Annotated in this window: 48 protein-coding genes and 1 pseudogene (1 of these 49 running past the window's edge); 24 read left to right on the forward strand and 25 right to left on the reverse strand. The window is 72.0% G+C overall.

Annotation, left to right across the window (positions count from 1 at the left end):
• Positions 1-304: 304 nt before the first annotated feature.
• From ACWGJB_RS43275 to ACWGJB_RS43290, 4 genes are all read right to left on the reverse strand, one after another.
• The gene (locus tag ACWGJB_RS43275) at positions 305-1588 is read right to left on the reverse strand and encodes an acyltransferase family protein (protein ID WP_453385521.1); all 1284 of its coding nucleotides are present in this window, start codon (positions 1586-1588) and stop codon (positions 305-307) included.
• A gap of 159 nt (positions 1589-1747) precedes the next feature.
• The gene (locus ACWGJB_RS43280; RefSeq protein ID WP_453385522.1) at positions 1748-2308 is read right to left on the reverse strand and encodes a hypothetical protein; all 561 of its coding nucleotides are present in this window, start codon (positions 2306-2308) and stop codon (positions 1748-1750) included.
• 132 nt (positions 2309-2440) lie between these two features.
• Complete coding sequence (locus tag ACWGJB_RS43285) at positions 2441-2935, reverse strand: MarR family winged helix-turn-helix transcriptional regulator (protein WP_453385523.1); 495 nt, start codon at positions 2933-2935, stop codon at positions 2441-2443.
• 76 nt (positions 2936-3011) lie between these two features.
• Positions 3012-3527, reverse strand: a complete 516-nt coding sequence (locus ACWGJB_RS43290; RefSeq protein ID WP_453385524.1) for a CGNR zinc finger domain-containing protein — start codon at positions 3525-3527, stop codon at positions 3012-3014.
• A 154-nt stretch (positions 3528-3681) separates the two neighbouring features.
• Between ACWGJB_RS43290 and ACWGJB_RS43295 the strand changes: the two genes are divergently transcribed.
• The 5 genes from ACWGJB_RS43295 (at position 3682) to ACWGJB_RS43315 (ending at position 9149) form a co-directional block, all read left to right on the forward strand.
• Positions 3682-4551, forward strand: coding sequence for an alpha/beta fold hydrolase (locus tag ACWGJB_RS43295; protein ID WP_453385525.1), 870 nt, complete (start codon positions 3682-3684; stop codon positions 4549-4551).
• Between the two features lie 168 nt (positions 4552-4719).
• Positions 4720-6144, forward strand: a complete 1425-nt coding sequence (locus tag ACWGJB_RS43300; protein WP_453385526.1) for a lamin tail domain-containing protein — start codon at positions 4720-4722, stop codon at positions 6142-6144.
• A 166-nt stretch (positions 6145-6310) separates the two neighbouring features.
• Positions 6311-7396, forward strand: a complete 1086-nt coding sequence (locus tag ACWGJB_RS43305) for a hypothetical protein (RefSeq protein ID WP_453385527.1) — start codon at positions 6311-6313, stop codon at positions 7394-7396.
• Between the two features lie 228 nt (positions 7397-7624).
• A complete protein-coding gene (locus ACWGJB_RS43310; RefSeq protein WP_453385528.1) occupies positions 7625-7759 on the forward strand; it encodes a hypothetical protein in 135 nt (44 codons plus the stop codon).
• A 364-nt stretch (positions 7760-8123) separates the two neighbouring features.
• Positions 8124-9149: an alcohol dehydrogenase gene (locus tag ACWGJB_RS43315; RefSeq protein WP_453385529.1), complete on the forward strand. Its 1026-nt coding sequence runs from the start codon at positions 8124-8126 to the stop codon at positions 9147-9149.
• Between the two features lie 9 nt (positions 9150-9158).
• Here the strand turns inward: ACWGJB_RS43315 and ACWGJB_RS43320 are convergent, their stop codons facing one another.
• A complete protein-coding gene (locus ACWGJB_RS43320; protein ID WP_453385530.1) occupies positions 9159-10862 on the reverse strand; it encodes a SpoIIE family protein phosphatase in 1704 nt (567 codons plus the stop codon).
• Positions 10863-11165: 303 nt separating this feature from the next.
• On the opposite strand from ACWGJB_RS43320, the gene ACWGJB_RS43325 reads away from it, so the two are divergent.
• A complete protein-coding gene (locus ACWGJB_RS43325; RefSeq protein WP_453385593.1) occupies positions 11166-15155 on the forward strand; it encodes a molybdopterin-dependent oxidoreductase in 3990 nt (1329 codons plus the stop codon).
• Here the strand turns inward: ACWGJB_RS43325 and ACWGJB_RS43330 are convergent.
• A pseudogene (locus ACWGJB_RS43330) lies at positions 15149-15627 on the reverse strand (helix-turn-helix domain-containing protein). The gene ACWGJB_RS43325 and the pseudogene ACWGJB_RS43330 sit on opposite strands and share 7 nt — an antisense overlap.
• 185 nt (positions 15628-15812) lie before the next feature.
• Here ACWGJB_RS43330 and ACWGJB_RS43335 point away from each other — a divergent pair.
• The 3 genes from ACWGJB_RS43335 (at position 15813) to ACWGJB_RS43345 (ending at position 20484) form a co-directional block, all read left to right on the forward strand.
• Entirely contained in the window at positions 15813-17867 is a 2055-nt protein-coding gene (locus tag ACWGJB_RS43335) for a xanthine dehydrogenase family protein molybdopterin-binding subunit (protein WP_453385594.1), read from the forward strand.
• Positions 17868-17898: 31 nt separating this feature from the next.
• Positions 17899-18357: a (2Fe-2S)-binding protein gene (locus ACWGJB_RS43340; protein ID WP_453385531.1), complete on the forward strand. Its 459-nt coding sequence runs from the start codon at positions 17899-17901 to the stop codon at positions 18355-18357.
• Positions 18358-18546: 189 nt separating this feature from the next.
• Positions 18547-20484 (forward strand): right-handed parallel beta-helix repeat-containing protein, encoded by a 1938-nt coding sequence (locus tag ACWGJB_RS43345; RefSeq protein WP_453385532.1) that lies wholly within the window; start codon positions 18547-18549, stop codon positions 20482-20484.
• 19 nt (positions 20485-20503) lie between these two features.
• Here the strand turns inward: ACWGJB_RS43345 and ACWGJB_RS43350 are convergent, their stop codons facing one another.
• Positions 20504-21478 (reverse strand): alpha/beta hydrolase, encoded by a 975-nt coding sequence (locus ACWGJB_RS43350; protein ID WP_453385533.1) that lies wholly within the window; start codon positions 21476-21478, stop codon positions 20504-20506.
• Between the two features lie 264 nt (positions 21479-21742).
• On the opposite strand from ACWGJB_RS43350, the gene ACWGJB_RS43355 reads away from it, so the two are divergent.
• Positions 21743-22624 carry an LLM class F420-dependent oxidoreductase gene (locus ACWGJB_RS43355; RefSeq protein ID WP_453385534.1) on the forward strand — a complete coding sequence of 294 codons (882 nt, stop codon included), beginning with the start codon at positions 21743-21745 and terminating at the stop codon, positions 22622-22624.
• Between the two features lie 68 nt (positions 22625-22692).
• Here ACWGJB_RS43355 and ACWGJB_RS43360 read toward each other — a convergent pair whose 3' ends face one another.
• On the reverse strand, positions 22693-23250 hold the full coding sequence (locus ACWGJB_RS43360; protein WP_453385535.1) for an NADPH-dependent FMN reductase: 558 nt from the start codon (positions 23248-23250) through the stop codon (positions 22693-22695).
• A gap of 103 nt (positions 23251-23353) precedes the next feature.
• On the opposite strand from ACWGJB_RS43360, the gene ACWGJB_RS43365 reads away from it, so the two are divergent.
• Entirely contained in the window at positions 23354-24034 is a 681-nt protein-coding gene (locus ACWGJB_RS43365; RefSeq protein WP_453385536.1) for a TetR/AcrR family transcriptional regulator, read from the forward strand.
• On the opposite strand, the gene ACWGJB_RS43370 is transcribed toward ACWGJB_RS43365, so the two are convergent.
• A complete protein-coding gene (locus ACWGJB_RS43370) occupies positions 24009-25175 on the reverse strand; it encodes an FAD-dependent oxidoreductase (RefSeq protein WP_453385537.1) in 1167 nt (388 codons plus the stop codon). The genes ACWGJB_RS43365 and ACWGJB_RS43370 overlap by 26 nt on opposite strands.
• A 9-nt stretch (positions 25176-25184) precedes the next feature.
• Entirely contained in the window at positions 25185-25856 is a 672-nt protein-coding gene (locus tag ACWGJB_RS43375; protein ID WP_453385538.1) for a TetR/AcrR family transcriptional regulator, read from the reverse strand.
• A gap of 196 nt (positions 25857-26052) precedes the next feature.
• On the opposite strand from ACWGJB_RS43375, the gene ACWGJB_RS43380 reads away from it, so the two are divergent.
• The 3 genes from ACWGJB_RS43380 to ACWGJB_RS43390 all read left to right on the forward strand — a co-directional run bounded on the left by ACWGJB_RS43380 (position 26053) and on the right by ACWGJB_RS43390 (position 29878).
• Positions 26053-27099 (forward strand): LacI family DNA-binding transcriptional regulator, encoded by a 1047-nt coding sequence (locus ACWGJB_RS43380; protein ID WP_453385539.1) that lies wholly within the window; start codon positions 26053-26055, stop codon positions 27097-27099.
• A gap of 120 nt (positions 27100-27219) precedes the next feature.
• Positions 27220-28656, forward strand: coding sequence for an aldehyde dehydrogenase family protein (locus ACWGJB_RS43385; RefSeq protein WP_453385540.1), 1437 nt, complete (start codon positions 27220-27222; stop codon positions 28654-28656).
• Between the two features lie 301 nt (positions 28657-28957).
• A complete protein-coding gene (locus ACWGJB_RS43390) occupies positions 28958-29878 on the forward strand; it encodes an aldo/keto reductase (RefSeq protein ID WP_453385541.1) in 921 nt (306 codons plus the stop codon).
• A gap of 81 nt (positions 29879-29959) precedes the next feature.
• Here the strand turns inward: ACWGJB_RS43390 and trxA are convergent, their stop codons facing one another.
• Complete coding sequence (trxA, locus tag ACWGJB_RS43395; protein ID WP_453385542.1) at positions 29960-30340, reverse strand: thioredoxin; 381 nt, start codon at positions 30338-30340, stop codon at positions 29960-29962.
• Between the two features lie 133 nt (positions 30341-30473).
• Between trxA and ACWGJB_RS43400 the strand changes: the two genes are divergently transcribed.
• Positions 30474-31901 (forward strand): dihydrolipoyl dehydrogenase family protein, encoded by a 1428-nt coding sequence (locus ACWGJB_RS43400; RefSeq protein ID WP_453385543.1) that lies wholly within the window; start codon positions 30474-30476, stop codon positions 31899-31901.
• Positions 31902-32007: 106 nt separating this feature from the next.
• On the opposite strand, the gene ACWGJB_RS43405 is transcribed toward ACWGJB_RS43400, so the two are convergent.
• Positions 32008-32652, reverse strand: a complete 645-nt coding sequence (locus ACWGJB_RS43405; RefSeq protein ID WP_453385544.1) for a peptide deformylase — start codon at positions 32650-32652, stop codon at positions 32008-32010.
• Between the two features lie 124 nt (positions 32653-32776).
• Here ACWGJB_RS43405 and ACWGJB_RS43410 point away from each other — a divergent pair, with 124 nt between their 5' ends.
• From ACWGJB_RS43410 to ACWGJB_RS43420, 3 genes are all read left to right on the forward strand, one after another.
• Positions 32777-34225, forward strand: a complete 1449-nt coding sequence (locus ACWGJB_RS43410) for a PepSY-associated TM helix domain-containing protein (protein WP_453385545.1) — start codon at positions 32777-32779, stop codon at positions 34223-34225.
• An 80-nt stretch (positions 34226-34305) separates the two neighbouring features.
• Complete coding sequence (locus tag ACWGJB_RS43415; protein ID WP_453385546.1) at positions 34306-34722, forward strand: BlaI/MecI/CopY family transcriptional regulator; 417 nt, start codon at positions 34306-34308, stop codon at positions 34720-34722.
• A 6-nt stretch (positions 34723-34728) separates the two neighbouring features.
• Positions 34729-35649 (forward strand): M56 family metallopeptidase, encoded by a 921-nt coding sequence (locus ACWGJB_RS43420; protein ID WP_453385547.1) that lies wholly within the window; start codon positions 34729-34731, stop codon positions 35647-35649.
• A 124-nt stretch (positions 35650-35773) separates the two neighbouring features.
• Here ACWGJB_RS43420 and ACWGJB_RS43425 read toward each other — a convergent pair whose 3' ends face one another.
• The gene (locus ACWGJB_RS43425) at positions 35774-36121 is read right to left on the reverse strand and encodes a tetratricopeptide repeat protein (protein WP_453385548.1); all 348 of its coding nucleotides are present in this window, start codon (positions 36119-36121) and stop codon (positions 35774-35776) included.
• Positions 36122-36333: 212 nt separating this feature from the next.
• Here ACWGJB_RS43425 and ACWGJB_RS43430 point away from each other — a divergent pair, with 212 nt between their 5' ends.
• Entirely contained in the window at positions 36334-37182 is an 849-nt protein-coding gene (locus ACWGJB_RS43430; RefSeq protein ID WP_453385549.1) for a chitosanase, read from the forward strand.
• A 68-nt stretch (positions 37183-37250) separates the two neighbouring features.
• On the opposite strand, the gene ACWGJB_RS43435 is transcribed toward ACWGJB_RS43430, so the two are convergent.
• Genes ACWGJB_RS43435 through ACWGJB_RS43445 form a run of 3 tightly spaced genes read right to left on the reverse strand, consistent with a single transcriptional unit; the run spans position 37251 to position 39173 of the window.
• Positions 37251-38057: an SAM-dependent methyltransferase gene (locus ACWGJB_RS43435; protein ID WP_453385550.1), complete on the reverse strand. Its 807-nt coding sequence runs from the start codon at positions 38055-38057 to the stop codon at positions 37251-37253.
• Positions 38058-38094: 37 nt separating this feature from the next.
• Complete coding sequence (locus tag ACWGJB_RS43440; protein WP_453385551.1) at positions 38095-38355, reverse strand: DUF397 domain-containing protein; 261 nt, start codon at positions 38353-38355, stop codon at positions 38095-38097.
• Entirely contained in the window at positions 38352-39173 is an 822-nt protein-coding gene (locus tag ACWGJB_RS43445) for a helix-turn-helix domain-containing protein (protein ID WP_453385595.1), read from the reverse strand. Before ACWGJB_RS43445 ends, ACWGJB_RS43440 begins: the two co-directional genes overlap by 4 nt.
• 403 nt (positions 39174-39576) lie before the next feature.
• On the opposite strand from ACWGJB_RS43445, the gene ACWGJB_RS43450 reads away from it, so the two are divergent.
• Positions 39577-39903: an ATP-binding protein gene (locus tag ACWGJB_RS43450; protein ID WP_453385552.1), complete on the forward strand. Its 327-nt coding sequence runs from the start codon at positions 39577-39579 to the stop codon at positions 39901-39903.
• Between the two features lie 212 nt (positions 39904-40115).
• On the opposite strand, the gene ACWGJB_RS43455 is transcribed toward ACWGJB_RS43450, so the two are convergent.
• From ACWGJB_RS43455 to ACWGJB_RS43495, 9 genes are all read right to left on the reverse strand, one after another.
• Positions 40116-41042 carry an endo alpha-1,4 polygalactosaminidase gene (locus ACWGJB_RS43455; RefSeq protein ID WP_453385553.1) on the reverse strand — a complete coding sequence of 309 codons (927 nt, stop codon included), beginning with the start codon at positions 41040-41042 and terminating at the stop codon, positions 40116-40118.
• Positions 41039-41701, reverse strand: coding sequence for a spherulation-specific family 4 protein (locus tag ACWGJB_RS43460; RefSeq protein WP_453385554.1), 663 nt, complete (start codon positions 41699-41701; stop codon positions 41039-41041). The genes ACWGJB_RS43455 and ACWGJB_RS43460 overlap by 4 nt, the downstream gene beginning before the upstream one ends.
• Complete coding sequence (locus ACWGJB_RS43465; RefSeq protein ID WP_453385555.1) at positions 41698-42591, reverse strand: NAD-dependent epimerase/dehydratase family protein; 894 nt, start codon at positions 42589-42591, stop codon at positions 41698-41700. The genes ACWGJB_RS43460 and ACWGJB_RS43465 overlap by 4 nt, the downstream gene beginning before the upstream one ends.
• Before the next feature lie 7 nt (positions 42592-42598).
• Entirely contained in the window at positions 42599-43312 is a 714-nt protein-coding gene (locus ACWGJB_RS43470) for a nucleotidyltransferase family protein (protein WP_453385556.1), read from the reverse strand.
• A 43-nt stretch (positions 43313-43355) separates the two neighbouring features.
• On the reverse strand, positions 43356-44357 hold the full coding sequence (locus ACWGJB_RS43475; protein WP_453385557.1) for a GDP-mannose 4,6-dehydratase: 1002 nt from the start codon (positions 44355-44357) through the stop codon (positions 43356-43358).
• Positions 44358-44398: 41 nt separating this feature from the next.
• On the reverse strand, positions 44399-45817 hold the full coding sequence (locus ACWGJB_RS43480; RefSeq protein ID WP_453385558.1) for a hypothetical protein: 1419 nt from the start codon (positions 45815-45817) through the stop codon (positions 44399-44401).
• A complete protein-coding gene (gene pelF, locus ACWGJB_RS43485) occupies positions 45814-47331 on the reverse strand; it encodes a GT4 family glycosyltransferase PelF (protein WP_453385559.1) in 1518 nt (505 codons plus the stop codon). The genes ACWGJB_RS43480 and pelF overlap by 4 nt, the downstream gene beginning before the upstream one ends.
• Before the next feature lie 113 nt (positions 47332-47444).
• On the reverse strand, positions 47445-49601 hold the full coding sequence (locus tag ACWGJB_RS43490) for a hypothetical protein (protein WP_453385560.1): 2157 nt from the start codon (positions 49599-49601) through the stop codon (positions 47445-47447).
• 318 nt (positions 49602-49919) lie between these two features.
• Positions 49920-50447: a hypothetical protein gene (locus tag ACWGJB_RS43495; protein WP_453385561.1), complete on the reverse strand. Its 528-nt coding sequence runs from the start codon at positions 50445-50447 to the stop codon at positions 49920-49922.
• Between the two features lie 376 nt (positions 50448-50823).
• Between ACWGJB_RS43495 and ACWGJB_RS43500 the strand changes: the two genes are divergently transcribed.
• The 4 genes from ACWGJB_RS43500 to ACWGJB_RS43515 all read left to right on the forward strand — a co-directional run.
• Positions 50824-51138 carry a hypothetical protein gene (locus ACWGJB_RS43500; RefSeq protein ID WP_453385562.1) on the forward strand — a complete coding sequence of 105 codons (315 nt, stop codon included), beginning with the start codon at positions 50824-50826 and terminating at the stop codon, positions 51136-51138.
• A 398-nt stretch (positions 51139-51536) separates the two neighbouring features.
• The gene (locus ACWGJB_RS43505; RefSeq protein WP_453385563.1) at positions 51537-54116 is read left to right on the forward strand and encodes a Pls/PosA family non-ribosomal peptide synthetase; all 2580 of its coding nucleotides are present in this window, start codon (positions 51537-51539) and stop codon (positions 54114-54116) included.
• A gap of 13 nt (positions 54117-54129) precedes the next feature.
• The gene (locus tag ACWGJB_RS43510) at positions 54130-57381 is read left to right on the forward strand and encodes a non-ribosomal peptide synthetase (RefSeq protein WP_453385564.1); all 3252 of its coding nucleotides are present in this window, start codon (positions 54130-54132) and stop codon (positions 57379-57381) included.
• Positions 57382-57422: 41 nt separating this feature from the next.
• Positions 57423-57671 carry the 5' portion of a TauD/TfdA family dioxygenase gene (locus ACWGJB_RS43515; protein ID WP_453385565.1) on the forward strand. Its footprint extends 756 nt past the window's final position, so only the first 249 of its 1005 coding nucleotides appear in the window; its start codon is at positions 57423-57425; its stop codon lies off the right edge, out of view.

Genomic DNA, 57671 nt, shown 5'->3' on the forward strand with positions numbered 1-57671 from the left:
CGCGCGCGCTCGCCAGACTGGTCGGGGGGGGTTCTAGCAGCGTCGCCCGCCCGGGGGGGGGCCCTCGCCCCCCCCCCCCCCCGCCCCCCCCCCCCCCCCCCACGGCTCCCGCTCTGGCGCCGGACCCGCCAGGGCGTCCCGGTCAGGTGGTCGCCGGCCGGAGTCAGCCGCCTCGTAGGCGAACCGCCGCAGCCCACCGACCGCCGGCCCCTGCTGTACGGCAAGCCTGTGGTGCTGCTGAACACGGCGGCCTTCTACGACGGGTTGATCCTCCGGCTCCGGCACCCGCACTCGCCGCCGGCGGCTACGGGGTGCTGCTGCGCCCTGCGTCACCTGCCCTGCTCCTACGGCGCCCGCTCGGCCACGGCAGTCCGGCCGACGCGTGGAACTGAGGGAATGACGGAGCGCCGTGTGCGATCAGGGTCTTCCAGGACCTGTTCCGTTTGAAGGGAATCTCGAAGATCCGGGCGAACAGCCATGCCCCGAGCACCGAAACCGGCAGTGCCACGGCAAGCGTGAACCAGAACGTCGGCAGGCCGGGAGATGCGAAATGCGGGGCGACGCGGCGAATCGCGACCATGACGATCGGCAGATGAATCAGGTAGAGGCTGTAGGAGAAGTCGCCGAGCCTTCGGATCGGTCGGGTGGTCAGGAGCCGTAGGAGCGGGGCGGGCCTGCCGGTGGCCACCGCGGCGAGCAGCATGGTCATGGCGGGAGCGATGGCCAGGTCGATCCAGAAGTAGTGGTTCACCGTCCACACGGAACCCTTGATGACGCCGAGAGCCAGGACGGGCAGGGCGGCCAGGGCGGCGAACCAGCCCCAGGGCAGGCGCCGAACCCCCTCTCGCGCGGCGACGACCCCGGCGCCGATCACACCCGCGACGAACACGGGCGCGAGGTGGGGAGCAAGCCAGTTGTCGCCCTCCACCGGATTCGCGCCCGGTGCTGTCAGGCCGAGGGCGATCACCGGAAGCGCCACGCACGCGGCCAGCACCACCGCGCTGGAGCGCCGCCGGACAAGGAGGAGCAGGGGAAAGAGGAGGTAGAGCTCGGCCTCCACTCCGATCGACCAGAACGCGCCGTTCGGTGTGGGCGCGGTGATCAGGTCCTGGGCGACGAGTCCGAACACCAGGACGGTCTTGCCGGTAGGCGGTCCGAAGTGCGAGGCCGGCACCACGAACAAGGAGATCACCAGGCTCATCGCCAGCGCCGCCCAGTACGGCGGCAGGATCCGCCAGGCGCGCCGGCGCAGGAACTGGGCGACGCCGCCCGACCGCCAGCCGTGCCGCGCCGGGGAGATGGCCAAGGAGAAGCCGGACAGGACCAGGAAGAAGACGACAGCCAGGCGCCCGAACATCAGCCCCTTCAGCCACGGGGGTGCCGAACTGTCGGGGTAGCCGGGGAAGGTGTACAACCAGCAGTGAAACAGCACCACATACAAGGCTGCCAGGCCGCGGAGGCCGTCCAGGCCAACCACTTGTGCGTGGCCGCGGGCTCTGCCCGCCGTCTCCTCCTGCCCCGCCGGGGCCGGGTCGGCCGGGTCGAGAGTGCTGCCGGCCGGACGGCTCAGGTCCGTGGAAATGTTCAACCCCCTTCTCCGTGCGGCGCGTTTGCCGCCGAGCCGTTTCGCTGGCGGTGCGCCGGGCGGCACAGGGCCACCACAGAGACTTGGTACGTGGCGTCCGGCTGAGAAGTTCAGCGGAGGAGGCGGCTGGTCCTCATGGCGGCAACACCGGAGCTGTGGGCGTCAGCCCGTCTTGGCGGCCTTCTGTCCGGACGGGGCGACGGCGTACCACTGCGCGTCCTTCCCCTGGCCGTTCGCCTGTTCGGCGCCGGTGTCGCCGCTGTACCGGTAGAGCGGCCACCCGGCGAGGGTGAGCTGCTTCATGCCGTTCCGGTGCACCGTGCCGAGAAGGTTCTTCTCAACTCCCGAGGTCTGCACGGAGTCCCCCACGATGACCGGCAGCCAGGTCTTTGTGCAGGCGCCGGAGCAGGTCCATTTGGAGGGATCCGACTCGTCCCTGTCGTAGCGGTAGAGGGTCATCCCCTTGTCGTCGGCGACCACGGTGCCGATGCCGTTCAGCGCCTCGGCCGCCACCCCGGTGGTGATGGCCGAGGACCCGGTCCCGGAGCTGCCGCTGTCGGCCGCCGCCGAGGTGGCCGGTGCGGAGACCGCGGAATCCGACGCGGCCGGGGCCACCGGCGCGGCGCTGTCGGAGCTGGTGCCGTTGGAGGAGCCGCACGCCCCCAGCAGGAGCGGGGAGGCGAGCCCTACGGCAAGGCTCAGGACGATGCGTCGCAGGATCAAGGAGGTGCCCTTCTGAAGGAGTCGCAGCCACTTGCTCCCTTGGTACGTCGCCCGACTCCCGCCCTCTCAGCCGCAGATACGAGATGACACAGTTTTGACCATCGCCGTGCCCGGCGACGGCGGCCCGCGCGGTCACGACAGCGGCGCGGTACCGTTCGTGCCGGCGAGGTTCTCCTCGATGCGCGCCAGGAACCGCATGGCCTGCCGGTACTCCTCGTCGGTGAATCCCGTGGCGGTGACCGCCTCCAGGTCGCGCCAGGCCCGCAGGACCCGGTCGCGCAGAGCCTGGCCGGCGCGGGTGGTGGTCACGAGGACCGACCGGCGGTCGGCGGGGGAGGGGCTGCGGCTGACGAACCCGGACTGCTCAAGGCGTTGCAGCATCTTGGTGACGGTGGACGGATCGAGCCCCAGGGTCTTGATGAGGTCGGCCTGGCGCTGCTCGCCCTGTTCCCAGAGCCGCATCATCAGGAGCTCCTGCCCGGGGTAGAGGCCGGTCTCGCGCAGCAGGTGGCCCGCCGTGATCCGGTGCGCCCGGGCGGCACGGAAGAGGACCTCGCTCATCGGAGCGCCGGCGACGGTCGGGACCGTGTCGTCCCTGCCCTGGACCGATTCGGACGCTGGCGGCATGGCTGCTGTTCCTCCCTGCACGGCGAACGGGTCGCCCGTCGTGGAATCGTCTCACCCCTCCCGCCTGCCGGGGGCGTCACCCGGTCGCGGCCTCGCGGGTGCGCTGGTGGTGGCGGCGTGCCTTCATGCGGTTGCCGCAGACGGCCATCGAGCACCAGCGGGCCCGGTTGGTCTTGCTGCGGTCGATGAGGAAAAGCCGGCACTCCGGGTTGGCGCACGCCCGCAGCCGGCCCGGCATCGTCTCCTGCAGCGCGCTCCAGGCCAGGACCGCCGTCACCGCCAGCCGGCGCGGTGCGGGGATGTCCAGCTGCCACGCCACCCCCGCAGCGGACAGCCGGGGGTGTGAGGTGACGTCCGCGAGGAGCGGCGCCAGGGACGTGGCGGGCCGGCTGCCGGTCACCACGTCCTGGAGGAGATCGCGTGCCTGGAGGAGATACCGGCGCTCTTCCTTGCCGCCGCTGCCCCCGTGGGCCCGCTGCCAGGCCCTGGCCGCCTCCGCGTCGGCCAGCTGGTCCTGGACCGCGCTGTTGACCACGGGTGTGCTGTTGAGGAGCTCCAGCAGCGTCTCCTGCTGATCCGGGTCGGTCGTCATCGCCACCTCCTCCTAACCCGACTGATGTGCTTGGAAGGTTACACCTATGCCCGTACGCCATGGAAGCCTAACCGGTCGAGTCGGCTTGACGGGTTAGGTGGAGTGTGCTCGACTGGGTGGGTAACCAGTCAAGTACGAGAGAAGGGTTAGGGGCATGGCCTTCGCAGTCCATCACCGCACCGCCACCGTCGACGGCCTCGACGTCTTCTACCGGGAGGCCGGCGATCCGCAGGCGCCCGTCGTGGTCCTCCTCCACGGCTTTCCGACCAGCTCGCACATGTTCCGCAACCTGATTCCGGCGCTCGCCGACCGCTACCGCGTGGTCGCCCCCGACCACATCGGGTTCGGCCAGTCCGCCATGCCGGGCCTCGACGACTTCCCGTACACCTTCGACGCCCTCACCGACGTCACCGCCGGCCTGCTCGAACAGCTGGGGGTCGACCGGTTCGCGATGTACGTCCAGGACTACGGCGCCCCCATCGGCTGGCGCCTGGCCCTGCGGAACCCGGACCGCGTCACGGCGATCGTCACGCAGAACGGCAACGCCTACGAGGAGGGCTTCGTCAAGCCCTTCTGGGACGGTGTCTTCGCCTACGCCGAGGCCCCGGGACCAAAGACCGAAGCCCCCATGCGCGGCGCCCTCACCCTCGAGATCACCCGCTGGCAGTACCTGAACGGTGTCGCCGACCCCAGCCTGGTCAGCCCGGACAACTGGGTGCACGACCAGGCGTTGCTGGACCGTCCCGGCAACGACGAGATCCAGCTCAAGCTCTTCCGTGACTATCCCGCCAACGTGGATCTCTACCCGCGGGTCCACCGGTACTTCAGCGACTCGCAGGTCCCGCTGCTGGCGGTGTGGGGCGCGAACGACGAGATCTTCGGCCCCGACGGCGCCCGGGCGTTCGCCCATGACCTGCCCGACGCCGAGATCCACCTCCTCGACTCGGGGCACTTCGCCCTGGAAAGCCACCTGGAGACCATCACCGAGCACACCCGCGACTTCCTGGCCCGCGCTCTGGCCTGACGCGCGGGGCGCGGCCCTGCCGATCGCTGCCGACCGGCGCGGCCACCCGGCGCGATCTTGGTGATTCGCCCACCGTTCATAACGGCCTCACCCGGGGGAGGGCGGCCGTTCGGGTCACGTCGGAAGGGTCCTGGCGGCCTGTCACAACGGAACCTCAGGACGGATCTCGTGACCGAATCACGCGTTCGCCGGTGGCGTCGTAGCCTCCGTGTTCTGCTCGTCGCCGTCGCCGTCGCCGGTCCGACGCTCGCCGTCGGCGCCCTGACCGCGTCCCCCGCCCACGCGGCGGCAGCCGACGACATCCGGATCAACGAGGTGGTGACCACCGGGGACGTCAACGACTCGGTCGAGCTCTACAACAAGGGCACCGCCTCGGTGAACCTCTCCGGCTGGATCCTCAAGGACGACAACAACAGTTCCAAGTACGCGATAGCCGCCGGGACCACGCTCGCCCCCGGCGGCTTCGTGGCCTTCGACGTGCACAACGCCTTCGGTCTGGGCTCCGGCGACGAGGCGCGCCTCTACCTCGCCGACGGCACCACTCTCGTGGACAGCTTCAGCTGGAGCGAGCACTCCGACCCGTCGTGGTCGCGCTGCCCCGACGGCACCGGCACCTTCGGCTCGGCCGCAGTCACCCTCGGCGCCGCCAACGACTGCGGATCCGGCGGCGTTTCGGCGACGGCCTGGCCGGGCGGCAGCTCCGTCGCGACCGCCGACACCAAGAACGCCTTCGGCTCCGACCTCAGCGGCCTCTACCAGGAGGGGAGCGTGATGTGGGCGGCGCAGAACAGCGGCAAGCTGTGGCGGCTGGTCCCGAACGGCTCCACCGCGTGGAAGGCCGACACCAGCAACGGCTGGACCTCCGGCAAGACCCTCAAGTTCCCCGGGGGCTCCGGCACGCCCGACGACGAGGGCGTCACGCTGACCGGTTCCGGAGCCGGCGGGGGCGTCTACGTGGCGAGTGAGCGCAACGCGGACGCGTCCGGCACCAGCCGCCTGTCCGTCCTGAAGTACGACGTGAGCGGCACGGCCACCACGCTCACCGCCGCCACCGAGTGGAACCTGACCTCGGACCTGCCGTCCGTGGACTCCAACCTCGGCCTGGAGGCCATCACCTGGGTTCCGGACGCCACCCTGACCACCGCCGGGTTCAAGGACGCCTCCACCGGCGCGGCCTACGACCCGGCGAACTACGGCTCGCACACCGGCGGGGTGTTCTTCGTCGGTGTCGAGGGCACCGGCATGATCTACGGCTACGTCCTCAAGGACGGCGGCACCTTCACCCGTGTCGCGTCGCTCAGCAGCGGCATGGCCGGCGTGATGGAACTCCAGTGGGAGCCGCAGGGCTCCCGCCTGTGGGCGGTCTGCGACGACACCTGTGACGGCCAGCACCGGACCATGAAGATCGACGCGTCCGGCGTCTTCGCCACCACGGCGACCTACGACCGCCCGTCCGGCATGGACAACCTCAACAACGAGGGCTTCGCCGTCTCCGGCTCGGACGCGTGCAGCAGCGGCGCCAAGCCCGTGTACTGGTCCGACGACAGCAACGACAGCGGCCACGCACTGCGACGGGGCACGATCACCTGCTGAGCCCTGCCGGCGCGCCGGTACCCCGCTGTATCGTACGCGCGGCGCCTCACGCACCACTGGAATACAGCGTCAACTCCCGTACCGGCACGTCGACTTCACCGACGTGCCGGTTCCTTTCGCCGCCCCCGGAGGAACCGTGGCAACCAGCCGCCCCCGCCGTTCTCGTGTGCCTCTGACCCGACGCAGATCCCTCGCCCTCACGGCCGCCCTGGCCGCCGTCTGCTGCGCCACCCTCACCCACCCCACCCAGGCCCGTGCCGACTCCGCCGCCGACCGTGCCGCTCTCGCCCAGTGGTGGGCCCCCGTCAACTTCCAGGACGTCGACTCCACCGGCGAGACCGCGCTCGGCGGCAAGTCCGACTACATCACGTCCTACGACTACGACGGCGACCTCAACGGCCGCGACAACTGGGAGAACACCAGCCAGTTCGCGCTCGCGGCGCATGTCTACTACTCGGTCGTCCAGACCCCGTCCTTCTCGTACCTGCTGTACACGTACTTCCACCCGCGCGACTGGTCGGACGGCGTCCTCGACAACTACCAGGAGGACCTGTCCGAGCACGAGAACGACTCCGAGGGCGTCCTCGTCGTCGTGGCCAACGACGGCTCCGCGCATGGCCAGTTGAAGGCCGCCATCACCGTCGCGCACAGCAACTTCTACTCCTGGGTGCCCGCGGGCAGCGACTTCACCAGCGGGCAGGAGAGCGTCGACGGCACCCTGAAGCTGCAGGGCGACCCGCACGACGACGGCCACGGACGTCCGTTCACCACCCAGCAGCCCAACACCCATGCCGCATGGGCCGAGGGCTACCTGTCCAAGGAGCGCGACCAGTACGCGAGCGGAGACGGCATCGTCTACTACCCCGGCTCCACCGCCGAGGTGCCGTCCGGCTCCGACGACCGTGACGTGCAGTACACGCTGACCGACGTCTTCGCCTCGAACGGCATGTGGGCGAACCGCACCCTGACCTCGCTGTTCGCGACCACGAACAACTTCGCGGGCGACGACAGCTCCAACCCCTACGGTGCCAAGTGCGGCGCGGGCGGGGTCCTCGGCCCGGCCAACGGTGCCTGCGACACCGACGCGGCCAACCCGCCCTGGGCCTGGGACGACGGCGACGACCTGCCCGGCCGGGGCTACCTCGCCACCAACCCCGCCGAACTCGTCTGGGACTACTTCAACTGGTCCGGCAAGCCCTCCTCGCCCGACCTCGCCTACACCTGGGACCAGTACAACGGCATCACCTCGTGATGAGGGGCCGCGGCACTCCGCTGTGAGCGGTCAGGGCGTACCGGTGAGGTTCTCCGTCAACCGGTACGCCTGCTCCAGGCACAGCGGCGGCGCCGGCAGCGGATGGGCGGCCGCCGTGCGCAGGCCGTCGAGCGTGAAGGCGACGCCCCGGCGCCAGGCGTCGGGCGCGGTGTCCTTGACGGCGCGGGCCAGCAGGGCGTTGGTGCCGAAGAAGAACAGCAGGTCCTCGTGGGCGAAGTCCGGAGGTCACCCCCGTCCCACCCGGACGAACTCGCCGAGCACTACTGGGGCATGTACACCCGCCGCGATCGCGTCGAACAGGCCCACCCCGCGGAACTCACCCCGCGCGACGACCGCTCGTAGCCCGCTCCCCCCACTCGCCCCGAGGCCCGTGGCATCCCACGGCAACACTGCTGCACCTCGACGCCTCCCTCTGGCCGGCCGGCCAGATCGGCCTCGGCCTCGGCCTCCCGTACGGTCACGGCCGCCTTCCGTGCTCGACCGCGCCCACGGCCTCTCCGGGGCACAGCCGGCCGGCGCCTTCCTGTCCGCCCCGCGGACCGCGCACGCGGACACCGCCCCGGCGAGGCGCTGAGCGGGGCTCGCAGCACCTTCGTCGTCACCGAGCAGGCCGCCTGCCGGGCTCGCCGCGCGCGATCGGCCCGGAGCTGATGTGCTGGGGGAGGGGTTTCGACCGTTCCCGTCGTACCCGTTCCGGGAGAGACGTATGAGTACCTACCGAGTCGCGCAGGTGACCGCCGCGGGCGGACCGTTCGAGATCGTGGAGCGGGAGGTGCCCCGGCCGGGCCCCCGGCATGTGCGGATCGCCGTGGAGGCCTGCGGAATCTGCCACAGCGACAGCTTCTTCGTGACCGCCGGGCTGCCGGGCATCACGTTCCCCGTGGTGCCAGGACACGAGATCGCCGGGCGGATCGAGGAACTCGGCGAGGGCATCGAGGACTGGGGCTGGCGGGTCGGCGACCGGGTGGGCGTCGGCTGGTTCGGGGGCAGCTGCGGCCACTGCAAGCCCTGCCGGCAGGGCGACTTCATCGTCTGCGAGAACCTGCAGGTGCCCGGCTGGACCTATGACGGCGGCTTCGGCGAGCAGGTGATCGCCCCGGTGGACGCCCTGGCCCGCATCCCCGACGGGCTGACCGCGTCCGACGCCGCGCCCCTGGGCTGCGCGGGCGTGACCACCTTCAACGGGCTCAGGCGCAGCCCGGCCGAGCCCGGTGACCTGGTCGCCGTCGTCGGCCTCGGCGGGCTCGGCCACCTCGGGGTGAAGTACGCGGTGGCCATGGGCTTCGAGACGGTGGCCATCGCCCGCGGATCCGAGAAGGCCGACTTCGCCAAGCAGCTCGGCGCCCACCACTACGTCGACTCCACGGCCTCGACACCCGTCGCGGAGGCCCTCCAGTCGCTCGGCGGCGCCAAGGTCGTGCTCGCCACCGCGGGCAACTCCCAGGCGATCTCGGCGGCCGTGGACGGCCTGGGACCCCGGGGCGAGCTGGTGGTGATCGGCATCGACCCCGAGCCCCTCGGGATCAGCCCGCTCCAGCTGCTCACGAACGCCCGGGAGGTCCGCGGCCATCCGTCCGGCACCGCCCAGGACGTGCAGGACACCATGGAGTTCAGCGCCCTGCACGGGATCCGCCCGACGATCGAGACCGTACCGCTGGAGGAGGCGGGCGCGGCCTACCAGAAGATGATGGACGGGGCCGCGCGCTTCCGGATGGTGCTCACCTACGACTGAGCCGCCCGATCACTGCCGTACGGCACGGGCCGCGAGCAGCGCGATGTCGTCCTCGGAGCCGACGGCGAGGTGGTCGAGGACGGTGTCGACGATCTTGTCCAGCGGGTCGTTCGGGGAGAGGGACAGCCCCGTCAGACGGGCCAGGCCCCGGTCGATGTCCTCGCCTCGCCGCTCCACCAGTCCGTCGGTGTACAGGAGCAGCACACCCCCGCGTTCCGGGGTGACGCGCTGCTCGTACCGGCCGAGCCCGCTGCCCAGCGGCGGGCCGACCGGCACCGGCACCAGCTCGATCCCGCCCTCGGGAGCCAGCCAGACCGGCGGCAGATGCCCGGCGCTCGCATACGTGAGGGTGGCGACGTCCGCGTCACCGAGCGCGAGGAAGCAGGTGGCCACCCGCTCGAAACCGGAGTCCGAGACCATCCGGTCCGCGTGCTCCAGGATCCGGCGCGGCGAGAGCCCCGCGCGGGCCAGGGCACGGAGCGTCGAACGGTAGTGGCTCATGGCCACCGCAGCGTCCACGCCATGGCCCATCACATCCCCGATGACCAGCATCGTACGGCCGTCGGGCAGGGCCAGGACGTCGTACCAGTCGCCGCCGATCAGCGAGCCGTCGTCGGCGGGCCGGTAGCGTCCGGTGGTCTCCACACCGGCGTGCTGCTGCAACTGGCCCGGCTCGGCCAGCAGGGCCCGCTGCAACTCCAGCGCCATGGTGTGCTCACGCTCGAAGCGGACCGCCCGGTCCAGGGCGCGCGCGGCGCGGGCGGCGAGTTCGCGGGCCACCGTGGCGTCCTCGTTCGAGAACGGCCCGGAGTCCCCGGCCCGGGCCAGCTGCAGGCTGCCGAGGTACCGGCCGTCCGAGACCAGCGGCGCGAGCAGCACGGAGTGGACGCCGGCGGTCAGACAAGCCCGGGCCGGTGGCCAGCTCGGGATGAGCGCCCGCCACTGTGCCGAGGTGATCGCGTTGCGCCGCAGGACCCGGCCCGCCGCCAGGTTCCGCCGGGTCCCGGCGCCGCGCGGCCAGCCGACCAGTTCGCCGCGCGCGTCCAGCGCCGCGAGACCGGTGACCAGACCCGGCCGGGTCGCGTACGCGGCGAGCCGGGTGGGCGCCCGCCGCCCCGACGTCGTGTCCGGCGGATTGAGTTCCACCCCGGCCGCGTCCGCCAGCTCCGGTACGACGAACTCCGCCAGCTCCCGGCAGGTCCCGGCGACATCGGTGCCGGTGCCGATCCGGGACGCGGCCGCGTCCAGCAGCGCGAGCCGCCGATGGGCACGCTCCAGCTCGTAGACGTACTGCTGCGGCTCACTGATCTCCAGGCCCACCCCGGCGACGCCCACCACCTTGCCGGTGCTGTCCACCAGCCGGTGGTACACGCACCGCCACTCCCGGACCTGGTACGGCGAGTCCACCCAGGTCCGCCCGGTGACGATGGTCTCGCGCGGCCGTCCGTCGTGCAGGATGTCCCGCAGCAGCTGCTCCGACCGCTGGATGTGCGGCAGCACCTCGTGCAGGGTGTGCCCGAGGTAGGCGGCGGCGGGCAGGCCGGTCATCCGGGCCATGTGCGGGTTGACGTACAGGTAGCGCAAATCGGTGTCGAGGACCGCGAAACCGACGGCCGAGTCCTCCACGATGCCGCGCAGCAGATCGATGTAGCCGATGTCGACGGGCGGTGCGCCCGCGGAGGCCGGTCGTCGCGAGGAGGTGTCCCTGTCCACCCGGTCCTCCTCGCCTGCCCCCGCCCACGGCCGCCCTCATCCTCCACCAGGTCCCGGTACCACGCATCCCGGGGCAGCCCGTACGCGCCCGCTCACATCGCCGGGTGCCGGTCTGTGCGGTGGCCTTAACCCCCGTTGATCAGGAGCGGTGACGCCGGTGTAATCAGCTGTGCATACGGTCGAGGCCGGATGACAGAGGCCGACCAGCAGGAACAGGGGGTGCCCGTGGCCGCGCCGGACTCGCGCAGCACCGACACCGCCAAGGTGCGGACGGTCTGCTCGTACTGCGGGGTCGGCTGCGGCATGGTCCTCGACATCGGCAGCGGCCCGGACGGCCGCCGTACCGTCCTCAAGGCCTCCGGCGACAAGCGGCACCCGGCGAACTTCGGCCGGCTGTGCACCAAGGGCGCCACCACCGCCGACCTGCTCGCCGCGCCCGGCCGGCTGACCACCGCCCTGCTGCGGCCCGGGCGGGGCGAGGAAGCCGTCCCCACGGCCGTGGACACCGCCGTCACGGAGACCGCGCGACGGCTGCGCGTGATCGTCGACGAGCACGGACCGGCCGCGGTTGCCCTCTATGTCTCCGGCCAGATGAGCCTGGAGGCCCAGTACCTGGCGAACAAGCTCACCAAGGGCTTTCTGCGCACCAACAACATCGAGTCCAACTCCCGGCTGTGCATGGCCAGTGCCGGCACCGGCTACAAGCTGTCCCTCGGCGCCGACGGGCCGCCCGGCTCGTACCAGGACCTCGACCGGGCCGACGTCTTCCTGGTCATCGGCGCCAACATGGCCGACTGCCACCCCATCCTCTTCCTGCGTCTGATGGACCGGGTGAAGGCGGGCGCGAAGCTGATCGTCGTCGACCCGCGCCGCACCGCCACCGCCGCGAAGGCCGACCTCTTCCTCCAGGTGAAACCTGGCACCGACGTCGCCCTGCTCAACGGCCTGCTCCACCTCCTGTACGAGAACGGGCACACCGATCCCGAGTTCATCGCCGCGTACACCGAGGGCTGGGAGGCGATGCCGGACTTCCTGGCCGACTACCCGCCCGCCGCCGTCGCCGCGATCACCGGCATCCCCGAGTCCGACCTGCGCGCAGCCGCCCGGCTGATCGGCGAGGCGGGGGAGTGGACCAGCTGCTGGACCATGGGCCTCAACCAGTCCACCCACGGCACCTGGAACACCAACGCGCTGGTCAACCTGCACCTCGCCACCGGCAGGATCTGCCGTCCCGGCAGCGGACCCTTCTCCCTCACCGGCCAGCCCAACGCCATGGGCGGGCGGGAGATGGGGTACATGGGACCGGGCCTGCCCGGCCAGCGGTCGGTCCTGGTCGACGCCGACCGGGCCTTCGTCGAGGACGTGTGGGGGCTGAAGCCCGGCACGATCCGCGCCGACGGCGTCGGCAAGGGCACCGTCGAGATGTTCCAGAAGATGGCCGACGGCGAGATCAAGGCCTGCTGGATCATCTGCACCAACCCGGTCGCCTCCGTCGGCAACCGGCGGACCGTCATCGAGGGCCTGGAGGCCGCCGAGCTCGTCATCACCCAGGACGTCTTCACCGACACCGAGACCAACGCCTACGCCGACATCGTGCTGCCCGCCGCCCTGTGGACCGAGTCCGAGGGCGTCCTCATCAACAGCGAGCGCAACCTCACCCTCGCCCGTCCCGCCGTCGACCCGCCCGGCGAGGCCACCGCCGACTGGCGGCTGATCGCCGGGGTCGCCCGCGCGATGGGCTTCGAGGACGGCTTCTCCTACGACAGCGCCGAGCAGATCTTCGAGGAGATCAAACGCTTCCACAACCCGGGGACCGGCTACGACCTGCGCGGAGTCAGCTACGACCGGCTGCGCGGCACCCCGGTGCAGTGGCCCGCGGCCACCGCTGACAGCCCCGACCGCAACCCGATCCGGTACGTCAACCCCGACGGCACCCTCACCTTCGCCACCGCCTCCGGCCGCGCCGTCTTCCACCCCCGCCCGCATCTGGACCCCGCCGAGATGCCCGACGACGACTACCCGTTCGTCCTGAACACCGGCCGCCTCCAGCACCAGTGGCACACCCTCACCAAGACCGCGAAGGTCGCCAAGCTCAACAAGCTCAACCCCGGCCCGTTCGTCGAGGTCCACCCCGAGGACGCGGCCGCGCTCGGCGTCACCGACGGCGACTCCGTCGAGGTCGCCTCCCGGCGCGGCCGGGCCGTGCTGCCGGCCGTCGTCACCGACCGGGTGCTGCCCGGTGCCTGCTTCGCGCCCTTCCACTGGAACGACCTGTTCGGCGAGTACCTCAGCGTCAACGCGGTGACCAGCGACGCGGTCGATCCGCTGTCCTTCCAGCCCGAGCTGAAGGTGTGCGCGGTGTCGCTGACCAAGGTGTCCACACCGGTGAGCGTGCGGCGGCCGGGTGTCGAGGAGACTCCGGCCGGGCTGCCCACAGCCGCCCCCGCGACTGCCGCCTCCGTCTTCGGACTCGACCCCGCCCCGCCGCCGGTTCTCACCGAACCCGAACGGCAGTACCTGGTCGGTTTCCTCGCCGGCATCCCGGCCGGCGCACCCGGCGTCCCCGTCCTGCCCCCGGACGCGCCGTTCAGCCCCGAACACGCCCGATGGGTCAACGGCACCCTCGCCGGCATGTACTCCCGTTCACCGGCGCCGGAGACCACGACGATGGCGCCGGCCACCCGCCAGGTGGTGATCCTCTGGGCCTCGCAGACCGGCAACGCCGAGGACTTCGCCGCCACCACCGCCGAGCGCCTCACCGCGGGCGGCCATCCGGCCTCCCTGGTCGCCATGGACGAGGCAGATCCGGCCGCCCTGCCCACGGGCGCCGACCTGCTGCTGATCACCAGCACCTTCGGTGACGGCGACGCCCCCGACAACGGCGCCGGCTTCTGGGACGGCCTCGCCGCCCTCGACGCCGGGCGCCTGGCCGGGCGCCGGTACGCCGTCCTGGCCTTCGGCGACTCCTCCTACGACGACTTCTGCGGGCACGGGCGGCGCCTGGACCGTCGTATGGACGAACTCGGCGCGGTCCGGCTCGCCCCGCGCACCGACTGCGAACCCGACTACGAGACACAGGCGGAGTCCTGGCTGGACCAGGTGCTGGCCGCCCTCAAGGACGGGGCTGCCGCCCCCGCCCCCGCGCCCGCCCCCGCGCCCGCCCGGTCCAGGCGGCCCGCCCCCAGCACCGCCCGGCTCGTCGGCAACCAGCTGCTCAGCCTGCCCGGCGCCGGCAAGGAGGTGCGCCGCTTCACCTTCGACACCCGCGACAGCGCGACCCCGCTGGTCTACGAGGCGGGCGACGCGCTCGCGGTCCGCCCCCTCAACTCGCCCGACCTGGTGGCGGAGTGGCTGACCGTCACCGGCCTCGACGGCGAGACCGGCGTGCGTGTCGACGGAGTCGGTGAAGTCCCGCTCTCCGAGGCCCTGTTGCGACACCTCGACATCACCCGGATCACCCCGGACCTGCTCCGCTTCGCCACCGAACGCACCCGTGACGCCCGCGAACTGCGCAAACTGCTCCGCCCCGACAACAAGGACGAGCTGGCCAGGTGGTCCTGGGGGCGGCAAGCCGTCGACGTCGCCGCCGAGTTCGGAATCCGTGCCGACGCCGGGGAGTGGGCGGGGGTCCTCGGCAGGCTGCAACCGCGCCTGTACTCCATCTCGTCCAGTCCGCTCACCGACCCCCGCCTGGTCTCGACCACCGTCTCCGTGGTCCGTTACGAGAACCTGCACGGCAGGCCCCGGCAGGGCGTCTGCTCACCGTTCCTCGCCGACGCCGAGCCCGGCACCCCGGTCCCGGTGCACGTCCAGCGCTCCCCGCACTTCCGGCCGCCCGCCGACCCGGCGACGCCCATGGTGATGGTCGGCCCCGGCACCGGTGTGGCGCCGTTCGTCGGCTTCCTCCAGGAGCGCCGCGCCCGTGGCCATCGCGCCCCCAACTGGCTGTTCTTCGGCGAACAGCACCGGGCGACCGACTTCTACTACGAGCAGGAGCTCACCGCCCTGCTCGCCGAGGGCACCCTGAGCCGCCTCGACACCGCCTTCTCCCGCGACCAGCGGGCCAAGGTCTACGTCCAGGACCGGATGCGCGAACACGGCCCGCTGCTGTGGTCCTGGCTCCAGGACGGCGCCCACTTCTACGTCTGCGGCGACGCCTCCCGGATGGCCAAGGACGTCGACCGAGCCCTGAAGGACATCGCCACCGTGCACGGCGGACTGACCGAGGGCGAGGCAACCACGTACGTCAAACAGCTCGCCTCGGAACGGCGTTACGTCCGGGACGTCTACTGATTCCGCGTCAGTTGCCGCATGGTGAGGGCGAGTTGCAGCCGGAACCGGCCCTGTGGGGTGGGCACCGGCCAGCCCAGCAGATGCTCCGCGTGCGTCAACCGGTCCTGGAGCGTGGAGTGGTGGACGCCGACCTCGGCGGCCGCCGCCCGCAGGCTCGCCGTCGACGCGACCGCGTGCAGCGTGCGCAGCATCCAGGGCGCGTCCGCGGCCGCGGCCTCCACGGCCCGGACGTCCGGCGCGGGCTCCGCACCGGGTACCCGTCCTTCCGCCGGCCGTCCGGCTCCACCCGCAGCCGGACCCGCCGCTCCTCGTCGACCAGCCGCGCCGTACAGCCGGCGAGCACGGCGGCCCCGCGCACCAGCGCCTCCAGACCGGCCCGGGTCTCGGCCGGCCGGGCGAAGTAGGCGATCACCGAGACGGCGGCCCCGGCATCCGGGTCCACCGCGGCCAGCCGCCCCGCCAGCTCCTTCATACCGCCATGATGCGCCATCCGGCGGTACGGCGAGGAGAGCCGGGCGCGACAGGCAACCGATACGGACGCCCGCCCCTCCTAGCTGTCGAGACACAGCGTCGACACAGGCACCGACCGACAGGAGCCCCCGCTTGGACCGCAACGAGCCCGTGCGGGCCGCCGCCGGACCGTCCCGCCGCAGACTCATGGTCTACACGGTGGCCGCGGCCACCCTCACGGTCGCCGCCCCGCTCGGCTGCGACACCCCACGGGCCGACGGCGCCACCCCGGCCTCCGACGTCGTGGTGACCGGCACCGACGAGGAGATGCTCGTCCTGGAGGTCACCGCCGCCAACCAGGTCGTCGTACGGCTGCCCCGGGTCGAGGTCGGCCAGGGCATCACCACCGCCGTCGCGATGATGATCGCGGAGGAGCTGGACGCCCGCCTCGCCGACGTGCGGATCCCGCTCGCGGACGCGCGCGCCAAGGGCAACCAGTACACCGGCGGCTCCAGTTCGGTCAGCTCGCTGTACGACCCGGCCCGGCGACTGGCCGCCACCGCACGCGCCCGGCTGGTGACCGCGGCCGCCCGCCGCTGGCGGCTTCCCGCACACATCCTGCGCACCTGGAACACCCAGGTCCTCGCCCCCGACGGCCGGACGGCCACCTTCGGCTCCCTCACCGCGAGCGCCGCCCGGATCCACGTCCCGGAGGTGTCGAGCAAGCCCAAGCCGGCCTCCCGGCACCGGGTGATCGGGAAGCCGACGACCAGGATCGACGCCCGGGACATCGTCACCGGCGCCGCCAAGTACGCGGGAGACCTGGCGGTCGCCGGGGCGAAACCGACCGTGGTGGCCCGGCCGCCGACCCTGCGCGGCAAGCTGGTCTCCCTCGACGACACGGCGGCCCGCGCTCTGCCCGGCATCCAGGCGATCGTGCGGATCCCCGGTGGTGTCGCCGTGGTGGCGGACACCTTCCACCATGCCTTCCAGGCCCGGGACGCGCTGCGGATCACCTGGGCCGCCGGTCCGCTCGCGCCGCTGTCGGACAAGGAGATCCGCGCCCGGCTGCGGGCCGCGGTGCCCCGCTTCGGCACCCCGCCGCGCGGATCTGCCCAGATCGAGGGCGAGTTCGCATTCGCCTTCGTCAGCCATGCCCCGATGGAGGTGCTCACCGCGGTCGCCGACGTCCGCTCCGACCGCGCCGAGTTGTGGTTCGCCTCGCAGACGCCGATGGACGCCCGCGAGACGATCGCCGACCTGCTGGGACTGGCGACCTCGGCGGTACGGGTCCATGTGGTGCGCGGCGGGGGCTCGTTCGGACGCCGGCTCAACTTCGACGCGGCCATCGAGGCGGCACTCGTCTCCAAGGCGGCCCGCAAGCCCGTGCGGCTGATGTGGAGCCGCAACGACGACACCCGGCACGGCAGGATGCGCCCCGCGAGCCACCACCGGATCCGGGCCAGTGTCGCCGGCGGCCGGGTGGTGGCCTTCCAGCACCTGACGGCCTCGGTGGGGGAGTCCTCCGACGAGAGCGGCCTGACCGCACAGGCGGCCGGGGTACGGCCGCTGCCCAGCGACAGCGGGCTGTACAACTTCGGCCGCGTGGGCGGCGATTCGGGCGGCATCGAGCTGCCGATGCCGCTGGGCGCCTGGCGCTCGGTGGACTCCGGGACGATGCGCACGGCGGAGGAGATCATCGTCGACGAGATCGCCCGTGCGCTGGGCCGGGACCCGGTCGCCTTCCGCCGCAGCACCCTGCGGAGCAAGGCGGTGAAGGCCGTACTCGCCAAGGCGGCGGCCGCCGGACACTGGGGCCGCGCGGTGCCCGCGGGCACCGCCCAGGGCGTGGCCGTCCACGAGGAGTACGGATCCGCCGTCGCCTGCCTGGCCGAGATCGACGCCACCGACCCGAAGAACCCCCGGGTCACCAAGGTGGTGATGGCCGCCGACGTCAGTACCGCCGTCAACCCGCGCGGCCTGGAGGCACAGCTGATGGGCACCGCCGTCGACGGCATCTCGACGGTGCTGCGGGCCGGGCTGCACATCGACCGGGGCGCGGTGCGCGAGGGCAGCTTCGCCGACTTCCACTACGCCCGCCAGCGGCACGCCCCCCTCGTGTTCGAGGCGCACATCCTCCCCTCGGGCGGGGCACCGGGCGGCGCCGGTGAACTCGGCGTCCCCGCGGCGGCGGGCGCGGTCGCCAACGCCTACGCCCGCGCGACCGGCACGAAACCCCGCACCTTCCCCCTCGACTTCTGAACCACCGTCTCCCGACTCCCAGAAGGCACCGATGCGTTCGTACTCCTTCGTCCTCAACGGCGAACCGGTCACCGTCGAGGCACCCGCCGACATGCCCCTGCTCTGGGTGCTGCGCGATCTGCTGGGCGTCACCGGCCCCAAGTACGGCTGCGGGGTGGGCGTCTGCCGCGCCTGCACCAGTCACCTCGACGGCGAGGAGATCCAGCCGTGCACGGTCCCGGTCGCCGACTGCGCGGACCGTGCGGTCACCACCATCGAGGGCCTCGCCGACGGCGACACCCTGCACCCCGTCCAACAGGCCTGGCTGGACTGCGACGTGGCCCAGTGCGGCTTCTGCCAGCCCGGCCAGATCATGGCGGCCGCCGCCCTCCTGAAACGCACCCCGCACCCGACGGACGCCGACATCGACCGCATCGAGAACGTCTGCCGCTGCGGCACCTACTCCAGGATCCGGGAGGCGATCAAGAAGGCGTCGGCGAACGGGACCTGAGGGCGCGCCGGCCGAGAGCGAGGCCCAACGCCGGGACTCGCCGGCCGGCACCGGCCGTCGTACCGCCGCTCCTCCTCCTGGCGCCCGAGCGACGACCAAAGAGACCCACGCATAGACGATCGGCCGACGCCCCCGCGGCCGCGCCCGCTCCACGATGGATGGATCCATCCGACGAGCGGGAGGCATCACGTGAGGACAGCACGGGGGAGTGCGGTCGCAGCCCTGGCCATGGCGGCCGTACTGGCATCGACGGCCGGCGGCGCACCCGCCCCGAAACCCCCACCCACCACTCAGCTCTACGTGGCCCCTTGGGGTGACGACCACGGGCCCGGCACCCTGGACCGGCCCTTCGCCACACCGGCTCGCGCCCAGCAGGCGGTACGGGCCATGGCCCCGCACATGACCTCGGAGATCACGGTCAACCTGCGCGGCGGCACCTACCGCCTGACCGCGCCCCTCCGCCTGACTCCGGCCGACTCGGGCCGGCACGGCCACCGGGTGGTCTACCAGGCGTACGGCTACGGCACCGCGCACCAGGAGCCGGTCACCCTCAGCGGCGGCCGCCCGGTCACCGGCTGGCGCCCCGCCCCCGGCCGGCCGGGCGTCTGGCGGGCCGACGTGGGCTCCCTGGAGACCCGCCAGCTCTACGTCGACGGCCGCCGGGCCCCGCGCGCGGCCCGGGGCGCACCCCTGCCCGGAAAACTGAAACTGACGGCCACCGGCTACACCACCACCAGCAGGACCCCGCTCGCCTGGAGCCACCCGGCCGACCTCGAAGTCGTCTACCGCTACGACTACGTGGAGGGCCGCTGCGGTGTGGCCGCGATCTCCAGGACCGCCGCCGACCGGACCGCGATCACCATGGACCAGCCCTGCTGGCGGATGGCCCGGGCCCTGTACGGAGCGGACGCCCCGACCCAGACCCACGACGTGGAGAACGCCCCGAACTTCCTGGGCAGGGGCGGAAGTTGGTACCTGGACCGCTCTCGCCCCGCTCACCACACCCTTCTCTACCGCCCCCGCCCGGGCGAGGACATGACCCGGACCGAGGTGACGGCCCCCGCCCTGCAGACCCTGCTCAGCGGGACCGGCAGCTCCGCCGCCCGCCCCGTGCACGACCTCACTCTCCGCGGCCTGACCTTCGCCCACGCCACCTGGCTGGCGCCGAACGAGGGGGCCGGTTTCGCCGCCGCCTGGAGCATGTACATGCGCCCAGGCAAGGGCGGTGACATCACGGCGCTCACCGTGCCCGGCAACGTCACCTTCCGGCACGCCGAGCACATCACCCTCAGCGGCAACCGCTTCACCCATCTGGGCGGTCAGGGCGTCGACTTCGCCGCCGACAGCTCGCACAACACGGTGACCGGCAACGTCTTCACGGACATCTCCGACGGCGGTGTCGCCCTGGGCGCCCTGCCCCCGGCCACCCGGGGCACGAACACGGGCAACCGTGTCACGGACAACTGGATCCACCACATCGGCGTCGAGTACCGGGCGGCCTCCGGCATCTGGAACAGCGCCACCCAGGACACCCTCATCGCCCACAACCAGGTCGACCACGTCCCCTACACCGGCATCCTCTCCGGCCCCAGCGAGGACCTGCGCGGCCTGACCCGCCGCAACCGCATCCTCGGCAACCGGGTCTTCGCCACCAACCGCCTGCTGGCCGACGGCGGCGGCATCTACCTGCGCGGCGAACAGGGCCCCTCCTATGCGGCCGGCGCCCTGGTGGCCCGCAACGCCGTCACCGACAGCGCCCACGGCATCTGGAACGTCGGCATCTACACGGACGACTCCAGCAACCGCATCACCGTCCGCGACAACGTCGTCCACGACTACGTCGCCTCGATCGGCGGCTGCAGCGAGAACTGGGGCAACCGCCCGGTCCAGAACATCCGCTACCTCGGCAACTACTGGGACGACACGGTCCCCACCTGGCTCCCCCGCCGCACCTACCCCGGCGCCTGGCCCCCCGCCCCCGACTGCGGCGACCCCCGACACCTCCACTTCACCCGGAACACCCTCCTCACCCCGACCCACCCCTGCGCATCCCTCCCCGCCTGCGCCGCCATCACAGCCCAGGCAGGCCCGAGGCCGCCGTACCGCCGGGCACTGGGGCTGCGCTGACCGCCGGGCCCCACGATCCTCAGCGTGCCAGCAGCCGGCGTAGCCAGTCCGTGTGGGCCGTCCTCGCCGACTGGGACAGGGCGGCCTGGGGGGCGAAGCCGTCGAAGCCGTGGAAGCCGCCGGGCCAGACGTGGAGTTCGGCGATGCCGCCCGACTGCCAGATGCGGGAGGCGTAGGCGACGGTCTCGTCGCGGAAGGTCTCGGCGGAGCCGACGTCGAGGAAGGCCGGGGGGAGGTTCGTGAGGTCGGTGGCGCGGGCCGGGGCCGCGTAGGGGGAGACGTCGGGGCCGCCGCGGGCCTCGCCGAGGAGGGCGGTCCAGCCGGTCTCGTTGGCCGTGCGGTCCCAGACGCCGAGGCCCTTCATCTGGTGGCTGGACGGGGTGTCGTTGCGGTCGTCCAGCATCGGGCACATCAGCATCTGGCCGATGACCGAGGGGCCCTGACGGTCTCTCAGGAGCAGGGCCAGGGCCGCGGTGAGGCCGCCGCCCGCACTCGCCCCGGCGATCACGATCCGCTCGGGGTCGCCGCCGATCTCCTTCGCGTGCTCCGCCGTCCACAGCAGCCCGGCGTACACGTCCTCGACCGGCGCCGGATGCGGGTGCTCGGGCGCCAGCCGGTACTCCACCGACACCACCACCGCGCCCAGTTCCCTCGCCCAGGCCAGCGGGACGTCCACCCCCACCCGGTTGTTGCCGATCACCATGCCGCCGCCGTGCACGTGGTAGATCACCGGCAACGGGGTGGGGACGGGCGGCGCGGTGGGCCGGCAGATCAGCAGGGAGATCCCGGGGGCGCCCGCCGGACCGGGCACCGTGCGGTCCGCCACCTCGAACGCCCCGTCCAGGGTGAGGTCGATCTCGGCGAGCAGCTGTATCCCCTCGTTCTGCCTGACCGCGGGAATCTCGTCCAGCGTGAACCCCGGCGAGATCATCTCCCTGATCAGCTCCAGGGCGGCGGCCAGCTCGGGGTCGAACGGGGGCGGTACGGAGGTCATGGCGGCTCCTCGCGGCGGTGATGAACTGTACGGCTCGTACGGCCATGATCCGCGCGCCCCTCGGGCCACCGGGACCGCCGGACGGCGGAAGCTCCCCGCCGTCCGGCGGGTGGTCCGCCGTTTCGGCCGGGGTCACCATCGCCAACCAGCCCGGGCGCGTCGAGGACGCGGCCGTCCCCCGACGTCTGGACCTTGACTTCGAGAGCGCTCGAAGTTCTAGCGTCGGACGGACAGAAGACGATCCGGGCGGAACGGAGAACGGCCATGCGCGTGGGCGTGCACATCAACCGGTTCAACCATCCTGGCGGCGGCCCCGCGCTGGGCGCCGAACTCGCCGCCGCCGGTGCCGCGGCCGAGGCGGCGGGCGTCAGCTGGGTCTCGGTGATGGACCACTACTTCCAGATGGAGTTCAACGGCGGCGCCGAGGACCCCATGCTGGAGGCCTACACCACCCTCGGCTACCTGGCCGGCCGCACCTCCACCGTCCAGCTGGGCGCCCTGGTGACCGGGGTGACCTACCGCCACCCGGGACTCCTCGCCAAGATCGCCACCACCCTGGACGTGGTGTCGAGCGGCCGGGCCACGCTGGGCATCGGGGCCGCCTGGTACGACCGTGAGCACCACGGTCTCGGCGTGCCGTACCCGCCGATCGCGGAGCGCTTCGAGCGGCTGGAGGAGACCCTGCGGATCTGCCTGCAGATGTGGGACCCGGAGAACAACGGCCCCTTCGAGGGCAAGCACTACCGTCTCGCCGAGACGCTCTGCGTGCCGGCGCCGGTCAGCTCGCCACACCCGGAGATCATGATCGGCGGCGGGGGCGAGAAGAAGACCCTGCGGCTGGTCGCCCAGTACGCCGACGCCTGCAATCTGATCCCCTCCTCGGCGGAGGAGCTGCGGCACAAGCTGGAGGTGCTGCGCGGGCACTGCGACACCGTCGGGCGCGACTACGACACCATCCGCAAGACCATCGCGTACACCGGGGACGCGGCGACCGACGGAGACCTGGACGCCTTCACCCGGGACATCGAGGGATACGCCAAGCTCGGCGTCGACACCGTCATCGTCGGCCCGCGCCTGGGGGAGACCTCGGGGTGGATGGAGAGCTTCGTGGCCCCGGCCGTCGGGCGGCTCGCCGCGATCGACTGAGACGCGATCGACCGAGACGCGGAGGAGCCGGGGCTCACCGAGCCCCGGCCCCTCCGTCAGGCAGTGCCTCAGGCAGCGACGCCCACGTTGCCGTGCAGACGCGCGACGACCTCGGTCAGCTGGGCGGCGACCTCGGCGTCCTCGACCGGGTGGGTCTCGGCGAAGCGGGTCACCGAGCCGGGGATGGAGAGCTTGATGTCCTCGATCACGTTGCCGCCGGCGATGCCCACGGCCTTGCGGGCCTCGTCCTGCGCCCACACGCCGCCGTACTGGCCGAAGGCGGTGCCGACGACGGCGACCGGCTTGCCACCGAAGCCGCTGGCGCCGTACGGGCGGGACAGCCAGTCGATGGCGTTCTTCAGGACGGCCGGGATCGTGCCGTTGTACTCGGGGGAGAAGAGCAGGAACGCGTCGGCGGCCTGGGCGGCCGCGCGCAGCTTCGCGGCGGCGGCCGGGACGCTGCCCTCGACGTCGATGTCCTCGTTGTAGAAGGGGATGTCGGCCAGGCCCTCGAAGACCTCGACCTCGGCACCCTCGGGGGCGAGCTTGACGGCCGCCTCGGCGAGCTGGCGGTTGTGCGAACCGGCGCGAAGGCTGCCGACGAGCGCAAGGATGCGGACAGACATGGGGGAACTCCAAGGGGGGCTGAAACACTGCTGTTACGAATACGGACCGAGGTCCGGTTAATTTCTAACACTCCAAACGGACCGCGGTCCAGTTCTGTTCCCGATGCTTTACGCTGTCTTCATGTCCAGCGTCCTGCCGCCCTTCCCGCAGCCCCAGGAGCCCTTCGACGCACCCCAATTGCTCGACGTGGGGCCGGCCCCAGAAGAGCCGTGCCTACGCGCGGACGCGGCCCGCAACCGTGCCCGGCTGCTGGAGGCCGCCGCCCGGCTGATCGCCGAGCACGGAGTGGCCGGCGTCACCATGGAGGCGGTGGCCGCGGCGGCCGAGGTGGGCAAGGGCACGGTCTTCCGCCGCTTCGGCGACCGCACCGGACTGCTGATGGCGCTGCTCGACCACTCCTCGCGCCAGCTCCAGGCGGACTTCCTGGGCGGGCCGCCGCCGCTGGGCCCCGGCGCCCCGCCGGTCGAGCGGCTGCGTGCGTTCGGCGTCGCGGTGCTGTACCGCGCGGCCGATCAGCTCGACCTGCAGCTGGCCGCCCAGCCCGAACCCACCCGGCGCTACGCCAACCCGCCGATGCAGGCGCTGCGCACGCACGTCACGATGTTGCTGCGGCGGATCCAGCCGGAGGCCGACTGCGAACTGCTCGCCCAGACGCTGCTGGCCTACCTCGACCCGGCCCTGGTCCACCACCTGACCAGGCAGTGCGGGATGCCGATGGAGCGCCTGGAGGCCGGCTGGATCGACCTGGTCGCCCGGATCACGCGGACGGAGCCGCCGCGCTGACGTCCGGCCGTCCGGCGCTGAACATCTCGACCAGGCCCTGCGGCGCGTCGGGCTGGAACAACAGGGCGCTGCCCGCCGCGGACTCCGCCGCGGCAGCCTCGGCGCGCGGGAACATCCGCGCCTCGTAGGCGGCCAGAGCGGCCTCCGTGTCGTCCGGGTGCGCGACGAGGGCCAGGCCCAGGTCGGCCGCGTCGATCAGGGCCAGGTTGGCGCCCTCGCCGGCGAACGGTGACATCAGATGGGCGGCGTCGCCGAGCAGCGTGACCCCGGGCTTCCGGTCCCAGCGGTGGCCGGCGGGCAGCGCGTGGATCCGGCGCGGGGTCAGCGGGCCCTCCGCGTCCGCGACCAGCGCCCGCAGGCTCTTGTCCCAGTCGTCGAAGGACCGGAGGACGGCCCGCTTGGCCGCCTCGGTGTCGGTGAAGTCGATCCCGTCCAGCCACTCCTCGGGCGCCTCGACCGCCGCGTACACGTGCAGGCTGCCGTCGCTCTCGCGGTGGGCCAGGATGCCCCGGCCTCCGCCGAGCGCGAACAGCATCCCGCCGCCGACGACTTCGGCGCTCATCGGATGCCGTACGTCCGCGTCCGGCAGGTCGGCCTCGGCGAACGACACCCCGCAGTACGTGGGCCGGACGTCCGTGACCAGCGGGCGCACCCGCGACCAGGCGCCGTCGGCGCCGACCAGCAGGTCGGTGGTGAAGGAGCCGCCGTCCGCCAGGAGCACCTCGTGCCGGCCGTCGCCGAGCGGTCGGGCGCCGGTGACCTTCGCACCCCAGCGGATCACGCCCTCGGGCAGCGAGCCGAGCAGCAGTCGGCGCAGATCGCCCCGGTCGATCTCCGGACGGCCGCCGTTGCCGTCGTCGGCCGCCGCGTGACGGACCCGGGCGTCCTTGTCCAGCACCCGCACCGCCTGGCCGCCGACATGGACGCGCGCCAGGAACTCCTCGTGCAACCCGGCCGCGCGCAGCGCCACTTGCCCGGAGTCGTCGTGGATGTCGAGCATGCCGCCCTGGGTGCGGGCGGCGGGGGAGGCGTCGAGGTCGAAGAGGGCGGCCCGGACGCCGTGCACATGGAGCACCCGGGCGAGGGTGAGTCCGCCGAGACCGGCGCCGATGATCGCTATGGGGTGGTGGGGAACTGACATGGTGGTCTCCTATGCGTGAGGTTCGGGTACGGCGGTACGTTCGATGCCGTTGATCAGGGCCTGGAAGGCCCAGGACGCACGGGCCCCGGGCGGCCCCGACAGGAGCAGCCCGGACGCGGCGGCGATGTGCGGGTGGGTCCGCTCCGACACCTCGCCGAGCGCGTGGCCGAGCGCGTCCCAGTCCCCCCGGGACTCCCCGCCCGCGTGCTCGGCTGCGGTCGCGGTGGCGCGCTGGAGCAGCAGGTCGACGCCCCAGGCGGCCCGCTCGCGCGGCACCCCGCCCTCGTCGAGCAGGCCCAGCAGGTTCTCGATCAGGTCCAGGTAGTGCGGGCCGCTCGGCCACGCGGTCAGCGCGGAGCGGGCGAGGCTCGGATACTCCAGGAGCAGCTGCGTGTACGCGATGAGCACCCGCTCCAGCCGCTCCCGCCAGTCACCCTCGGCCGGGGCCGGGGCCAGAGTGCCGAGCAGTTCGTCCAGAACCGCCGCGTGCAGCTCGGCGGTGTTGCGGACGTAGACGTACAGCGAGGCCGGCCCGGTGTCGAGCTCCTGGGCCAGGCGCCGCATGGTGACCTTCTGCAGGCCCTCGGCGCGCAGGACCTCCACGGCGACGCCGACGATGCCCTCCCTGGTCAGAGCGGGCTTGGCGGGACGCTCCCGGCGAGAGCGGGGGGTTGCTGACATGTGTCGACCGTAGCGAACATGTTCGTTGCGAACAAGTTCGGAACGAACATGTTCGCCCGATGGAGTGATGGGCGGTGTGGTGGGCGGTGTGATGAGTGGCGTGATGGGCGGTGCGATGAGCGGCGCGGCGGGCCCAATTCGTGCAACGGTGAACCACCTTGCCCCGCCGGTCTCCCCTCCCCGGCCTTCTGCCAAGATGCCGTACGTCATGGTGCAGATACCGAATACGCCCTCGGCAGCGTTGCCGACTTCGCGCTCGGTCCCCACGAGCGCCGATGTGGCCCGTCTGGCCGGCGTCTCCCGCGCGACCGTCTCCTACGTCCTCAACAACACCAGTGCCGTACGGATCAGTGAGCCCACCCGTCGCCGGGTCCACGAGGCCGCGAAGGAACTGGGGTACGTCCCGCACGCGGCCGCCCGCAGCCTGCGCGCCGGCCACAGCCGGATGGTCCTGATGCCCGCCCCGGCCATCCCGATGGGCCCGCTCTACGGCCAGTTCATCAACGACCTCCAGTGGGCCCTCAGCCGCCTCGACTACACGGTCGTCCAGTACGGCACCGCGGGCCTGCGCGGCGACGAAGCCGCCCGCGCCTGGGCCGAGTTGAGGCCGGTGGCCGTGCTGGTCCCGGGCGCCGGACTCGGCACCGAGGGCGTCGCTGTCCTCAAACGGGCCGGTGCCCGCGCCGTGGTCACCCTCGGCCCCGAGCGGGTCGACGGCGCACACGCCCTGCTGATGGACCATGACGTCGTCGGCCGCTGCGCCGGTGCCCACCTGTACGCCCGTGGCCGGCGCCGCATCGGCGTGGTCGTCCCCGAGGACATCGGCCTGGAGACCTACTCCCGGCCCCGCCTCGAAGGCGTCCGCCGGGCCCTGTACGGCACCGACGCCACGGTGACCGAGCTGCCGCTCGGCTACACGGAGGAATCGGCCGCCGGACTCGCCGCACGCTGGCGGGAGTTGGGGATCGACTCGGTGTTCGCGTACAACGACGAGTACGCGATGCTGTTAATGCGCGCCCTCCAGGACGAGGGCGTGCGTGTCCCCGAGGACGCCGCCGTGGTCGGCGCCGACGACCTGATGCTCGGCCGGCTGCTGCGGCCCCGGCTCTCCACGATCCACATCGAGCTGCCCTCCGGCCGTGAGCTCGCCGAACTGGTCGACCGCGTGGTGCGCGACCCGGGCGGCGCGCCGGAGATGCGCGAGGTGCTCGGCGCCTCGGTGGTACGGCGCGAGTCCAGCTGATGGGTCACCCTGGTCGGGGCGGTGCTTTTCCGGGCCCCCTGACTAGGATGTTGCGCGCTCAACAAAACGGCTCACGGGCGCCGTGGGCCGCGCAACCCCGGTGATCGATCGGAGACCGTCATGCCGCTGCTCGACCCGAAGACCTGGCAGGCGAGCGCCCTGTCCGGCCCGCAGTACGCCGTCACCGAGCCCGCCACCGGCGACACGCTCGGCACGGTCACCCTGGCCGCCCCCGCGGACGTCTCCCCGGCCGCCGCGGCCGCCCGCGCCGCGCAGCGTGACTGGGCCCGCGCGCCGCACTTCGTGCGGGCCCAAGTCCTGCGCCGCGCAGGTGACTTGTTCACGGAGCACGCCGACGAACTGCGCGAGTGGATCGTCCGCGAGTCCGGCTCCATACCCGGCAAGGCGGACTTCGAACTGCATGTCGCCGCCCAGGAGTGCTACGAGGCCGCCGCCCTCGCCTCCCGCCCGGTGGGCCAGGTGCTGCCCAGTGAGGCGCCCCGGCTGTCGTACACCCGCCGGGTCCCGGTCGGTGTGGTCGGGGTGATCGCGCCGTTCAACGCGCCGCTGATCCTGTCCATCCGCTCGGTGGCGCCCGCCCTCGCCCTGGGCAACGGGGTGGTCCTGAAGCCCGACCCGCGCACCGCCGTCTGCGGCGGGCTCTCCCTTGCCGCGGTGTTCGCCGAGGCCGGCCTGCCGGAGGGGCTGCTGCAGGTACTGCCCGGCGCGGCCGGCGTCGGTGCGGCGCTGGTCGAGGACCCGGGGATACCGGTGATCTCCTTCACCGGATCGACGGCGGCCGGCCGCGCGGTCGGGGAGGCCGCGGGGCGCCGTCTGAAGCGCGCCCATCTAGAACTCGGCGGCAACTCCGCCCTGATCGTCCTGGAGGACGCCGACCTCGACGCGGTGATCTCCACCGCGGCCTGGGGATCCTTCTTCCACCAGGGCCAGATCTGCATGACCACCGGACGGCACCTGGTCCACAGCTCACTGGTCGAGGAGTACGTCGAACGCCTCGCCGCCAAGGCCGACTCCCTCGCCGTCGGCGACCCCCACCGTGAGCAGGTCCACCTCGGCCCGATCATCGACGACGCGCAACTCGCCAAGATCCACGGCCTGGTGGAGGCGAGCACTGCCCAGGGCGCGAAACTCGCCGCCGGTGGCACCCACGAGAACCTCTTCTACCGGCCCACCGTCATCTCGGGCGTCGACGACCGCACCCCCGCCTACGCCGAGGAGGTCTTCGGGCCGGTGGCGCCCGTGCGCGCCTTCGCCGACGCCGACGAGGCCGCCGCCCTCGCGGCCGGCAGCGCCTATGGCCTCTCTCTCGGCATCGTGACCCGGGACGCGGCGCGCGGCCTGGACCTCGCCGAACGCATCCCGACCGGCATCGTCCACATCAACGACCAGACGGTGAACGACGAGGCCGTGGCCCCCTTCGGCGGCGTCGCCGCCTCCGGCACCGGGGCACGGTTCGGCGGCGAGTCCAACCTGGAGGCGTTCACGGACGTGCGATGGACGACCGTGCGCGGGGACGTGGCGTCGTACCCCTTCTGAGCCGTGCCGGATCGAGTAATTCTGGCCAAGGCGTTCTTCGCCCTGCTGCGCGCGCGTGAGACCGTCATCCGTGGGGCTGCCACAACCCCCGCATGATCGGCCTCGTGCCCCGCTGCTAGAATGCCGATCAGCACGTGAGCCTTCCTGGTGCGGATTCCGATCCCCCAGGGAGGCTTTTTTCATGCCGCCCGCCCCGGCGCCGGCTGACCCGCCTTGACGTGCTCGCCCCGTTGAGCGGCCCGAACGCGTCGCGCCCACTCACCGGGTCCCCGTTTCCCATCCGCAAGAGGAGATCCATGTCATGAGCCCACGCACGAACATCGCGGCACCCGCGGGTACTTGGCAACTCGGTGACCTGACTGTCAACCGCGTCGGGTTCGGGGCGATGCGCCTGACGGGTACCGCGCCCTTCGACCGCGGCGTGCCGCGCGCCCGCGACCGGTCGATCGGCGTGCTCCGGCGGGCGGTCGAGCTCGGCGTGAACCACATCGACACCGCCGCGTTCTACTTCTCGGCGACGCGCTCCGCCAACGAGCTGATCAACCGGGCGCTGGCGCCGTACCCGGAGGAACTGGTCATCACCACCAAGGTGGGGCCGGGCCGCGATCCCTCGGGCGCGTGGTGGTGGGCTTCACCGGCCCAACTGCGCGGCCAGGTCGAGGAGAACCTGCGCCAACTCGGCCGCGATCACCTGGACGTGGTGAACCTGCGCGTGCCACCGAGCGGGCGGACCGGCTCGATCGGCGAGCACTTCGGCGTGCTGGCCGAGCTGCGCGATGCCGGGCTGATCCGCCACCTGGGCATCTCCAACGTCACGTCCGAGCAGCTGACCGAGGCCCAGGCCATCGCCCCCGTCGTCTGTGTGCAGAACCCGTACGGGATCGGTGCGGCGAGCGAGGAACGGGCACTCCTGCGGCTCTGCGGTGAACTCGGCCTCGCCTTCGTCCCGTTCTTCGCGATCGCCGGTCCTGGGCGCGAGGCGGGTCCGGTCGCCGGTGACAGCGAGGCGGTGTGCGCCGTCGCCCGCGCGCACGGTGTGTCCGTCGCACAGGTCCGGCTGGCCTGGACCCTGCAGCAGGGGCCGCACGTGCTGGCGATCCCGGGGACCGGTGATCCGGACCACCTCGCGCAGAACATGGCGGCCGGCGCGCTGCGACTGTCGGAGGAGGAGATGGCGCGCCTCACTCGCTGCGGGACCGCCCCCTACGGGGAACACTCCTAAAGATGTAGCCGCAGTTAGAAGATCTAACTGCGGCTATGTGGCGTTACTCAAGCGATAGCTTGTCACCCGGTCGGCAGGCCGTCACTCGGCCTGCGCGCTGCCCTGCTGAGCGGCGATGCTCTTGCGTACCTCGTCCATGTCCAGCTTGCGGGCCTGGCCGATGACGTCCGTCAGCGCGGCCTCCGGCAGGGCGCCCGGCTGTGCGAAGACGGCGACCTGGTCGCGGACGATCATCAGGGTCGGGATCGACTGGATGTCGAAGGCCGCGGCCAGCTCCGGCTGCGCCTCGGTGTCGACCTTGGCGAAGACCAGGTCCGGGTTGTCCTGCGCGGCCTTCTCGTAGACCGGGGCGAACATACGGCACGGGCCGCACCAGGACGCCCAGAAGTCGATGAGAACGAACTCGTTCTCGGTGACCGTCTGGTCGAAGTTCTCCTTGGTGAGTTCCACGGTGCTGCTCATGCGTGTTTCCCTCTTCCTGATGTGGGGGGCGCCCCGCTCCGGGACGAGCCGTCCGCACAACACGTCCGACCGGGTGGGTATTCCGGCCACTACCCGTGTGGCCACGGCGCACACCACCCGCGAGACTGACCCCATGACGGAAACGGAATCCATCGCTTACGACGTCGTTGTGCTCGGTGCCGGGCCCGTGGGGGAGAACGTCGCCGACCGCACCCGTGCGGCCGGCCTCACCACCGCGGTCGTGGAGAGCGAACTCGTCGGCGGCGAATGCTCGTACTGGGCGTGCATGCCCAGCAAGGCCCTGCTGCGCCCGGTCATCGCCCAGGCCGACGCCCGCCGCCTGCCCGGCCTCGCCCAGGCGGTCCAGGGCCCGCTCGACACCCCCGCGGTCCTCGCCCGCCGCAACTACTTCGCCTCGAACTGGAAGGACGACGGCCAGATCGCCTGGCTCGACGGCATCGGCGCCGACGTGTACCGAGGCCACGGCCGCCTCGCCGGACCCCGCACGGTCACCGTGACCGGCCCCGACGGCGCCCTCACCACCCTCACCGCCCGGCACGCGGTCGCCGTCGCCACCGGCACCCGCGCCCAGCTGCCCCACCTGCCAGGACTCGCCGAGGTCAAGCCCTGGACCAGCCGTGAGGCCACCAGCGCCCAGGAGGCGCCCGGCCGGCTGATCGTCGTCGGCGGCGGTGTCGTCGCCACCGAGATGGCCACCGCCTGGCAGGCCCTCGGCTCCCGGGTCACCCTGCTGGTCCGCGGCAAGGGCCTGCTCAACCGCATGGAGCCGTTCGCCGGTGAACTCGTCGCCGAGGCGCTCAAGGAGGCCGGCGTCGACGTCCGCACCGGCACCTCCGTCGAGTCGGTGACCCGTGAGAACGGCACGGTCGTGGCCGTGACCGACGCCGGTGACCGCATCGAGGCCGACGAGATCCTCTTCGCCACCGGGCGCGTCCCGCACACCGACGACATCGGCCTGGACACCGTCGGCCTGGAACCGGGCTCCTGGCTCACCGTCGACGACACCCTCCTGGTCGAGGGCACCGACTGGCTCTACGCCGTCGGGGACGTCAACCACCGGGCGCTCCTCACCCACGAGGGCAAGTACCAGGCCCGGATCGCGGGCGACACCATCGGCGCCCGCGCCTCGGACACGCCCCTCCTGGACGGTCCCTGGGGCGCGCACGCGGCCACCGCCGACCACCATGCCGTACCGCAGGTCGTCTTCACCGACCCGGAGGCGGCGGCGGTCGGTCTCTCCCTCGCTGAGGCGGAGCAGGCCGGGTACCAGGTGCGCGCCGTCGACGTCGAATTCTCCTCGGTCGCCGGGGCGGGGCTGTACGCCGACGGCTACAAGGGGCGCGCCCGCATGGTCGTGGACCTGGAGGCGGAGATCCTGCGCGGGGTCACCTTCGTGGGGCCGGGCGTGGGCGAGCTGATCCACTCGGCGACGATCGCCGTCGCCGGGCAGGTGCCGATCAGCCGGCTGTGGCATGCGGTGCCGTCTTATCCGACGTTGAGCGAGGTGTGGCTGCGGTTGCTCGAGGCGTACCGGGGGTGAGGGCCGAAGGGGGGCTGCCGGTCGTGGGTCGTCCGCGGCTCCGTCGTGGCTGGTCGCGCAGTTCCCCGCGCCCCTTCGGGGGCGGGTCCGCGGGGCGCGGTCCTGGTCAGGGCAACTTGAAACCCAGCTCCTCCGCCGCCGTCGTCGGGGTCGGCTGGGTCCAGCGCTCCGCCGTCACCTCCGTCGACGACAGCGAGCGCAGCTCCGCGCGGTCCAGGTAGAGCGTGCCGTCGAGGTGGTCGGTCTCGTGCTGCACGATCCGGGCCGGCCACCCCGTGAACACCTCGTCGACCACGCGGCCGTGCTCGTCCTGGCCGCGCAGTCGCACCTCGGCGTGCCGGACCACCACCGCCTGATAGCCCGGCACGCTCAGGCAGCCCTCGAAGAAGGCGGCACGGGCGCCGCCGACGGGCTGGTAGACCGGGTTGACCAGGACGCGGAACGGCTGCGGGACCCGGCCGCGGGCGACGGCGACCTCCTCGGGTACCGGCGCCGGGTCCTCGATCACCGCGATCCGCAGCGGGACGCCGACCTGGGGCGCGGCCAGGCCCACGCCCGGTGCCGCGTGCATGGTGTCGCGCAGCGCCCCGACGAACCGGGCCAGCAACTCGGGGCCCAGCTGGCCGTCGTACGGCTCGGTTCCGCGCCGCAGAACCGGGTCGCCGGCCGCGACGATGGGCAACGGGCCGCCGGCGGCGAGGAGTTCCTCGACCCGCTCGGCAAGAGGTGCGCGATCACTGGGAGATGCCATCGCGCCAGCATGCCACGACAGTGAATGTGACGCGGGTCACTTTACCCGCCGGGAACTCGTTCCCCTCACTCTCCGACTACTGGACCGTCACCGCTCTCGCACGAGTCCCCCGGAGAAGCCCCCGATGTCCATCACCCCCCCGACCTCCCCCAATCTCGGCTCCGCTCGATCGGGGGGACCTCCATCGGACGAGGCCCCGAAACCGTCCGCCCTGGCCGCGTCCCCGAGCCGCTGGGCACCGCTGCGCCCCCTCGTCCTGCGTCTGCACTTCTACGCCGGCGTCCTGGTCGCCCCCTTCCTGCTCGTCGCCGCCACCACCGGCCTGCTGTACGCCTGTTCCTTCCAGGCCGAGAAACTGGTGCACGCCCATGAGCTGACCGTCCCGGTGGGCAAGTCCGAGCTGCCCGTCTCCGAGCAGGTCGCCGCGGCCCGCAAGGCCCATCCCGAGGGGACCGTCTCCGCGATACGGCCCGCGCCCGAGGCCGGTGCGACCACCAGGGTGCTGCTGTCGGGAGTGAAGGGCGTCGGCGCCGACCACACCCTCGCCGTGTTCGTCGACCCGTACACCGGGAAGGTGCGCGGCGCTCTCGAACAGTACGGCTCGACCGGCGCGCTGCCGCTGCGCACCTGGATCGACGAACTCCACCGCGATCTGCACCTCGGCGACACCGGGCGGCTCTACAGCGAGTTCGCGGCGAGCTGGCTGTGGGTGATCGCGGGCGGCGGCCTGGTGCTGTGGTTCTCCCGGCGGCGGGCGCTGCGCAAGGTGCGCGGCACCAGCGGGCGCCGGCGCACCCTCGGCCTGCACGGCAGCGTCGGCATCTGGGCCGCCGCCGGTTTCGTCTTCCTGTCGGCGACCGGCCTGACCTGGTCCACCTACGCCGGTGCCAACATCGACGAGCTGCGCACCTCGCTGGGCCAGGCCACCCCGTCCGTCTCGGCGGCCGCGAGCGGCGGCGAACACGCCGGGCACGACATGGCGTCCATGACCGGCGGCGCCGCCGACCACGCGGTGGGCCTGGACAAGGTGCTCGCCGCCGCCCGCGCCGAGGGCCTCGGCAACCCCGTCGAGATCGTCCCGCCCGCCGACGCGAACAGCGCCTACGTCGTCCGGCAGGTCCAGCGCAGCTGGCCCGAGAAACAGGACTCCGTCGCCGTCGACCCGGCCACCGGCGAGGTGACCGACGTCCTGCGGTTCGCCGACTATCCGGTGCTCGCCAAACTCACCCGCTGGGGGATCGACCTGCACACCGGCATCCTCTTCGGCATCGTCAACCAGCTCGCCCTGGCGCTCCTCGCGCTCTCCCTGATCCTGCTGATCCTGTGGGGCTACCGCATGTGGTGGCAGCGCGGCCGCGGCTCTGCCTTCGGCCGGCCGATCCCGCGCGGTGCCTGGGCGGACGTCCCGCCGTACCTGCTCGTCCCGGCGATGGTGGTGATCGCGGTGGCCGGTTACTTCGTGCCCCTGCTCGGGATCCCGCTCGCCGCCTTCGCCGTCGTGGACATCGCGCTCGGCGAGATCGCGCACCGCCGCGGGCAGCGGACGTACGGGGGCAGGGGCGGCGTGAAGTAGCGTGGTCAGACACGCCGACGCGGGTGTCACCACACGCCTGGCGCGTGTCACACACGCCGACGCCGGAGGGAGACGGGACTATGGTGCGGGCCCGGCGCGGGCAGGGGGAGCTGGAGGGCCAGGTGCTGGGCGCGCTGCGCGAGGCCGGCGGGCCCGTCACCGCCGCCTGGGTGCAGGAGCGGCTCGGCGGCGACCTCGCCTACACCACCGTGGTGACCATCCTGACCCGGCTGCTCGCCAAGGACGTCGTCGCCCGTGAACGGCAGGGCCGCGCCTTCCTGTGGACGCCGACCGCCGACGTGGCCCGGCTCGCCGCCCTGCGGATGCGCCGGCTCCTCGACGGCGAACGGGACCGGGAGGCCGTCCTGGCGAGCTTCGTCACCGCGCTGCCGCCCGGCGACGAGCAGGTGCTGCGGGCGCTCCTGGAGACCGCGGGACCGAGCCGGGTGAACAGTCGGAACACCTCGCACACCGATCACGGCGGTACGGAAGACTGACCGCCCATGGGGGTCTTCGTCTTCCTGCCGCTGGTCCTGCCGCTGACGGCCTGGCCGGTCGCCCGGCTGGCCGAGGGACGGCTGCATCCGCGCACCGCGACCCGGCTGCTCACCGCGGTGGCCGTGGTGATGGCGGGGTGCAGCACGCTCTGCCTGGCCCTGCTGATGGTGGTCGGCACCGCCCAGCTTCCCGGCAACCCCCTCCCGGACGGCTGGTCCGACCCGGAGGTACGGGCCGCGGTCCCGCACGACGACATCGCGGGCCGCGCCGCCATCCCCGCGCTCGGGGTGGTAGCCGTGCTGTGCGGGCGCACCCTCCACCGGCACCGCCGGGTCACCCGGCTGGCCCGGCGGGCGCTGACCGGACTGCCCGGCCGGGCGGTCGCGGTCCTGCCCGACCGCACCCCCTACGCCTACGCGCTGCCCGGCCGGATCGTCGTCACCACCGCCCTCCTCGACGGCCTCCACCCCGGTGAGCGCCGGGCCCTGTTCGCCCATGAACGCGCCCATGTCGCCGCCCGGCACCACCGTTACCTGCTCGCCGTGCACCTGGCGGCCCGTGCCAACCCCTTCCTGCGGCCCCTGCGCACCGCGGTCGCCTACACCGCCGAGCGCTGGGCGGACGAGGCGGCGGCCCGCTCGGTGGGGGACCGGCGCACGGTCGCCCGGGCCATCGGCAGGGCCGCGCTGCTGTCGCGGGGCACCCCGGCCCCCACCCTGGCCGCGCTGGCCGCCGCCGGCCCAGTGCCGCGCCGGGTCGCCGCGCTCCTCGGTCCCGCCCCGTCCTCCCGCGGCTGGCCGTCGGCGTTCACCGGGGCCGGTCTCGCCGTGTGGGGCGCGGCCGCGGGCACCTTCGTGTCGGCGATGTCCTCGGCGAACTCGGCGGTCACTCTCTTCCTGATCCTGCACGCGGCCACTCCCCTGTGACGGCACCGGGCGGCTCACCGGCCCGGTCGGCCTCGACGAGTTGCCGGCCCGGCGGCCGGAACCGGCGGCTGCCGGACACCGAGAAGGGCCCCGGGGAGACCCGGGGCCCTGGTGATCCGTTCCTCTACTCCTGCGGGAAGTCGCCCGCCAGCGCCGAGGCGAGACGCAGATGCGGCTCCGCCTCCTCGTGCCGGGCCTGCCGCTGGAGCGTGCGGCCCAGCATCAGCCGGGCGTAGTGCTCCACCGGGTCGCGCTCGACGATTTCGCGCAACTCGGCCTCGGCCCGGCGCAGTTGGGCCGAGTGGTAATAGGCACGCGCCAGCAGCAGCCGCGGTCCGGTCTGCTCCGGCACCTCCTCGACCAGCCCGGCGAGCACCCGCGCGGCGCCCGCGTAGTCCTTGGCGTCGAAGAACAGCTCGGCGCGGTCCCAGCGTTCGGCGAGAGTTCCCTGGTCGTAGTACGTGGTGTCCACTCGTGACCTCCTTCGAGGCCGTCAACGGACCGGGTTGGTTGAATATTCCACCACCTCTGACGGCCAGGCCCGGCCGCCGTGCCGTGGTCCGTACCTGTCTTGTTCGACCCTACGAACTTCTGCGTGACGGGTACACATCATCAGCTGGCTCTGATAGGAAACCTTCCTAATAGTGGATCCCAGTCCACCCCCCACCACCTTCTGGAGCCCACGTGAGGCACCCGAACAACCCCACGACGACCCCTGCCCCGACCTCCCGGCGCACCCTGCTCGCCCTGCTCGGCGCGTCCGCGGCCGGTGCCGTACTGCTGCGCCCCGCGCACGCGTCCGCCGCCTCGGCGGCCGCGAGCTGTGTGGGCCTCGACGACCCGGCGAAGAAGGAGATCGCCATGAAGCTGGTGTCGAGCGCGGAGAACTCCTCGCTCGACTGGAAGGCGCAGTACAAGTACATCGAGGACATCGGCGACGGCCGCGGCTACACCGCCGGGATCATCGGATTCTGCTCCGGCACCGGCGACATGCTCGACCTCGTCCAGCTCTACACCGACCGCAAGCCCGGCAACGTCCTCGCCAAGTACCTCCCGGCGCTGCGCCGGGTCAACGGAACCGACTCGCACTCCGGCCTCGACCCGAACTTCCCCGCGGACTGGCGCAAGGCCGCCCAGGACACCGCCTTCCAGCAGGCGCAGAACGACGAGCGCGACCGGGTGTACTTCAACCCCGCCGTACAGCAGGGCAAGACGGACGGGCTCGGCACGCTGGGGCAGTTCACCTACTACGACGCCATCGTCATGCACGGCGACGGCGACGACCCCACCAGCTTCCGCAACATACGCAAGCGCGCCCTCGGCCACGCGAAGCCGCCGGCGCAGGGCGGCAACGAGGTGACGTACCTCAACGCCTTCCTCGACGCGCGGGTCTGGGCCATGAAGCAGGAGGAGGCCCACAGCGACACCACCCGGGTCGACACCGAGCAGCGGGTCTTCCTGAGCAAGGGCAACCTGTGTCTGAACACCCCGCTGGACTGGAAGGTGTACGGGGACAGTTACCACATCGGCTGACCTGTTCCCGGGGCTGTTCCGGGCTGTCGTACCGTCGTGTCACCGTGCGGTACGACAGCCCGTCCGCGCTACGGCTTGATGCCCACCCCGGTCCACAGGCTGACCTCCGCGTCGGTTTCGGCCGGTTCGCCGTCCGGGCGCCAGCGGTGGCCGACCGAGACGCCGGGGTCGAGCAGTTCGAGCCCGTCGAAGAAGCGCGCCACGTCCTCGCGCGAGCGGAACTGCACCGGAGTGCCGGCGCTGTTGTAGATGTCCGTGACCCTCTGCCAGGTGGCCGGGTCGAAGTCGGGCGTGCAGTGACTCAGGGCGAGCGCGCTGCCCGAGGGGAGCACGTCCAGCAGCCGGCTGACGATGCCGTACGGGTCCTGGGCGTCCGTGACGAAGTGCATCAGGGCGTTCAGGGACAGCGCCACCGGCCGGTCCAGGTCCAGGATCTCGGACAGTTCGGGGGCGTCGAGCAGCGCCTGCGGGTCGTTGACGTCCGCCTCGATGTAGGTGGTGCGGCCCTCCGTCGTGCTGCGCATCAGACGCTCGGCGTACTTCAGGACGAGCGGGTCGTTGTCGGCGTACACCACCCGTGCTTCCGGGACCACGGACTGGGCCACCTGGTGCAGATTCGGCTCGGTGGGGATGCCGGTGCCGATGTCGAGCCACTGCCGGATGCCGTGCTCACGGGCGAGGACGCGGGTGGCGCGGTGCATGAAGGCGCGGTTCTCGCGGGCGCAGACGAAGATGCCAGGGTAGGCGGACGCCACGGTCTCGGCCGCCTGCTTGTCGACCTCGAAGTGGTCCTTGCCGCCGAGGTAGTAGTCGTACATACGGGCGGAGTGGGGCTTGCTGGTGTCGATGTCCCGCGCCGCGTGCGAGTTGGTCATCCTGAACCTTTCGGAGGGGGTGGGGGGAGGGGGGAGGTCAGCCAGTGGTCAGATGGTCGGCGAGGCCCCGCTTGACCCCGGCGACGAACGCCGTGATCTCTTCGGGGGTGTAGATCAGCGCGGGGCCGGCGGGGTCGGTCGACTGACGCAGCGCCACCCGGCCGTCGGCGAGTTGCTTCGTCTGCACGCACTGGCCTCCGTTGGGGCCGCTCCAGGGCGACTCCCAGCCCTGCTCACCGAGGTCCGTGGCGGGCATGCCGTTGTACACGTCGTGGGCACTGCCGTCGATGATGGTCATGCGTACTCCTTGCGCATGCGGTTCAGGAGCGCCCTGCTCTGCGCGTCGGAGGTCAGCAGGGACATGCGGTTGTGCGCCTCCAGATGGGCGACGACGTCGGACCGCTGGTCCAGGTACATCGCGCCGGAGAGGATCTCGCTGTAGACCACGTCGGGAAGCTCGGGCTCCTCGAAACGGAAGTAGGTGAACGGCGCGCACGCACCCACATGGGCACCGGCGGTGAACGGCACGACGTCGACGCTGACGTGCTCCAGCTCCGAGACCTCCAGGAGCCGTTCGATCTGCGTACGCATCACCTGAGGGCCGCCGACCACCCGGTGCAGGACGGCCTCCTCCATGACCACCCACAGGGTGGGCGCGTCGGCCCGCTCCAGCAGGGCCTGCCGGCGCAGCCGGAGGTTCACGCGCCGGTCCAGGTCCTCGTCGCGGTCGTTCGGGAAGCCGCCGCTCAGCACCGAACGCGCGTACTCGGGGGTCTGCAGCAGCCCCGTGGCGTAGTGCGGCTCGTAGGTGCGCAGGGTCCTGGCGCCGGTCTCCAGGCTCACGTAGGCGCTGAACCAGGTGGGCAGTACGTCACGGTAGGTGTGCCACCAGCCGGGCTCGTTCGCCCGCTCGGCGAACGCGACGAACTCGGCGGTCTCCTGCTGGTCGGCGCCATAGGTCTCGAGGAGTTTCTCCACGTAGAGAGGCTTGAGCGCCACCTCCGCCTTCTCCAGGCGGCGGATGGTCAGGGGAGCGACCCGCAGCGCCCGCGCCGCTTCGTCCAGTGACACGCCCGCTTCCTGGCGGCGCTCCTGGAGCCTGCGGCCCAGGATCATGCGCAGCACGGTGGGCGCACTGGCGCTGCTCGCGTTCGACCGGCTTTCGCTCACGCCCTACCTCCTGAGGGAACATCACCGGTACGAGTTTGACAGGCACTTGATGAAGCGACCACACCGACACCGGCATTCTGAAATTATCAGGGAGTCGGTTGCAGGGTGAACCCGACTGCGAGCATAGTTACTTGAGTAAATCGCGGTCACGCTCACGGGCAACGTACGTCTCCCGTGCGGACGTTGCTCAGCTCTGCCTGCTTCCCGCCGCAGTCGCCTCACGGAAGGCAACCACGTGTCCCCCCACGCGACCTCCCCGCTCGACCTGTTAGACGTAGTCGACCCCGACCAGGCGCACTGGATCGAGCTGCCCTCGCACCGCTCCAGTGTCAGAGTCGCCCGCCGCTCCATGAGAGAGCGCCTGAGCTCGTGGGGGATGCCCGGCGAGCTGTGCGAGGACGCGGTGCTGCTCGTGTCCGAGCTGGTCACCAACGCCGTCCGCCACACGTTCAGCGTCCGCATCCTGTGTGGCATGGGCATGATCACCGACGGTTGTCTGCGGCTGGAGGTGCACGACCACGACTACACGCGGCGGGGTCTGTTCCGGCGCGAGCCGGGGCCCGACGACGAGGGCGGCAGGGGGCTGCTGCTTGTCGAGGAACTCGCCGACTCCTGGGGCGTCGACCGGTCCCGGCTCACCAGCGGCCACGCCGTGTGGGCCACACTGACGCCCTGACACAGGCGCCGGGCACCCAGGGGGGATGGGCGGGTGCCGGGCGGGCGAGCGGGGGACTCGCCCGATCCGACTCTGCGGAGAACCGGCAGAGCCGGCGCCGACCCCGGTGAGCACGGTCGCCCCTTGTAGGGGGAGGGCGACCGTGCTCACCGGGGCACTTCCACATCCGCCGGCTCCGGAAGCGGCCGGCCGCGGTCCGGCTCCGGTCCCCGTCAGCAGGGCTTGCGCCACACCCCCAGCTCCAGCTTCTTCTGCATCGACGACAGGCCCAGCCGCCGGGACTCGGCGCAGAAGGCGCTGGGCGGTTCCTTGTACTCGACGTGGAAGACCGCCTTGCCCGCCTCGACGAACGGGGCGAGGCGGGCGCACTCGTCGTACTGGGCGCACTCCTCGTTGACCGCGAAGTCGAAGTCGGCGAGCAGCTGCGGGATCTGCGGGAGGTCGTTCTTCAGGCCCACCGACATTCCGCGCGCATGCGCGATGTCCGCGATCATGCGGTTGTAGCGAAGCTGGTCGGCGGCGGTGAGGCGGAACCCGGTGTCGTTGCCGTACCCCTCCACCAGGTCGGGCTCGACCGCGTCGAAACCCTTGTCACGGCACATGTCGAAGCGCCGCTCCATGATCGGCCGCAGCACGGACAGCTTGCGGATGTCCAGCCAGCGCTCGCCGGCCCAGCCGTTGGTGCCGCCGAGCACCGAGCGCGGGAAGGCGTCCTTGTCGGGCCGGAAGTTCTCCCAGGCGCCGACGTTGACGTAACAGATGACCTTCCGGCCGGCGGCGTGCAGCCGGGCCACGTCCGCCTTGGAGTTCTCGAAGCCGTCGATGTCGTAGACGGGCACGTCCACCGTCGGCTTGACCTCTCCGTCCAGCTGCCACTGCCAGGCCAGGCCGGGTTTGGGTCTCCACAGGGCCCTGGCCGGGTGTGCCCCGGAGGAGCCCGTCGGGGTTGCGGTGGGCGAGGCCGGGTGGACGGTGGCGGACTCTGACGGCTTGGCGGTGGGTGAACCGGGCGGCGTGGTCGAGGAGTCCGCGGGCCGGGAGGGGGCCTTGGAGGGTGCGGAGGACGAGTCCCCGTGCGCGGAGCAGCCCGCCAGCAGCCCCGCCAGGACGGCCGCGGTCAGCGCGGTCCGTGTCCTCACCACTGCGCTCCCGGCAAGGCCGGAGTCAACTGCGCCCAGGGGTTGGGCGGTTCGCCGGTCACCGGACCGCACACCGCCGCGCCCCGCTCGTGCGCGGTGCGTACCGCGAGCGGGACGAGGGGCTCGGGCACACCGTAGACGAGGTGGCACAGCCGCTCGGGCGGCTGCCGGGCGGCCCACGCCGGTCTGCTGAACGCCGAGACGTACGTCGACCAGTGCCCCTCGAAGGTGACGGTCAGGTCGGCGAGACGGACATAGCCAGGCGCCGGGTGCACGCCAGGGTTGAGCACGACCGTCCCGGCGCCCGACTTCCGTACGGCACGCACCAGCCGGCGGCAGGCAGGCAGCGCCTCCGGAGTCGCCGTCACCCGGTCGAGAAAGCAGCCGTCGGCCGCGTACCACTCCTCGTGCCGGCGCACGTCCTCGATGACCTCGGCCGGTCCGCGCATCCCGTAGTCGGTGTCGACGTACCCGAGGAGGAGCGCCCCGGCCGACCGGAGGGCGTCGGCCGCGGCGCCGAACGCCGGGTCGGGGCGGTCGCCGGGGCCGTTCGCCGGGTTGAGGACCACACCGTAGGTGCCCTTCGCGGCGGAGATCAGGCGGTGCCAGGCACCCGGGTCCTCGGCCGGGTGCACATACAGCGGAATCAGCAGGCTCACCGCGTACCGTCGCTCTCCCACAGCGCGGCCAGCGCGTCCTCCAGCGTGTGCGCCGGGCGCCAGCCCAGGGCCCGCTCGGCGGCGGAGATGTCGGAGCACTGCCACGACACCCGTGCCGAACGCACCGAGCCGCCCGTGCTCTCCTCGATACGGCCGCGGAAGCCGGCCCGGGCGGCCAGCGCGTGCACCAGCTCGCGCACCGGGACGGCCCGGCCGCCGCCGATGTTGAGGACGGGCGGCGGCGGCCCGCCGGCGGTGGCCGCGAGAACCACCGCACGGGCCACGTCTCTTACGTCCACGAAGTCGCGGTACGCCGACAGGTCGCCCAGGCGCAGTACCGCCTCCGGGTCCGGACCCGCCTCGCGCAGCAGCGCGGTGATCCGGCCGGGCAGCGAGGCGGCCGGCGCCCCGGGCCCCACCGGGTTGCCCACCCGCAGCACCACCGCGTCCAGGCCGGACGCGGTCACCGCGACCGTGCCCGCCAGCTTGGTCGCGCCGTACGGGGCCGCCGGGCTGGTCGGTGCCGACTCGGTGACCGGGGCGTCCGGGGTGCCGGGGCCGTACTCGGCGGCCGAACCGAGGTGCACCAGACGGGCTGTTGGGGCCGCGTCGCGCAGCGCGGCACAGAGCACCGCCGGGCCGCGGGCGTTGACCTCGGCGAGCCCCACCGCGTCGCCGCCGGTCGCGCCCGCGCAGTTGACCACGGTGTCGGGCGCGACGGCCGCCAGGGTCTTGACCATTTGCTCCGGGCGGACGGCGGCGAGGTCGACGTGGTGGTCGGCGCCGGCCGAGCGGCCGCCGCCGAGGACCTGCGCGCCGGGCACGGCCCGCAGTCCCGCGGCGACATGGGTGCCCAGATAGCCGGAGTGGCCCAGGACGAGAATGCGCATGACGAGCTCAGGCTCCCTTGAGCAGAAGCGACTTGCGGGTGGTGAACTCGGCGTTGGCCCGGTCGTAGTCGTCCGGGCGGCCGATGTCCAGCCAGTACCCGTCGAACTCGTAGGCGTGCGGGGGAGTTTCGGCCCTGAGCAGATCCAGCACCAACTCGTCGAAGCCGAGGGGAAGTCCGGGCGTGTAGTCGTCCAGCGTCGCACGGGACAGCCCGTACACGCCCATGGAGACGCGGTAGTCCACGCTCGGCTTCTCGGTGAACGCGACGACCTTGCTGTCGTCGGTGGTCAGCACCCCGAAGTCGATGTGCACCTTGCGGGCATAGGTGGCGATGGTCAGCGGGGCACCGGAGTCTCTGTGCCGGTCCAGGACGTCGGTGTAGTCGAGGTCGGTGAGGACGTCGCCGTTCATGACCAGGAACGTCTCGGGCAGCCGGTCACGCAGGTTGAGCAGCGGGCCCATGGTGCCCAGCGGGCTCTCCTCGGTGGCGTAGTCGACGGTCAGGCCCCACTGGGTGCCGTCGCCGACATAGGCGCGGATGATCTCGCCGAGGTGGCCGATGGCCAGGGTGACGCTGGTGAAGCCGGCGGTGGAGAGCTGGCGCAGCACGATCTCCAGGATCGCGTGCTGGTCGCCGATCGGGACGAGCGGCTTGGGCAGCGCGGTCGTGTAGGGCCGTAGCCGGACGCCCTTGCCTCCGGCCAGGATCACTGCGTGCATGGGGCTCCTCCTTCGTGTACGTGCGCAGACGTGCCGGACGAGGTCAGATGTTGTAGATGCCGGTCTTGTACCGGGCGAGGTTGGCCGGGTCGCGGAAGAACTCCACGGTCTGGCCGAGGCCCTCCTCCAGGGAGTGGCCGGGACGCCAGCCGGTGGCCGCGGTGAGCCGGCTCGCGTCGGCGACCAGCCGCATCACCTCGGAGTTGGCCGGCCGGATCCGGGCCTCGTCCTCGCGGACGTCGACGGCGGTGTCCATCACCTTGCCGATCAGCGCGACCAGGTCGCCGATCGAGATCTCCCCGCCGGTACCGGCGTTGAAGGTACGGCCCACCACCTGGTCGGCCGGCGCGGTGCCGACCGTCAGGAACGCCTGGGCGGTGTCCTTGACGAACATGAAGTCCCGGGTGGGACGCAGGTCGCCGAGGGTGATGGTGCGCTCCCCGGCCGCCAGTTGGCCGATCACCGTGGGGATCACCGCGCGCATCGACTGGCGCGGCCCGAAGGTGTTGAACGGCCGCAGCGTCACCACCGGGGTGTCGAAACTGGCGTGGTAGCTGTCGGCGAGGCGGTCCCCGCCGGCCTTCGAAGCGGCGTACGGGGACTGGGTGTTGATCGGGTGGTCCTCGGTGATCGGCACGGTCCGGGCGGTGCCGTAGGTCTCACTGGTCGAGGTGTGCACCAGCCGGGGCGTGCCGAGCGCACGGACCGCCTCCAGCACGTTGAGCGTGCCGGTGACGTTGGTGTCCACGTAGCTGTGCGGGGCCTGGTAGGAGTACGGGATCGCGATCAGCGCGGCCAGGTGGTAGGCGGTGTCGGCGCCTTCCAGGAGGCCGCGGACCGAGCCCGGGTCCCGGACGTCGCCGAGGACGATCTCCACCTGGTCCAGGACGTCCTGGGACAGGGTCTCCAGCCAGCCGAAGGAGGAGAAGGAGTTGTACTGGGCCATGGCCCGTACCCGGTGCCCGGAGGCGACCAGCGCCTCGGTGAGGTGCGAGCCGATGAAACCCTCGGCCCCGGTGACGGCGGCGAGCGGTGCGGAGGTCAACTGTCGTTTCCTTCCGGTCGGTTGTCCATGGGGGGTGTGGGCTATCCGTGCGGGGCGGGGCGGCCGAGCAGTACCAGCGCGCCGACCGCGAGACAGAGCGCGGCGGCGCCGCAGCACAGCGGCAGGGCGAGACCGGCCCCGGGGAGGTGGAACAGGGGGAACGCGCCGGCGACGGTGGCGGCGGTGAGACAGAGCGCGGCCGACGGCCAGGCCGCGCCGAACGCCTGGAGCAGCAACGCGGTCCACAGCGTGGCCGCGAGCAGCAGCAGGGCGGCCGGAGCGGCGCCCGTGAGCAGGGCGGCGGGCAGCAGCGGCGCCAGGTAGAGCAACAGACAGAGGGCGAGGATGCCGGCGGAACGCAGCAGGAAGGCGGCGGGGGTCGCGGTGGCGCGCAGCGCACGGACCGACAGCCCTCGGTAGCGGTACAGCAACCACTCCGCGGGCCCCATGCTCACGGTGAGCACGATCACCGCGTACGGCTCCTCGCGCCCCTCAAGGAGCACCAGTACCCCGGCGGCCAGCCCGAACAGGCCGTACGGCAGGGACCACAGCACCTTGGACCGGTGGCCGCCGGTGACGGCCGGGACCGAGAGGGCCTTCCACAGCACCCACCCGGTGACCGCGAGCGTCGCGGCGAGCGCCAGCAGCGGCAGCCCGGCCCGCAGCGCACGGCCCGGCTCCCACCAGGGCAGCACGGCCGCACCCGCGATCAGCGGACTGAGCGCGGCCAGCAGCAGCCGTTCCCGGGCCAGCACCAGCAGCACGCCCGCCGCCGCCAGGTACAGCGACTGGGCCGCGGCGGCCGGCACGACCAGGCCGCCCCCGGAGGCCAGGGCCGCGGCAGCCGTGGCCGGCACCGCCCCGACCGGTGCGCCGATCAGGAGGGTACGGCCCGCCTCGTGCCGTCCGGTCGTCATCCGCAGATGGGCGCGGTGGCCGAGGGCCTGCCCCCACGCCCAGGAGACCAGCCCCGCCACGATCAGCGCGGGCGCGTGCCCGGCCGCGTTCCACAGCGGAGCGGTCAGCAGATACGCCAGTCCGGGCAGAGCGAAGAGCACGCCCCGCAGCAGACAGCGCACGGTGTCCGGGCGCCACGGGTCGGCCGCGGGCGCCGGTTCCGGGAACGTCCTGGGCACCCGTTCGTAGAGCGCCGAGGCGAGCGAGAACAGGTTCGGGTGGCCGTACCGCTCGTTGATCAGGGCGGCGGACAGGCCCTCCGACTCCAGCAGCGCGGCCACTTCGTAGGGATGGACGGCGGGGCCTGTCCGGTCGGCGAGTTCGGCGGCGAGTTCGCTGACCGCGTCCTCGTCCGGGCCGCGCCGCGGCAGCCGTATTGTCAGCGTGGTGTCGTCGAGGGCCCAGCGCGGCCGGCGACGGGGCGTCGGCCGGGGCTCGGCCAACCGCAGGGCCAGCGTGTCCTGTTCGGAGCCGCCGGGTTCGAGGGATATCGGTCCGCTCACCGGGCCACGCTCCCGGTGACGGACGCCGTGGGCAGCTCGGCCGGGGTGGCCGGCTCGGGCGCCGACCGCCGCGCGCGGTCGGGGAGTTCGAGGTAGATGGCGCGAAAGGTGTCGATGGTCTGCCGGAGGGTGAACTGCTCGATCACCCGCAGCCGGGCCGCCTCGCCCAGCGCCCGGCGGCGCGCCGGATCGCCCAGCAGCTCGAGCGCGGCCGAGGCCATCGCCGCCGGATCGCGGGGCGCGACGACCAGCCCGGTGTCGCCGACGGCCTCCCGGACCCCGCCGACGTCCGTGGAGACGGTGGCCCGCCCGCAGGACATGGCCTCGATCAGCGTGAACGGGAAGCCCTCGCTGATGGAGGAGAGCATCACCACGTTGCCGGCCGCGTACGCGTCCTTGATGTCGTCGACGCGGCCCTCGAAGGTCACGGCGTCCCCGTGCCCCGACTCGGCGGCCAGGGCCTCGCAGCGCTCCCGGTAGGCCTCGCCGCCCCGGGGCGTCCCGCCGAACAACCGCAGGCGGGCCTCGGGGACCTGGGCGCGGACCAGGGCGAAGGCCCGGATCAGGGTCTCCAGGTCCTTGATGGGGTCGACCCGGCCCGCCCAGCTGAGGGTGGGCACCTCCGGTTCCGGTCCGGCCGCCGGGAACGCGGCCGGGTCCACGCCGTTGTAGACGGTTCGGATGGCCTCCGGATCGGCGCCGCCCTCCTCCTCCCAGAGCCGGTTGTAGCGGTTGCCCGGGGTGATCAGGGCCGCCTTGCGGTAGGACTCGCGGGCCAGCAGCCGGAAGAACCCGAGCACGACCGCCTTCACCGGCCAGCGATAGGGCGCGGTCCGATAGCCGAGGTAACGTTCCCGCAGGTAGACGCCGTGCTCGGTGAGCAGCAGCGGGACCCCGTGCCGTTCCAGGGCGGCCAGCCCCGGCAGCGCGGCGACGCCACCGCTCACCGCGTGCGCGACCCCGCTCTCGGGCAGCGGAGCGGTCATCGGGCGCAGGGCGTGCTCGAGGAGCGCGGTCGCGGTGAGCGCGTCGTGCAGGGTGGGCCGGGCCTCGCGCACGGCCACCCCCGGCCGGTTCCACAGCGAGGTCAGCACGGTGATCGCGGTGTCGGCGCGCAGGAACGGGCTGAGTGTGCCGTCCGCCGCGGCCCGGGCCATGGCGTACAGGGCGGGCGGGAAGCCGTCCTCCTCCCGGGGGTCGAGCAGCGCGGTGAGGAACCGGGCGTAGGCGTCGGCGAGTTGGCGGCGGCCTCGGCCCCGGGGCGGGCGGCCCGGTGGCGGTTCGCCCCACATCGGCACGGACCACACGTTCGAGACGTGTGCGGGCAGGTCCCAGACGACGGGTTCGCGTCCGGTGCCGGTGACGGCGACGATGCCGAAGTCGAAGTCGGGCATGCCCTGCACCAGTTGGTCGCACCAGACGCTGACGCCACCGTGACTGTGCGGGTAGGTGCCTTCGGTGAGCAGGGTGACGCGCGTAGTGCGGGTGCCTGGCGCGCCGTAGGGAAGGGGCATCGGTGTGCTCCACGGCCGAGGTGTGGGGTGGTCGTGCCGGTCCCGGTCGCCGCGCGGGCGGCCGGGACCGCGGGTCTGTTCTCGCTTCGGTCGTTGGTGCTGCGGAGCGCCGTTCAGTCGCCGACGGTGGCGGGTACCGACTCGGTCACACCCGCGGGGACCCGGGTGCCGGGTGCCGGATCCGTGGCCGGGCCGGTGGAGTCGACCGTGACCGCCGGGCCGGTGGAGTCGACCGTGACCGTCGGGGCGGTGGTGGTGGCCGGGAGGGTGAGGCCGATCGGGTCGCCGGCCGAGGGGGTCCAGCCGGAGACGGCGCCCGCGTACGCGGTGCCGAACGCGGTGCCGGCCAGAGTGGTCCCGGTCGGCAGGGTCGCGGTGACCTCCAGGCCGGCCGGCGCGTCGACGGTCACGGCGTCGCCGACGCGGTAGGCAGTGACCTGGCCGGCCTGGAGCGCGGCCTGCCAGTCCGCCCGGCGCTTCAGCTCGGTCCCGATGTCCTTCAACCGCAGGTTCACCACGGGGGTGTTGTCCGCGAACAGGGCCCGGTAGCCGTCGAGCACGCCGTCCAGCACCGGGTAGGCGATGCGGTCCTCGGTCAGGTTCGACTGGTGGATGTAGTGCGGCCGGGGGTCGTTGGACAGCACGTGTCCGAGGGCGATCCGGGTCTCCAGCGGCACGATCTGGCCGGTGTAGCCGGTGCTGGTGTCCAGCGGCTGCGACAGACAGGTGGTGGTGGCCGGGTTGTCCTCGCAGATACCGCTGCCGCCCTGGGCGCGACTGGTGTAGAGCCAGTTGTACTCGTCGACCTCCTCGGAGGCCTTGCCCGCGTTGTAGAAGACGTTCATCGGGTAGCGGGGGACTGTCTCGGCCGCGCCGACCTGACGCTGCTGCGGATCACGGGAGTTGTCGGAGCCCAGCCAGTCGATGCCGTTGGCGGCGAGGGCGGGCGCCAGGTTCGGGTTGTCGTCGGGCTGCTGCGGCAGGATTCGCATCCCGGAGTGCTCGCCGGTGACCAACTCGTCGTTCTCCAGGGGGAGTCCGTTGGTCTGGGCCCAGACCCGGTTGGTGGCGATCTCGTCGGAGATGTCGTTCTCGCCGACCCACTTGGTGCTGCCGTCGGCGTTGGTCTCGCAGACCCACGGCACCACGGCGGTGTTCTGCACGCAGCCGAGGAAGGCGTGCGTGTAGGTGTGGTTGATCCAGCGGAAGTCGTTCTTGTCCGCGATCAGCTTGTCGGCGAGCTGGTCGACGCCGTTGTCGTCCTCGCGCTGGTCGACGCTGCCGGAGCCGTTGAAGGCGAGGTCGAGCGTGAAGTCCTTGCTCTGCTCCCAGGCCACCGCGTGGTCGACGTCGGCGGACGTCATGCGGATCGGGTCGGGCGTGGCGTTCGGGTCGGTGCAGTCGACGTCGCCGGGCGTGCAGTTGAGCTCGGTGTTCCAGCGGTCGTCGGCGGCGAACAGGTCGTCCACGTGCACCGCGAAGTAGTTGCGGGAGGCGCCGAGGTGCACCCCGCCGGTCATCCACTCGACGATGCCGCGGGCCAGCAGCCGGAACTGCTCCTGGTACTGGTTGTAGACGAAGGTGACGACGAGTTCGCGCCGGCCGTCGTGCCGGTACTCGCCGACCAGGGAGCCCTTGGCGGACGACCCCGGGATCGTCGCCTCGACGTAGGGCGTGAAGTCGGCGCCGGCCGCCGGCTGGGCGAGGTAGGCGTAACTCTCGCCCACGGACGGGTCGTTGTCCTCGAAGGGCACGGCGCCGTCGAGGTAGCCGAAGGGGCCTGCCTGGCCTGCGGCGGTCACGTCGGCCTGGGCGCCGTCGAGGCTGCCGGAGTAGCCGGTGCCGCCGACCGGGTACTGCAATCCGGCTTCCGGACGTGCGTAGGTATAGGCATCGACCTGGGGGATCTGGTAAACCTGTTCGTACGCTGTGAGTGCCGCCATCTCGTTCGAACCGGCCGCGAACGGGTTGTCGTTGGGCAGCACCACGGCCTGGAACTTGGCGCGCGGTCGTCCGTCGACGGTGTCTGCCAGGAAGCTCGCGTCGATCGACCGCCGTCCCGACTCGGTCAGGTCGATTTCGGTGAACGGAGTTCCGGTGTCCGTCAGTTCGGCTGCGATGGCGTCGGTCGACGGCCCCCCGTCACTGACCACCAACACCCGCAGGTCGATTCTGGGTGCGTCGTCGGCATGGGCCGCGTCGGCCGGCAGGCCGAGCGTGGCTATGAGCGCACCGACCGTGAGCACGGTCGTGCGTAAGGTCCGCTTCATGCGGTGAATGTCCCCTCCCGGGCAGGGGTGAGTACGGCTCCGTAGAGCGGACGCACCCCCTACGCCGACGCCGGCTTCCCTCTGAGAGGCCGGTTCGTCGACGCATCCGTCGCGTCACATAGTGGTGTCCGTGTGTAGCTTTCGTGGTCGTGTTGCGAAACATGACGGAAAAGAGCAGGCGACCAACAGGCCACCGATGGAACCGAGTTGCCTGAATTTCCGTCCGCGGTGCAGGCCGGGCCCTCGATGGGGGAAAGAGCGCCCGACCCCGGGCCGTTGGCTGATCGCAGACCTTTTCAGGTCATCCGCGACAGGTTGTCAGGCGCACAGAACACGCGTCTCGGGCGTGTAGACCGGGCCGCCGTTCGTGTTCGTGGAGTCGCTGAACTCGGCGTAGAAGTACGAGTAGAAGCCGATGTTGCCGTTGCAGCCCGAGTCGGAGGCGACGCTGAGCGTCAGGTTGACGGTGCGGCTCTGCCCGGGCGGGATGGTGGCGCCGTAGTCGGTGCCGAGGTTGGTGGGCCCGGTGCCGGAGCAGGCGGTGCTGGTGCCGTCGGTCGCGGCCAGGCTGCAGCCGGTGAAGCTGTACTTCAGGTCGGGGCGCTGCGTGGTCAGATAGGTCGGGTCGATCGTCTGGTACACGAACCAGATGTCGTACGTCCTGTTGTTGGTGATCGTCATCGACAGGTTCACCGTGCCGCCGGGCGTGGTGGTCGCGGCGTTCGTGGCGAAGGTGAGCTCGGCCGGCGCCGGGTCGGCGCTCGCGCTGGGGGCCAGTCCGAAGACGGCCAGGGCGAGGGCCAGAACGGCACCGAGGCCGAAGCGTCTCATCAGTGGTGATCGCATGGCCGGGAGGCTAGGCAGCCGGGCGCGCGGCGTCTTCTCCCGGCGACCGTAAAGGCACCCTGAGTGACCGAAAGTGCGCACGCCGTGATGAACGTGTGACCGGTGCGTGAAGGCGTAATCGTCGGGTCAAACGCGCACGTGACCGGCGCCCTCCGGAACGGCCGCCCGGCCCGGCGCCGAGCACCGCCCGCGTCGCCTGCGGAGGGTGGCTAATGGCGTGTACCGGATGCACCGGACTCCCCTCCAGACCCTCCGCCTCCCGGGGGTTCTCGGCCATCCGCCGGTTTCCGGCCCCGCCGGCCGCTCACCGCTGGTGTGCCGCCCTGAGGGCCGGCGCGGCGGTCGGCTCCGGTGGGACGGAGGCCGGGCTTCGGGCGTGTCGAGCGTCGCGACCGGCCGGAACGATGTCGCCACGATGTGCATCGGCCGGCGTCTCGCCCGCATGACCCGGCTCGGTACGGGGCATTCGGCAATCATGAAAGACGCGCCTGTGGTGGTGCAGCCGCCGGGCCCCGACGGTGGCAGGCGGGTGACCATCCGCGGAGAGTATGTCGGCACCGCGTATCACCTGCTCGACGTCGTCGAGTTCCTGCGCCGGGCCGGGCTGCCCGAGGCCAATACGACGGTCGACGACCCGGATCTGATCGAGTGGCGCGGCATGGGCCCCAAGGCCTGGACGGCCGCCGGCTGATCCGGGCGCGGCCCGCTGCCGGGACGCGGCCCGCACAGGGTCGTGGCCCGGCGCGTCGACGTGCTCGTACGGCCGCGATCGCCGTCATGGCGTGCCGGAGGCCGTCCGGGTGTGACCCCTGGACACCAGGCGACTCCCTTGTGTGACAGCGGCCGCCCGGTCGGGTCCCCGTTTTCCCGATGCGCTCCCCGTCCGGGGGTGTGCGCCCCCGGTTGGGGGGCCGCCATGTGGGTGAACGGCGTAGGGCCGTCCCCGCCTGATTCCCGGGGGGCAAGGCCCAGCGCGTCATTCTCTCCGGACCGCTAAATCCATGGCAAAAGTGGCAGACGTCGATCTCTCTGGACAAACTGAATCCGCCGGTTCGTGATCAGGAACATCCACGTTCTCCAGGAGATCGCATGGTGGAACAGTCCTCCGAGGTCGTTTCGGAGCCGGATGAATCCGTCGTCGCGCTGAGCGCCACCGGCCGCAGGGGGGCGGAGACCGAGCGGCGGCTCGCGCGGGCACTGGCCGACCTCCTGGGCGCCGAGAGCGTTCGGGTCGACGGCCACTTCTTCGCCGACCTCGGCGCCAACTCCTTGGTCATGGCCCAGTTCTGCGCACGAATACGCAAGACGGCGGATCTGCCCTCCCCGTCCATGAAGGACATCTACCAGCACCCCACGATCCAGAGTCTGGCCACCGCGCTCGGGGATCCCGCACCCGCACCCGACCCTCCGGCGGACGCCCCGTCCCCCGCGGCGCCCCCGCCGCCGGCTCAGGGTCCGCGCGGGAAGCAGAGCACTCATCTGCTCTGCGGAACCGTCCAGTTGCTGGTCTTCCTGGGCTACTCGCTGGTCTCCGGATTCGCCACCGCCGCGGGGTACGAGTGGGTCGCCGGCGGTTCGGGCCTGACCGGCATCTATCTGCGGTCGGTGCTGTTCGGAGGCATCGCGTTCGTGGCGCTCTGCGCCTTCCCGATCGCCGCCAAATGGCTGCTCGTCGGACGCTGGCGGCCCGGTGAGTTCCCCGTCTGGGGCCTGGCGTATCTGCGCTTCTGGCTCGTCAAGGTGCTGCTCCACGCGAATCCCATGGTCTTCCTCGCCGGCACCCCGCTGTACGTGCTGTACCTGCGGGCCCTCGGCGCACGGATCGGCAAGGGCGTCACGATCTTCTCCCACTCCGTCCCGGTCTGCACCGACCTCCTGACGATCGGCTCGGGCACCGTGGTCCGCAAGGACGCGTTCCTCCTCTGCTACCGTGCCCACGCCGGACACATCCAGACCGGCCGGGTCACCCTCGGCACGGACGTCTTCGTCGGCGAGAAGACCGTCCTGGACATCGACACCGCCATGGGCGACGGTGCCCAGCTCGGCCACTCGTCCGCCCTGTACCGCGGCCAGGCGGTCCCGGCCGGCGAGCACTGGCACGGATCCCCGGCGGAACCCACCCGGGTCGACTACGCCAGGGTCGCCCCGGCCCGCTGCGGCACCCTGCGCCGGGCCTGGTTCGGCCTCGGCACCCTGACGCAGATGTTCCTCCTGTACATCCCGCTGGCCGTCGGCGGTCTGTACATGCTCTTCACCGAGGTACCGACGATCGGCAAGCGGCTCGACCCGCAGTCGGCCACGCTCAAACCCTCGGAACTGCTCCCCGACGCCCTCGTGCTCTCCCTCGTCCTGTTCTTCGGGTTCCTGGTCCTCGGGCTGCTGGCCCTGTGTACCGTGCCGCGTCTGGTGGGCCTGGTCCTCAAGCCCGACAAGGTCTATCCGCTCTACGGCTTCCACTACGTGCTGCAACGGACCACGGCCCGCATGACGAACATCAAGTTCTTCACCTGGCTCTTCGGCGACAGCTCGTACATCGTCCACTACCTCCGCGGCATCGGATACGATCTGTCCCGCGTCGAGCAGACCGGTTCGAACTTCGGCACCGAAGTGCAGCACGAGTCGCCCCTGCTGGTCACCGTCGGCAGCGGAACGATGATCGCCGACGGCCTCTCCGTCCTCAACGCCGACTTCTCCAGCACCTCGTTCCGGCTGTCCAGGGTGGCGATCGGACCGAACAACTTCCTGGGCAACAACATCGCCTATCCGGCGGGCGGCAGGACGGGCGCGAACTGCCTGCTGGCGACGAAGGTGATGGTTCCCCTCGACGGCGAGATCCGGGAAGGCGTGGGCCTCCTCGGCTCACCGTGCTTCGAGATCCCCCGCACGGTGGACCGCGACACCCGGTTCGACCACCTCAGAAACGGCGACACACTGCGCCGCCGGCTCGCCGCGAAGAACCGCTACAACCTCCGCTCCATGGCCGGCATGCTGCTTGTGCGATGGCTGCACACCTTCGCGCTCACCCTCTTCGGACTCGCCTCCGTGGACCTGTACGGCGTGGTCGGACACGTGGTGATCGGCGGATACCTGGCCTTCACGCTGATTTTCTCCACCGCGTACTTCGTCCTGGTGGAGCGCTGCATCGGATCCTTCCGGGCGCTGCGCCCCCGGTTGTGCTCCATCTACGACCCGTACTTCTGGTGGCACGAGCGGCTGTGGAAGGTCCCGGACCACTACCTCAACATCTTCAACGGCACCCCGTTCAAGACCCTGGTCTGGCGGCTGCTGGGCGTGCGCATCGGCAGCAGGGTGTTCGACGACGGTGTCTACATGACCGAGCGGACGCTCAGCACCGTCGGCGACGACTGCACCCTCAACGCCGGCAGCAAGATCCAGTGCCACTCGCAGGAGGACGGCACCTTCAAGTCCGACGTCACCACCCTCGGCGCCGGCTGCACCCTTGGCATCGCCGCCCATGTGCACTACGGCGTGACCATGGGCGACGGCTCGGTGCTGGCGCCCGACGCCTTCCTCATGAAGGGCGAGGAAGTCCCCCCGAACGCACAGTGGGGCGGCAATCCCGCGGTGGACATGCCGGAGAACGGCAGCCGGCCCGGCATCGGCCGGACCACGTCAGCAGCCAACGCCACCACGGCGACCGTGAGTTGAGGAAGGCCATTCGATGGGAACGCGCGTGGAATCGGACCGGGAGTTCTGGAGCCGGACACTGACCGCAGGCGGTGCCACCGCCGTGCCGCGGTGGGCTCCGCAACCGGTCCACGGTACGGCCGAGCACGAGATACCCGTGCCGGACGACACGACCGGGGCGGTGCGGGCACTGGCCGGGCAACGGGGCCTGCCGGCCGGCGTGCTGATGCTGGCCGCACACCTCAAGGTGCTGGCCGTGCTCTCCGGCGAATCCGAGGTGGTCACGGGGTACGCCACCGGCGCCGGCGGCGAGCCGCTGCCGTGCCGGGTGTCCGTCCCCGCCGGGTCCTGGCCGGCCCTGCTCGCGGTCGCTCACGACGCCGAGGCGGAAGTGCTGGCCCACCGCGATTTCCCGGTGGCGGAGCTACGGCGCGAACTCGGCCTGACGGAGCCGCCGTACGAGGTCGTGTGCGGGCCGGCGGAAGCCCACGAGCCCCGAGCCGACGACGGTGTCCTGCACGTGCGCTGGTCCGACCGGGACGGACGGCTGACGCTGCTGCTGCGGTACCGCACGGACGTACTCGACGCCCGGGCCGCCGCGCGTATCGGCGGCTACCACCTGACCGCGCTGCGGCTGATGACCGCGGAGCCCGACGCCGACCACGCCCACCAGAGCCTGCTGTCCGCCGAGGAGGAACGCGAGCAGCTGGAAGGCCTGGCCGGGCCCGACCGCCCGCTGCCGGACGCGCGGGCACACGAACTGTTCGAGCAGCGCGCCCGGACGCATCCACAGGCGGTGGCCGCCGTACACGGCGAGCAGCAGTGGACGTACGGCGAACTCGACCGGCGGTCCAACCGGTTGGCGCGCGCCCTGCTGGCCAGGGGCCTCGGCCGGGAGGACGTCGTCGCCGTCGTCACCGAGCGCAACCTCGACTGGCTGGCGGCCGTGCTGGCGGTGTTCAAGGCGGGCGGCGCGTATCTGCCGATCGAACCGCACTTCCCGGCCGGCCGGATCGCCGCGACGCTCTCCCGGGCGGAATGCCGGCTGGTCCTGACCGAATCCGGCAGCACCCACACCCTCGACGAGGCACTGTCCACCCTCCAGGGCGTCGAGAAGCTCCTGATGGAGACGGCGTACGCCGAATCGCACGCCGACGACGACCCCGGCATCCGGGTCGACCCCGATCAACTCGCCTACATCTACTTCACGTCCGGCTCCACCGGCGAGCCGAAGGGTGCGATGTGCGAGCACGCGGGCATGCTCAACCACCTCCACGCCAAGATCGACGACCTGTCGATCGGCGAGGGATCGGTGGTCGCGCAGACCGCCCCGCAGTGCTTCGACATCTCCCTGTGGCAGCTGATGGCCCCGCTGCTGGTGGGCGGGCGGACCCTGCTCGTCGAGCAGGACGTGATCACCGACGTGGAGCGGTTCGTCGGCACCCTGGAACGCGGCCGGGTCGCCGTGGCGCAGCTCGTGCCGTCGTATCTGGAGGTCGTCGTCTCCTATCTGGAGCAGTACCCGCGCATGCTCCCGGACCTGCGCTGTGTGTCGGTGACCGGCGAGGCGCTCAAACGGGAGCTGGTCCAGCGCTGGTTCGCGGTCCAGCCGGGCATCGAACTGCTCAACGCCTATGGTCTGACGGAGACTTCGGACGACACAAACCACGAGGTCCTCCGGGAGGTACCCGAACGGGTGCTGCTGGGGCGGCCCGTCGGCAACGTGCGCGTCCATGTCGTTGACGAGAGCCTGTCGTTGGTACCGCTGGGCGCCCCCGGACTGATCGCCTTCTCCGGTGTCTGTGTGGGCCGAGGGTACGTCAACGATCCCGAACGCACCCGGGAGGCGTACCGGACGGACCCGTACCGTCCCGGTGAACGGCTCTACCTGGGCGGGGACTGGGGCCGCTGGCACCCCGGCGGCAAGCTGGAGTTCCTCGGCCGCCGGGACAACCAGGTCAAGATCCGCGGCTTCCGGATCGAGATCGGCGAGATCGAGAACTCCCTGCTGCGGGTGGACGGGGTACGGGACGGCGCGGTGGTCGTCGCCGAACGGACCGGTGGCGGGAAGCAGTTGATCGCCTTCTACGCCGGCGAGGAGCAGGAACCGGAGATGCTGCGCAAGGCACTCGGCGCGGCCCTGCCCGGCTACATGGTGCCGTCGGCCTTCCACTGGCAGGACAGCCTGCCGCTGACCGCCAACGGCAAGATCGACCGAAAGGTCCTGACCGCACGGGCCGAGCAGTCGGCACCGGACACGGAGACCGCGGACGCCGCCGCCCCGCTCAGCCCGACCGAACGGCGGCTGGCCGCGGCCTGGGCCGAACTGCTGGGGGTGCCCGAGCGGCGCATCGGCCGCACGGACCACTTCTTCGACGCCGGCGGCACCTCCCTCACCGCGGTCAAACTCAGCCTCGCCCTCGACCGCGCGGTGTCCCTGAAGGACATCACCCGGCACCCGGTCCTGGCCGACCTGGCCGCCCTCCTCGACGGCACGGCCAGGCAGCGCCCGGAACTGCTGCTGCCCCTGTCGGGCGGAAGCCGCGCCTCGGAGTGCGCCCTGGTCTGCTTCCCGTACGCGGGCGGCAACGCCGTCAACTACCAGCCGATGGCGAGCGCGCTGGCGGGCAGCGGCCTGCCGGTCCTCGCCCTGGACCTGCCCGGCCACAACCTGGCCGCACCCCCCGAGCCGTTCGCGTCCATCGAGCAGGTGGCCGAGCAGACCGTCGCCGAGATCACGGCCCGCGGCCTGGCCCGGGTCGTGCTGTGGGGCCACTCCTCGGGCACCGCGGCGGCCGTCGAGACCGCCCGAAGGCTCCAGCAGCGCGGTGTGCACGTGGCCCGGGTCTTCCTCGGCGCGCAACTGCTCGGCACCGCCACCGACCGGTTCACCGCCATCGTCGAACTGACCGGCAGCAGCGACGCCGAGATCGCCGAGCGGCTGACCGCGGACGGCGGCTACGCGGAGCTCGTCGAGCTCAATCCGCCGCACGCCGAACACATCGCCGCCGCCTACCGGTACGACTGCGTCGCCGCGCACCGCTACTTCCACCAGGTCCTGGAAGCCCCGCCGCCGGTGAAACTGACCGCGCCGGTCTCGGTGGTCGTCGCCGCCGACGACCCGTACACCGCCGGCCACGCCCAGCGCCACCGGGACTGGCTGCTCCTGGCCGACCACGTCGACCTCCACGAACTCGCCGACGGGGGACACCACTTCCCGCGCACCCGTCCGGCCGAGACGGCACAGGCCGTCCTGAACGCCGTCCTTCCCCTCGCCTCCTCCTGACCCCCGTCACACTCCAGGCGGTCGACCGAAAGGAACCCGAGATGCCGTTCTCATCCCTGGCATCACCACTCGACGTGGAGCTGCGGCCGGACAAACCGGCACTGCTGTGCGTCGATCCCCCCGACGACGCCCCGAGGTGGACGGCCGAGCACCGCGAGGCGCTGCGCGCTCAGGTCACCGAGCACGGGGCGCTGGTCGTCCGCGGCCTCGGGCTGCGCGATGCGGGCCAGGCCGGTGCCGTCTTCACCCGGCTGACCGGTGACCTCATGACGGAGCGGGAGGCTTTCGCG

This window comes from Streptomyces sp. NPDC054813 (genome assembly GCF_053611365.1).

Excerpts from the sequence above, each read along its gene's own strand:
- ACWGJB_RS43440 (WP_453385551.1), bottom strand. The coding sequence starts at position 38,355 with ATGACCATCATCGACGGCAGTGCCCACGACGTGTACAACGGCATGCCC.
- ACWGJB_RS43340 (WP_453385531.1), top strand. The coding sequence starts at position 17,899 with ATGCGTTCGTACTCCTTCGTCCTCAACGGCGAACCGGTCACCGTCGAG.
- ACWGJB_RS43415 (WP_453385546.1), top strand. The coding sequence starts at position 34,306 with ATGGTGCGGGCCCGGCGCGGGCAGGGGGAGCTGGAGGGCCAGGTGCTG.
- ACWGJB_RS43450 (WP_453385552.1), top strand. The coding sequence starts at position 39,577 with ATGAGAGAGCGCCTGAGCTCGTGGGGGATGCCCGGCGAGCTGTGCGAG.
- ACWGJB_RS43285 (WP_453385523.1), bottom strand. The coding sequence starts at position 2,935 with ATGCCGCCAGCGTCCGAATCGGTCCAGGGCAGGGACGACACGGTCCCG.
- ACWGJB_RS43370 (WP_453385537.1), bottom strand. The coding sequence starts at position 25,175 with ATGTCAGTTCCCCACCACCCCATAGCGATCATCGGCGCCGGTCTCGGC.
- ACWGJB_RS43490 (WP_453385560.1), bottom strand. The coding sequence starts at position 49,601 with ATGAAGCGGACCTTACGCACGACCGTGCTCACGGTCGGTGCGCTCATA.
- ACWGJB_RS43405 (WP_453385544.1), bottom strand. The coding sequence starts at position 32,652 with ATGGCATCTCCCAGTGATCGCGCACCTCTTGCCGAGCGGGTCGAGGAA.
- ACWGJB_RS43335 (WP_453385594.1), top strand. The coding sequence starts at position 15,813 with ATGGTCTACACGGTGGCCGCGGCCACCCTCACGGTCGCCGCCCCGCTC.
- ACWGJB_RS43410 (WP_453385545.1), top strand. The coding sequence starts at position 32,777 with ATGTCCATCACCCCCCCGACCTCCCCCAATCTCGGCTCCGCTCGATCG.
- ACWGJB_RS43315 (WP_453385529.1), top strand. The coding sequence starts at position 8,124 with ATGAGTACCTACCGAGTCGCGCAGGTGACCGCCGCGGGCGGACCGTTC.
- ACWGJB_RS43505 (WP_453385563.1), top strand. The coding sequence starts at position 51,537 with ATGGTGGAACAGTCCTCCGAGGTCGTTTCGGAGCCGGATGAATCCGTC.
- ACWGJB_RS43470 (WP_453385556.1), bottom strand. The coding sequence starts at position 43,312 with ATGCACGCAGTGATCCTGGCCGGAGGCAAGGGCGTCCGGCTACGGCCC.
- trxA (WP_453385542.1), bottom strand. The coding sequence starts at position 30,340 with ATGAGCAGCACCGTGGAACTCACCAAGGAGAACTTCGACCAGACGGTC.
- ACWGJB_RS43295 (WP_453385525.1), top strand. The coding sequence starts at position 3,682 with ATGGCCTTCGCAGTCCATCACCGCACCGCCACCGTCGACGGCCTCGAC.
- ACWGJB_RS43365 (WP_453385536.1), top strand. The coding sequence starts at position 23,354 with ATGCTTTACGCTGTCTTCATGTCCAGCGTCCTGCCGCCCTTCCCGCAG.
- ACWGJB_RS43350 (WP_453385533.1), bottom strand. The coding sequence starts at position 21,478 with ATGACCTCCGTACCGCCCCCGTTCGACCCCGAGCTGGCCGCCGCCCTG.
- ACWGJB_RS43360 (WP_453385535.1), bottom strand. The coding sequence starts at position 23,250 with ATGTCTGTCCGCATCCTTGCGCTCGTCGGCAGCCTTCGCGCCGGTTCG.
- ACWGJB_RS43380 (WP_453385539.1), top strand. The coding sequence starts at position 26,053 with ATGCCGTACGTCATGGTGCAGATACCGAATACGCCCTCGGCAGCGTTG.
- ACWGJB_RS43375 (WP_453385538.1), bottom strand. The coding sequence starts at position 25,856 with ATGTCAGCAACCCCCCGCTCTCGCCGGGAGCGTCCCGCCAAGCCCGCT.
- ACWGJB_RS43445 (WP_453385595.1), bottom strand. The coding sequence starts at position 39,173 with ATGATCCTGGGCCGCAGGCTCCAGGAGCGCCGCCAGGAAGCGGGCGTG.
- ACWGJB_RS43400 (WP_453385543.1), top strand. The coding sequence starts at position 30,474 with ATGACGGAAACGGAATCCATCGCTTACGACGTCGTTGTGCTCGGTGCC.
- ACWGJB_RS43495 (WP_453385561.1), bottom strand. The coding sequence starts at position 50,447 with ATGCGATCACCACTGATGAGACGCTTCGGCCTCGGTGCCGTTCTGGCC.
- ACWGJB_RS43325 (WP_453385593.1), top strand. The coding sequence starts at position 11,166 with ATGGTCCTCGACATCGGCAGCGGCCCGGACGGCCGCCGTACCGTCCTC.
- ACWGJB_RS43390 (WP_453385541.1), top strand. The coding sequence starts at position 28,958 with ATGAGCCCACGCACGAACATCGCGGCACCCGCGGGTACTTGGCAACTC.
- ACWGJB_RS43465 (WP_453385555.1), bottom strand. The coding sequence starts at position 42,591 with ATGCGCATTCTCGTCCTGGGCCACTCCGGCTATCTGGGCACCCATGTC.
- ACWGJB_RS43510 (WP_453385564.1), top strand. The coding sequence starts at position 54,130 with ATGGGAACGCGCGTGGAATCGGACCGGGAGTTCTGGAGCCGGACACTG.
- ACWGJB_RS43420 (WP_453385547.1), top strand. The coding sequence starts at position 34,729 with ATGGGGGTCTTCGTCTTCCTGCCGCTGGTCCTGCCGCTGACGGCCTGG.
- ACWGJB_RS43290 (WP_453385524.1), bottom strand. The coding sequence starts at position 3,527 with ATGACGACCGACCCGGATCAGCAGGAGACGCTGCTGGAGCTCCTCAAC.
- ACWGJB_RS43435 (WP_453385550.1), bottom strand. The coding sequence starts at position 38,057 with ATGACCAACTCGCACGCGGCGCGGGACATCGACACCAGCAAGCCCCAC.
- ACWGJB_RS43385 (WP_453385540.1), top strand. The coding sequence starts at position 27,220 with ATGCCGCTGCTCGACCCGAAGACCTGGCAGGCGAGCGCCCTGTCCGGC.
- pelF (WP_453385559.1), bottom strand. The coding sequence starts at position 47,331 with ATGCCCCTTCCCTACGGCGCGCCAGGCACCCGCACTACGCGCGTCACC.
- ACWGJB_RS43355 (WP_453385534.1), top strand. The coding sequence starts at position 21,743 with ATGCGCGTGGGCGTGCACATCAACCGGTTCAACCATCCTGGCGGCGGC.